General features: G+C 72.8%; 40 protein-coding genes, 3 tRNA genes and 1 pseudogene. 22 read left to right on the top strand and 22 right to left on the bottom strand.

Translation table 11 applies throughout. The features are described 5' to 3' along the window. A pseudogene (locus ACH4PY_RS16600) lies at positions 1-4,530 on the bottom strand (hypothetical protein); the annotation flags it as partial. A gap of 528 nt (positions 4,531-5,058) precedes the next feature. On the opposite strand from ACH4PY_RS16600, the gene ACH4PY_RS16595 reads away from it, so the two are divergent. Beyond that, on the top strand, positions 5,059-9,498 hold the full coding sequence (locus tag ACH4PY_RS16595; protein ID WP_398182092.1) for an FG-GAP-like repeat-containing protein: 4,440 nt from the start codon (positions 5,059-5,061) through the stop codon (positions 9,496-9,498). A 123-nt stretch (positions 9,499-9,621) separates the two neighbouring features. On the opposite strand, the gene ACH4PY_RS16590 is transcribed toward ACH4PY_RS16595, so the two are convergent. The 3 genes from ACH4PY_RS16590 to ACH4PY_RS16580 form a co-directional block, all read right to left on the bottom strand. Further along, positions 9,622-9,695, bottom strand: a tRNA-Ile gene (locus ACH4PY_RS16590). Positions 9,696-9,850: 155 nt separating this feature from the next. Next, a tRNA-Asn gene (locus ACH4PY_RS16585) sits at positions 9,851-9,923 on the bottom strand. A 6-nt stretch (positions 9,924-9,929) separates the two neighbouring features. Next, a tRNA-Asn gene (locus ACH4PY_RS16580) sits at positions 9,930-10,002 on the bottom strand. Between the two features lie 220 nt (positions 10,003-10,222). On the opposite strand from ACH4PY_RS16580, the gene ACH4PY_RS16575 reads away from it, so the two are divergent. From ACH4PY_RS16575 to ACH4PY_RS16560, 4 genes are all read left to right on the top strand, one after another. Next, entirely contained in the window at positions 10,223-10,519 is a 297-nt protein-coding gene (locus ACH4PY_RS16575) for a YtxH domain-containing protein (protein WP_398182090.1), read from the top strand. A gap of 68 nt (positions 10,520-10,587) precedes the next feature. Beyond that, a complete protein-coding gene (locus ACH4PY_RS16570) occupies positions 10,588-12,102 on the top strand; it encodes an FGGY family carbohydrate kinase (RefSeq protein WP_398182087.1) in 1,515 nt (504 codons plus the stop codon). A gap of 390 nt (positions 12,103-12,492) precedes the next feature. After that, the gene (locus tag ACH4PY_RS16565; protein WP_398182084.1) at positions 12,493-14,229 is read left to right on the top strand and encodes an ABC transporter ATP-binding protein; all 1,737 of its coding nucleotides are present in this window, start codon (positions 12,493-12,495) and stop codon (positions 14,227-14,229) included. A 152-nt stretch (positions 14,230-14,381) separates the two neighbouring features. Further along, a complete protein-coding gene (locus ACH4PY_RS16560) occupies positions 14,382-16,298 on the top strand; it encodes an ABC transporter ATP-binding protein (protein ID WP_398182171.1) in 1,917 nt (638 codons plus the stop codon). 48 nt (positions 16,299-16,346) lie between these two features. Here the strand turns inward: ACH4PY_RS16560 and ACH4PY_RS16555 are convergent, their stop codons facing one another. Further along, on the bottom strand, positions 16,347-17,363 hold the full coding sequence (locus ACH4PY_RS16555; protein WP_398182081.1) for a hypothetical protein: 1,017 nt from the start codon (positions 17,361-17,363) through the stop codon (positions 16,347-16,349). Next, the gene (locus ACH4PY_RS16550) at positions 17,348-18,025 is read right to left on the bottom strand and encodes a hypothetical protein (RefSeq protein WP_398182078.1); all 678 of its coding nucleotides are present in this window, start codon (positions 18,023-18,025) and stop codon (positions 17,348-17,350) included. Before ACH4PY_RS16550 ends, ACH4PY_RS16555 begins: the two co-directional genes overlap by 16 nt. 235 nt (positions 18,026-18,260) lie before the next feature. On the opposite strand from ACH4PY_RS16550, the gene ACH4PY_RS16545 reads away from it, so the two are divergent. From ACH4PY_RS16545 to ACH4PY_RS16530, 4 genes are all read left to right on the top strand, one after another. Beyond that, positions 18,261-19,196 carry a DUF3048 domain-containing protein gene (locus tag ACH4PY_RS16545; protein WP_398182075.1) on the top strand — a complete coding sequence of 312 codons (936 nt, stop codon included), beginning with the start codon at positions 18,261-18,263 and terminating at the stop codon, positions 19,194-19,196. Positions 19,197-19,276: 80 nt separating this feature from the next. After that, the gene (locus ACH4PY_RS16540; protein ID WP_398182072.1) at positions 19,277-19,729 is read left to right on the top strand and encodes a MarR family winged helix-turn-helix transcriptional regulator; all 453 of its coding nucleotides are present in this window, start codon (positions 19,277-19,279) and stop codon (positions 19,727-19,729) included. Between the two features lie 62 nt (positions 19,730-19,791). After that, on the top strand, positions 19,792-20,397 hold the full coding sequence (locus ACH4PY_RS16535) for an isochorismatase family cysteine hydrolase (RefSeq protein WP_398182069.1): 606 nt from the start codon (positions 19,792-19,794) through the stop codon (positions 20,395-20,397). Continuing rightward, positions 20,394-21,803 (top strand): MFS transporter, encoded by a 1,410-nt coding sequence (locus ACH4PY_RS16530; protein WP_398182065.1) that lies wholly within the window; start codon positions 20,394-20,396, stop codon positions 21,801-21,803. Before ACH4PY_RS16535 ends, ACH4PY_RS16530 begins: the two co-directional genes overlap by 4 nt. 49 nt (positions 21,804-21,852) lie before the next feature. Here the strand turns inward: ACH4PY_RS16530 and ACH4PY_RS16525 are convergent, their stop codons facing one another. From ACH4PY_RS16525 to ACH4PY_RS16510, 4 genes are all read right to left on the bottom strand, one after another. Beyond that, positions 21,853-22,872, bottom strand: a complete 1,020-nt coding sequence (locus tag ACH4PY_RS16525) for an ABC transporter substrate-binding protein (RefSeq protein ID WP_398182062.1) — start codon at positions 22,870-22,872, stop codon at positions 21,853-21,855. Between the two features lie 107 nt (positions 22,873-22,979). Next, a complete protein-coding gene (locus ACH4PY_RS16520; RefSeq protein WP_398182059.1) occupies positions 22,980-23,753 on the bottom strand; it encodes an amino acid ABC transporter ATP-binding protein in 774 nt (257 codons plus the stop codon). Next, a complete protein-coding gene (locus ACH4PY_RS16515) occupies positions 23,750-24,841 on the bottom strand; it encodes an amino acid ABC transporter permease (RefSeq protein WP_398182056.1) in 1,092 nt (363 codons plus the stop codon). Before ACH4PY_RS16515 ends, ACH4PY_RS16520 begins: the two co-directional genes overlap by 4 nt. Before the next feature lie 245 nt (positions 24,842-25,086). Then, a complete protein-coding gene (locus ACH4PY_RS16510; protein WP_398182053.1) occupies positions 25,087-25,218 on the bottom strand; it encodes a putative leader peptide in 132 nt (43 codons plus the stop codon). A gap of 283 nt (positions 25,219-25,501) precedes the next feature. Here ACH4PY_RS16510 and ACH4PY_RS16505 point away from each other — a divergent pair, with 283 nt between their 5' ends. The 6 genes from ACH4PY_RS16505 (at position 25,502) to ACH4PY_RS16480 (ending at position 31,785) form a co-directional block, all read left to right on the top strand. Further along, positions 25,502-25,720 (top strand): putative leader peptide, encoded by a 219-nt coding sequence (locus ACH4PY_RS16505; RefSeq protein WP_398182050.1) that lies wholly within the window; start codon positions 25,502-25,504, stop codon positions 25,718-25,720. 206 nt (positions 25,721-25,926) lie between these two features. Continuing rightward, positions 25,927-27,135, top strand: a complete 1,209-nt coding sequence (locus tag ACH4PY_RS16500; protein ID WP_398182047.1) for an LLM class flavin-dependent oxidoreductase — start codon at positions 25,927-25,929, stop codon at positions 27,133-27,135. Between the two features lie 48 nt (positions 27,136-27,183). Then, a complete protein-coding gene (locus ACH4PY_RS16495) occupies positions 27,184-28,596 on the top strand; it encodes an NtaA/DmoA family FMN-dependent monooxygenase (RefSeq protein WP_398182044.1) in 1,413 nt (470 codons plus the stop codon). Further along, positions 28,593-29,699 (top strand): LLM class flavin-dependent oxidoreductase, encoded by a 1,107-nt coding sequence (locus ACH4PY_RS16490; protein ID WP_398182041.1) that lies wholly within the window; start codon positions 28,593-28,595, stop codon positions 29,697-29,699. The genes ACH4PY_RS16495 and ACH4PY_RS16490 overlap by 4 nt, the downstream gene beginning before the upstream one ends. Before the next feature lie 18 nt (positions 29,700-29,717). After that, positions 29,718-30,857: an LLM class flavin-dependent oxidoreductase gene (locus ACH4PY_RS16485; RefSeq protein ID WP_398182039.1), complete on the top strand. Its 1,140-nt coding sequence runs from the start codon at positions 29,718-29,720 to the stop codon at positions 30,855-30,857. A 46-nt stretch (positions 30,858-30,903) separates the two neighbouring features. Then, entirely contained in the window at positions 30,904-31,785 is an 882-nt protein-coding gene (locus ACH4PY_RS16480) for a DUF1684 domain-containing protein (protein WP_398182036.1), read from the top strand. A gap of 9 nt (positions 31,786-31,794) precedes the next feature. Here the strand turns inward: ACH4PY_RS16480 and ACH4PY_RS16475 are convergent, their stop codons facing one another. The 6 genes from ACH4PY_RS16475 to ACH4PY_RS16450 form a co-directional block, all read right to left on the bottom strand. Then, positions 31,795-33,141 carry a Fic family protein gene (locus ACH4PY_RS16475; protein ID WP_398182033.1) on the bottom strand — a complete coding sequence of 449 codons (1,347 nt, stop codon included), beginning with the start codon at positions 33,139-33,141 and terminating at the stop codon, positions 31,795-31,797. A 55-nt stretch (positions 33,142-33,196) separates the two neighbouring features. Beyond that, positions 33,197-33,619, bottom strand: coding sequence for an SgcJ/EcaC family oxidoreductase (locus ACH4PY_RS16470; protein WP_398182030.1), 423 nt, complete (start codon positions 33,617-33,619; stop codon positions 33,197-33,199). An 83-nt stretch (positions 33,620-33,702) separates the two neighbouring features. Beyond that, complete coding sequence (locus tag ACH4PY_RS16465; protein WP_398182168.1) at positions 33,703-34,971, bottom strand: RNA polymerase sigma factor; 1,269 nt, start codon at positions 34,969-34,971, stop codon at positions 33,703-33,705. A gap of 102 nt (positions 34,972-35,073) precedes the next feature. Further along, complete coding sequence (gene dnaG / locus ACH4PY_RS16460; protein WP_398182027.1) at positions 35,074-36,993, bottom strand: DNA primase; 1,920 nt, start codon at positions 36,991-36,993, stop codon at positions 35,074-35,076. A gap of 53 nt (positions 36,994-37,046) precedes the next feature. After that, positions 37,047-37,502 (bottom strand): GNAT family N-acetyltransferase, encoded by a 456-nt coding sequence (locus ACH4PY_RS16455; protein WP_398182024.1) that lies wholly within the window; start codon positions 37,500-37,502, stop codon positions 37,047-37,049. A gap of 42 nt (positions 37,503-37,544) precedes the next feature. Then, a complete protein-coding gene (locus tag ACH4PY_RS16450) occupies positions 37,545-38,807 on the bottom strand; it encodes an NAD(P)/FAD-dependent oxidoreductase (protein WP_398182021.1) in 1,263 nt (420 codons plus the stop codon). 406 nt (positions 38,808-39,213) lie between these two features. Between ACH4PY_RS16450 and ACH4PY_RS16445 the strand changes: the two genes are divergently transcribed. The 5 genes from ACH4PY_RS16445 (at position 39,214) to ACH4PY_RS16425 (ending at position 43,573) form a co-directional block, all read left to right on the top strand. Continuing rightward, on the top strand, positions 39,214-39,633 hold the full coding sequence (locus ACH4PY_RS16445) for a peptidase inhibitor family I36 protein (RefSeq protein ID WP_398182018.1): 420 nt from the start codon (positions 39,214-39,216) through the stop codon (positions 39,631-39,633). Positions 39,634-39,748: 115 nt separating this feature from the next. After that, positions 39,749-40,489 carry a sirohydrochlorin chelatase gene (locus ACH4PY_RS16440; protein ID WP_398182015.1) on the top strand — a complete coding sequence of 247 codons (741 nt, stop codon included), beginning with the start codon at positions 39,749-39,751 and terminating at the stop codon, positions 40,487-40,489. 39 nt (positions 40,490-40,528) lie between these two features. Then, positions 40,529-41,803, top strand: coding sequence for a deoxyguanosinetriphosphate triphosphohydrolase (locus tag ACH4PY_RS16435; protein WP_398182012.1), 1,275 nt, complete (start codon positions 40,529-40,531; stop codon positions 41,801-41,803). Positions 41,804-42,444: 641 nt separating this feature from the next. Continuing rightward, positions 42,445-43,068, top strand: a complete 624-nt coding sequence (locus ACH4PY_RS16430; RefSeq protein WP_398182009.1) for a GntR family transcriptional regulator — start codon at positions 42,445-42,447, stop codon at positions 43,066-43,068. A gap of 13 nt (positions 43,069-43,081) precedes the next feature. Next, the gene (locus ACH4PY_RS16425; RefSeq protein WP_398182006.1) at positions 43,082-43,573 is read left to right on the top strand and encodes an OsmC family protein; all 492 of its coding nucleotides are present in this window, start codon (positions 43,082-43,084) and stop codon (positions 43,571-43,573) included. Here ACH4PY_RS16425 and ACH4PY_RS16420 read toward each other — a convergent pair. The 5 genes from ACH4PY_RS16420 to ACH4PY_RS16400 form a co-directional block, all read right to left on the bottom strand. Then, positions 43,563-44,129 carry a hypothetical protein gene (locus ACH4PY_RS16420; protein ID WP_398182004.1) on the bottom strand — a complete coding sequence of 189 codons (567 nt, stop codon included), beginning with the start codon at positions 44,127-44,129 and terminating at the stop codon, positions 43,563-43,565. The two genes, ACH4PY_RS16425 and ACH4PY_RS16420, sit on opposite strands and share 11 nt — an antisense overlap. Positions 44,130-44,251: 122 nt before the next feature. Continuing rightward, complete coding sequence (locus ACH4PY_RS16415) at positions 44,252-45,100, bottom strand: GH25 family lysozyme (RefSeq protein ID WP_398182001.1); 849 nt, start codon at positions 45,098-45,100, stop codon at positions 44,252-44,254. 268 nt (positions 45,101-45,368) lie between these two features. Further along, positions 45,369-46,055, bottom strand: coding sequence for a vancomycin high temperature exclusion protein (locus ACH4PY_RS16410; protein ID WP_398181998.1), 687 nt, complete (start codon positions 46,053-46,055; stop codon positions 45,369-45,371). A gap of 97 nt (positions 46,056-46,152) precedes the next feature. After that, positions 46,153-47,064 carry a GlxA family transcriptional regulator gene (locus ACH4PY_RS16405; RefSeq protein ID WP_398181996.1) on the bottom strand — a complete coding sequence of 304 codons (912 nt, stop codon included), beginning with the start codon at positions 47,062-47,064 and terminating at the stop codon, positions 46,153-46,155. After that, positions 47,061-47,663: a cysteine hydrolase family protein gene (locus tag ACH4PY_RS16400; RefSeq protein WP_398181994.1), complete on the bottom strand. Its 603-nt coding sequence runs from the start codon at positions 47,661-47,663 to the stop codon at positions 47,061-47,063. Before ACH4PY_RS16400 ends, ACH4PY_RS16405 begins: the two co-directional genes overlap by 4 nt. Positions 47,664-47,903: 240 nt before the next feature. On the opposite strand from ACH4PY_RS16400, the gene nirB reads away from it, so the two are divergent. Both nirB and nirD read left to right on the top strand, forming a co-directional pair. Beyond that, positions 47,904-50,498, top strand: coding sequence for a nitrite reductase large subunit NirB (nirB, locus tag ACH4PY_RS16395; RefSeq protein ID WP_398181991.1), 2,595 nt, complete (start codon positions 47,904-47,906; stop codon positions 50,496-50,498). After that, the gene (gene nirD / locus ACH4PY_RS16390) at positions 50,495-50,869 is read left to right on the top strand and encodes a nitrite reductase small subunit NirD (protein ID WP_398181988.1); all 375 of its coding nucleotides are present in this window, start codon (positions 50,495-50,497) and stop codon (positions 50,867-50,869) included. Before nirB ends, nirD begins: the two co-directional genes overlap by 4 nt. Positions 50,870-50,900: 31 nt before the next feature. On the opposite strand, the gene ACH4PY_RS16385 is transcribed toward nirD, so the two are convergent. After that, positions 50,901-51,473, bottom strand: a complete 573-nt coding sequence (locus tag ACH4PY_RS16385; RefSeq protein ID WP_398181985.1) for a cellulose binding domain-containing protein — start codon at positions 51,471-51,473, stop codon at positions 50,901-50,903. Positions 51,474-51,475 lie beyond the last annotated feature (2 nt).

The raw sequence follows: 51,475 nt of genomic DNA, 5'->3' as shown, positions 1-51,475 counted from the left end.
CACCGTCTTGTCGCGGCTGAGCAGCTGGTCGGTGAGGGCGCCGGTGTGGGGGTCGTAGGTGTTCGTCACGTACGCCGGGCTCGCCGCGCTGCCGATGGTCTCCTGGAGGACCTGGCCCCAGGCGGAGTAGGTGGTGCTCTGGGCGTAGGCGGCAGCGCTGTCGCCGACACCGTTGGGCAGGTCCAGAGCCGTGGAGTAGGTGTGGGTGACCGTCTGCGGCGGCAGGCCGCCCGCCAGCGGGTAGACGTCCGAGTAGAGCAGGCCCGTGTGAGCGGTGTAGGTGTGCTTGAACGTCCAGGTACGGCCCAGCGCGGTCCCCTCGGTCGCCGGGATGGTGACCGATTCGCCCAGTGACTCGCCGAAGGCGTTGAAGCCCAACTGCTGGGTGACATAGGCCGAACCGCCGTTGTAGGACGTCTCGGTGGTGAGCTGCCCCACCGCGTCCGTGACGCCGGCAACGGCGTTGTCGTTGTCGTACACCCACGACGCGACCTGGTTCGCCGACGCCTGCCCGTCCAGCGGCGCCGCGTACTCCGCCGTCTTCCGGTTCAGCACGTCGTACACGAACGAGACGCTCTTACCCCGCGCGTCGGTACTCTGCGTGACGTTGCCGTCGGCGTCGTAGGCCATGCTGCTCGTGCCAGCGTCCGGGTCGGACTTCGAGGTCTCACGGCCGAGCAGGTCATAGGTGGACGACCAGGTACTGCCACCGCTGGCGGCGGAGTTCTGTTTGCCGTGCCCGTCATAGCCGTACGTGATCGCGTTGGACGTACCGCCACTCACCGACCACACGCCCGTGAACGAGTTCGAGGGTTTCGACAGCGTCGGCGGGGTGCTGTACGAGGAGACCGACACGGTACGGCCGAGCGGATCGACCGTGGTCGACTTGACCGTGCCGCCGTCCGGCGGGAACACCGTCGTGGTGTCGCCGCTGTACACGGTGGTTGTGGTCTGCTTGGGGACCGCGTAGGCGTCGGACTCGTCCACCACGGTGCGGCCCAGGCCGTCGTAGGTGAGCAGGTCCTGGTTCGGGATCTCCGAGTCCTGCGCTGACGCCATGTTCAGCCCCGGCAGGTGGTCCTTGTCCCACCAGGCGTTGTTCTTCTTGCGGATCCAGCCGTGCGAGTCGTAGACCGACTCGGTGACCATCCGCCCACCCTGCGGCGTCGGCGTCTGGGACTGCCGGTCGCGGCCCAGCGAGTCGTACAGCGAGACAGAGGTGACGTAGCCCAGCGAGTCGTTCAGCGTCTGGGTGGTCACCCCCGAGACGCCGCCCGACGGGGAGACGGTGTACGTGAACAGCGCGTCGGCGGGATCGCTGGTCGGGCGGTCGTGCTGCCAGACCGCGGTCGTACGCCCGAGGGTGTCGTACTCGGTGGTACTGACCAGCCCGTTGGCGTCGGTGGCGGTCAGCGTCAGGCCACGCGCAGGGTCGATCGTGGTGTTCGCAGTCTGACCCTTGGGGTTGGTGGCGCTCGTCGCGGTCGTCAGGCCGACGCTGTCGACGGTGTAGCCGCTGGCGGTCTTGTCGCCGTTGGCGTCGTACGACGCCGTCGTACGCCCGTAACCGTCGTATGTGGCACGGCTGGTAGTGACCCAGGTGAAGGCCCCGGCCACGTAGCCCGATGCCTGTTGCGTCATCGTGACGTCGGCGGCAATGGGCGCGCTGGTCTGAGGGAAGGCGGTGGCGAAGGTCGGGTCGTCGTAGAAGGTCCGGGTCGCCGAGACAACCTGGGCGGGGCGACTGACGGACGCCGGTGCGCCCAGGCTGTTGAGAGCTTTGGGGACGCTCGCGACGCTGTTCTCGGTGAAACCGGAGCAGGCGACGGAGTCCGTCTCCTGCTGCGCTGCCGGACCCACCACGTTCCTCGCGGTGTTGGCCGGGGCATACGTCGTCGACGTGCACTGGTCGTACGCCGGCTGCGCCGGGACGGTGTGGCTGTAGACGCGGACGGGCAGCGCGAACGTCGCACTGGTGAGGGCGTCATCGTAGGTGGTGTCGGTCTCGGTGTACCGCCACGTCGTGGTGCCGGAGCCGGTGACCGCCTGCCTGGTCCAGGACTCGGCGGGCTGCACCGCGCGGGCGGTCAGGTCCGGGATGCCGGTACGGGCGCGGGTCGCCGTGGCAGGGGACACCCAGTACGAACTGACGGTGGAGTTGGTGACGGCACCGCCGTCACCCAGGTAGCCGGTGGACTCCAGCGGGTTGCCGGCGAGTTGGTCGCTGTCAGCGTGCTGGCCGCCCTGGGAGTCGGCGAGCGACACCGACCGGTTCGAGGACGACGACAGCCAGTCCCCGTCCATGCCCCGGTAGTACGTGGTGACGGCCTTGGTCTGCGGGTCGTTGGTACCGTCACCAGTACGCGTCGTCACCGTGCCATAGCCACGGAACTGCCCCCAGGTGCGGTACCTGGGCTTGACGACCTCGCTGTCGTCGTGGTGCCAGGCCGCGCCGCCGGCGTAGGCGTAGTCCGTCTCCTGCGCCACCGCGCCGCCGGTGATGTCGGTCTGGAGAACCTGGGAGACGGCGTACTTCTCGAACCAGTCCGTGATCGGCGCGGTGTAGTCCTTCGGCGTCCAAGACACCGGATAGCAGGACTTGGTGTTGCCCGACGCGCTCGCAGAGGCGACGTACGCGGCCGTGCACGCGTCCGGCAGGCCGTAGGTGACAGTGGTAACGCCGCCCATCTCGTTCGTGACCGACGAGATCCGGTAGCGGTAAAGGCCCGGAAAGGACGAGGTGTCCACGCGGTTCTGCAGGTCGATGCCAGTGAACTTCACGTCCGGCAGCGAGATCGCCGTCGCCGGGCCACCCGGCGAGACGTGGTTGCCGGTGTGGCCGATCGAGGCCAGCCACAGCGTCGGCGAGTTCCCGTCACCGGTCGCCGGCTCCGTCTCGTGCAACGTGTATGTGTCGACGGCCTGGTAGCCACTCGCCGCGGCCGAGTACTGCTTCGTCGTGATCGACGCCAGGCGGACGGTCGAGAAGAACGACGGCGACTGCTGCGCGCAGTCCTTGCCCTGTGCGCACACCAGGTCGAACGGAACGTCCGGATACTGCGCGGCCGCCGTCGTCGACGACAGCGCGTCGCAGGAGTCCAGGGTGCAGCGAGAGGCAGTGCCGAAAACCACCTGGTCGGGCACCGTGCCATAGGCGCCGCCGTCACGGAAGCCGTAGTCGATCCGGGCCAGGTAGGAGTCTCGGACGTAGGACACGTCGTGCGCGCCCTTGTCCTGGCCGTAGTAGTTGGTGTCCTGGTGGTAGTAGTACGCCATCGCGTCGCCGTGCGTGTCGGTGACGTAGTCCAGGTGCCAGCGGTAGGCCATCGTGCACACCGACGACGTGAACCCGGCCGAGTCGTAGCACGGGTCACCCGAGTGCGCCGAGTACACCGGTACGGTGTCGACCGAGTTGGTCGTGGCCTTGCCCGACGACCAGCCAGGCAGCTGGTTGCGTCCGAACTGGTAGACCGTGCCGTCGCGTTCGGTCACCGTCCAGTAGTCCGTGTTGTACGTGCCCGTGCCGTTGCCGGAGCCGGTGACGTGCTTGACCACCTCACCGTTGTCCCTGGCCGGCTTCCACTCCCCCGTCTTGTCGTCCTTGACCAGCGACGTCGACGAACCGCTCAGCGACAGGGTCAGCAGCGGACCCGCATAGCACTCATCGACGGTCAGGACAGGCGACGCCGTGCCCTCGGGGTCTTCGGAGCATGAGGCGAAGGTCTGCTCGATGAAGGAGTCCGGTGTGCTCCACCCATCACCCGCCCATGACGCCTGCGACTGCGTCGAAGCCGTCTGCCCGTCCACCGCACCGGAGTTGTAGCCGAGGTCGGCCGTCGGCTGAAGGCCTCCGGACTGGCCCGGCAGCGCCACGCGGTAGCTGTAGGAGAACGCCCCGGCCGAACCACCCGCCGTCCACGAACCGGACGGCTTGAGCGAGGTCGCCGAATACGTCCCCGCGCCGCTGTCCGTGGACGTGGTCGCCGCGAGCACCCTCGCGGTCGCGGCAACCGACTCCGGGGCCGCCATGGCCAGCGTCGTCGCCACACCCGCCGCACCGTCCCGCGCCGTCGAAAGCGGCGTCTGCGTGCGGCACGAGGCCACCTCCGGCGTTGTCAGCGCACACGCCGGAAGCTCCACCAGACGCAGCCGCGAGGCGTAGTCGCCACCGTATGCCTGCGCGAACGCGCCCGCGTCCAGGCCGACCTGGATGCTCCCTGTTCCGCCGGCGGTGGAAGCGACCGTGAAGACAGCCCCGTTGACGCCCAGCCGTGTCGCGTCCGCGTGCGGCAGCACCTTCACCTGGACGCTGCTCGGGCCCCGGTACGCGCCCGTCCTCGGCGCGACCGCCCGTGCCCACACCGGCGTCCCCGACGCCGTCGCCTTCGCCCCCGCCGCGGCCTTGCCCGCCGGGGCGGCCAGCGTCGCCGTCGTGGACGCGGCCGCAGGCCACTTCGCCGGTGAGGCGTGGTGCGCCGCCCGCTTCGTCTCGTCGGTGACCTTGACCTTCTTCGGCTTCAGGGTCGTCACACCCGAGACCGGCTCGGTCTGGTGGATCGCCGGCGGACCGGTATGCGAAGGAGCCGACACGGCTGGGCCCGCGCCCGCCAGCGACACCGTGACCGCGAGCGCCGCAGCGGCGCCCACCCACCGGCTCCGCCACCGCGGAGAGTGAACCCCGCCGCCGAACCACCCGCCCCGAGCCATCAACAACACCTGCCCCACCCCGAGTCCCGCCCGCGAGCGGGCACGACGAACCACCGGATCGTGAAGAACCGGTAAAGCGGCGACGACTATCGCACGGCGAGGTGGATCACGCCGAGACCTTCATATCCGAAATGTCAGAATATGAAAATGCAATTTTTCTGTAAATCGATCGTGAAGGAACTGTGTAAAATCAGACCACACACCCACCATTTCCCCCATGGCCGATTCGCCCGTCAGGTCGTGAGGTGTCGACGAGAAGCAGAACTCCAAGGGATGCTCTGCCGGTAGTTGCCCGACCCAAACAACCTGCTTTGGTCGGGCTTTCACTCTGAATATGGGGGGAACAACTCCGTGAGACCCGTTCGGACCCACCGGACCGTCGCCGCCTTGGTGAGCGCCGCGCTCGGTGCGCTGTCACTGACCGTCGCGGCCGTACCGGCCCACGCGGATGCGGTCACCGCGCCCGCTGCCGCACCGAAGTCCACCGCAGCCCGGAAGGCGCCCAGGACGACCGCCGGTGAGGCCGCCGCGTCGGCGAAGGCCGTCTCCACCGGCAAGGCGGTGGGCGTGCCCTCCGCGACCACCCCGACCGAGGTCGAGTCGGCGAACCCGGACGGTACGTTCACGCTCACGCAGAGCGCCACGCCGGTTCGCAAGTACACCGGCGGTGCGTGGAAGGCGCTGGACGCCACCCTCGTCCGGCACGCGGACGGCAGCGTCACTCCGACGCTGTCCACGGTCGACCTGTCGCTGTCCGGCGGCGGTTCGGGCGCCCTGGCCGTCATGAAGGACGGCGCGCGCACCCTGTCGCTGACGCTGCCGGCCTCGATCGGCGACCTGCCGGCGCCCACCCTGTCCGGAAACAGCGCCACGTACACCGACGTCCTGCCCGGTGTCGACCTCGCCGTCACGGCTGACAAGCAGGGTGGTTTCTCCGAGACCCTGGTCGTCAAGAACGCCGCCGCGGCCGCCGAGCCGGCGCTGGCCGGGCTGACGTTCGCCACCCGGACCCAGGGGCTCACCCCGGCCACCGACACGGCAGGCAACTTCACCGCCACCGACATCACCGGCCGTACGGTCTTCTCCGCGCCCGCCCCCACCATGTGGGACTCCGCCACCCCGGCGGCGACGGCCTCCCGCAGCGCGAAGAGCGCGACACCCTCCGGTGACAGCGCCGGCGCCGGCACACCGGAGGCGTCCAGCGCCGCCGCGCCCGGCAGTGGCGCGCACATCGCGCCGGTCAGGGCCGTCTACTCGCGTGGCGCCGGCGCCGGTTCGACCGGGGGCACCCTCGCGCTGACCCCCGACGCCTCACTGCTGAAGAGCGCCTCGACGGTCTACCCGCTCTACATCGACCCCACCTACGCGGCAGGCGGCTCGTCGCAGGGCTACACGTACACCAACTCCTATTACCACTCGTCCAGTTTCTGGAACACGAAGGACTCCGAGGGCCTGCGCGTCGGCTACAACGGATGGGACTCCCCGTACTACAAGGCCAACGCCTACGTGCGGATGAGCGTCAGCAGCAAGATCTACGGCGCCACGATCGACACGACCCACACGCACTTCTACGCCACCGAGATCCACTCCGCCTCCTGCACCGCGGAGCCGGTGGAACTGTGGACGACCGGCGCGATCTCCTCGGCCACCACCTGGGACAACCCGCCGACGTGGAAGACCAAGGTCGACACCCAGACCGTCGCGCACGGCTGGTCCTCCTCCTGCCCGGCCGCGTCGGTCGGCTGGGACATCCACAGCACCATGCAGGCCATCGCCAACACCCCCGCCTCCTCGGTCACCTTCGGCCTCCAGGCCGGTGACAGCGGCGACAAGGACCAGTGGAAGAAGTTCGACCCTTCCACCATGACGATGACCGTCACGTACGACCACAAGCCCGAGGTCCCCACCCCGCTGACCACCTCCCCGGCCCGCAACTGCACCGGCGGCACCATGGGCGACGGTGACGTCACCCTCTACGCCGGTGTCCGCGACACCGACGGCGGCACGGTCAGCGCCACCTTCACGGTCACCAAGGCGGCCGACGGAACGCCCGTCACCTCCAAGGCCGTCAGCGCCGCGGGCGGCACCAAGGCCGCCTTCACGCTCACCAAGGCCAATCTGCACAGCTGGCTCGGTACCGCCGGCCCCACCCGGGTCGCCTGGAGCGTGACGGCTTCCGACGGCACCTACACGTCGGCGAAGTCCACCACGTGCGTCTTCACGTTCGACCCGACCCGTCCCGGCGCCCCCGTCGTCAACGACACAGCCGGCGCGGACTGCAGCGAGTCGGCGCTCGCCTACCAGGTCGGTACGGCCGCGTCCTTCACCCTGGTCCCCAACAGCAGCGGCACGACGCCCGACCACTACCTCTACCAGCTCAACGGCGCCGCACCGGCGACGACCGCCGGCACCACCATCAGCATCACGCCCACGCGCGGCACGAACATGCTGACCGTCACCGCGGTCTCCACCGGCGGCAACATCGGTGACACCGCCAGCTGCGTCATCTACGCCGCTCCGGCCGCCACCGCCTCGGACGGCGACCTGACCGGCGACGGACACCCCGACCTCACCGCAGTCGGCTCCCGAGCAGGTCTGCCCAGCGGCTACTGGCTCGCCCACGCCACCGACACCGGTCAGATCAGCACCGGCGCCACCGACATCGGCGCCCAGGGCACCGGCGCCAACTCCGCGGGCTCGCCCGCCGACTGGAACGGCACCCAGGCCGTCACCGGCCACTTCGCCAACGGCGCCGGCTTCAACGACGTCCTCGACTACAACCCCGCCACCGGCAGCGGCTCCGTCCTCTACGGCAACGGCGACGGCGCCACCCTCTCCCCCACCAGCGGCAACCAGGCCAACGTCGCCGACCCGGTCTTCCAGGACAGCCTCACCGGCGACCTCGTCACCTCCGTCGCGAACGGCGGCAGCCTCTACAACACCCTCGCCGGCTACCCCACCACCGGCTTCCCCGACCTGCTGGTCGTCATCGGCGGCAACCTGCTGGACGAAGGCGCCATGGCCTTCCCCGGCGCGTTCACCGGCATCGACGGCGCACTCCCGCTCTCCTCCGTCAACCCCACCGGCACCGGCGACTGGACCGGCTGGACCCTCACCACCGCACTCGACGGCAACAGCCTGCCCACTCTCTTCGCCCGCGACACCAGCAGCGGTGCGCTGTACGCCTACACCCCCGGCGACCTGCAGAACCTCGCCATGGGCAACCCCGCCGCCCCCGTGCAGCTCGCCACCACCGGCTGGAGCGGCACCGCGGCGCCGATCCTCCAGGCCGCCGACCTCGACAACAACGGCACCCCCGACCTGCGCAAGGTCGACGACGGCGGCAACGTCACCGCCTACCTCTTCAACGGTACGGCCCTGACCGCCCAGACCGGGCAGAAGATCTCCAGCCCCGACCACGTCTGGCCGCTCGACGACGGTGAGGACGGCGCCGTTGCCACCACCGCCGCCGACACCAGCGGCAGCCTGAACCTCACCGGCTCGGCAGCCGGGGCCACCTGGGACGCGGACGACTCGCTGGGCAACGTCCTGGCCCTGGACGGCACCGGAGCGATGAACAGCAGCGCCGCGCTGTCGATGTCCGCGCCGTTCTCGGTCTCCCTGTGGGCCAAGCCCGCCGTCATCGGCGGTGTCATCGCCTCCCAGGACGGCACCAGGAACTCCGGCTTCCTGCTCTACGCCCAGTCCAACCGCGCGTGGTCCTTCTGCATGGCCATCACCGACGCCACCCGCGCCTACGACTGCATCTCCGGCGGCACCGCCGTCATCGGCCAGTGGGCCCACCTGACCGCCACCTACGACCCGGCCACCAAGTCCACCAACCTCTACGTCGGCGACCGGCTCGTCGCCCACGGCACCCACACCGCGGTCACCGGCTTCACGGGCGGTTTCCAGCTCGGCGACGACCTCAACGCCGGCGCCCACGCCTCCCACTACCAGGGCAGCATCTCCGACGTGCAGACGTGGAACGGCACCGTCCTGACCACCAACCAGGTCGCCACCATGGCCAACCTGCCGCTGCCCAGTGCCCCGTACCACTTCGCCGACATCGCCGACTACGACGGGGACGGCAAGCCCGACCTCGTCGCTGCCGACGCCACCGGCAGCCTGTGGCTCTACCCCGGCAACGGCACCGGCAAGTTCACCGCCGACTCCCTCTACATCGGCTCCGGCTTCACCGGCCACACCTTCGCCGGCGTCGCCGACTTCAACGGCGACGGCTACGCCGACATCATCGCCATGACCCCCAGCGGAGCGCTCCACCTCTACCCCGGGGACGCCGGCCACGACCTGCTCACCCCCAGCCTCACCTTCGTCAGCGGCTGGTCCGGCTACGCCTTCGCCGGCGTCCGCGACTTCAACAAGGACGGCAAGCCCGACCTCGTCGGCCGCGACCCCTCCGGCGTCCTGTACCTCTACCCCGGCACGGGCAGCGGGGCGACCATCGGCTCCCGCATCCAGCTCGGCACCGGCTTCAACCCCTTCACCTTCGCCGGTCTCGGCGACCTCGATTCGGACGGCAACGTCGACGTCATCGCCCGCGACAGCACCGGCCTGCTGTGGAACTACCACGGCAACGGCAGCAACGACGTGGCCTCCCCCACCCAGATCGGCAGCGGCTGGAACGGCTACACCTACGCCGGAATCAACGACTTCAACAGCGACGGCAACCCCGACGTCATCGCCCGCGACGCGAACGGAGACCTCTGGCTCTACCCCCGGACCGCCACCGCCTTCAGCACCCGCATCCAGATCGGCCACGGCTGGTGACCGCTTCACGCGGCTGATCCCCGCCGTCCGACCGACGGCCGGCCGCCCGGATCTCTCCGGGCGGCCGGCCCCGCCCCGGGCGCCAACCCGCAGCTCAGCGGGCATGCCCGAGGGGGGCCTCGGTGGGGCGGCTGGGACTCGAACCCAGGACCGGCGGATTATGAGTCCGCTGCTCTAACCGGCTGAGCTACCGCCCCGTACGGCGTGGCGTGCGCCGTCTGCCGCAGCATAGCTGCTCATACGATCTGTCGCCCTCGTGGGTCACAGACGCGGCATCAGGTGGACTCCCCGGGGCAGGCGGATGGTTCCCGCGGGTACGAAAAAGGACCCCAACGGGGTCCCTGGTCGTGCGCTCCCCCGACTGGACTCGAACCAGTAACCTGCCGGTTAACAGCCGGCTGCTCTGCCAATTGAGCTACAGGGGACCGAAGCTCCCCCGACTGGACTCGAACCAGTAACCTGCCGGTTAACAGCCGGCTGCTCTGCCAATTGAGCTACAGGGGATCGCTTCGCGTGCACCGAATGCACCCGCCGGAGGCTTCCCGGAAGGCGCGCGTTCGGTGCGACACATACATTAGCGCAAGTGGGGGGGTGCTCCGCCAACCCTTGGCTGCCGGGTTGCGGCTCGGGCGCGGAGGGTAGGCGCCCAGCCACGACGAGCAGGACCAGCAATGACGAGCGACGCGGCCGCCAGGGGTACGGCCGCAGCGAGGATGGTGGAGCCATGCGCTACAAGCTGACGTTCATCGCGGGGGCCGCGGTCGGGTTCGTGATCGGTGCCAGGGCGGGCCGGGAGCGGTACGAGCAGCTGGTCAGGGCCGGTCAGGCCTTCGTCCAGAACCCGGCGGTGCGCAACGCCGCGGAGAGCGCCGCGCAGCAGAGCCGTACGGCGGCGGTACGGGCGGCGGACACGGTCGTCGTCAAGGTCGGGCCGCGGCTGCCCGAGCCGCTCGCCGAGAAGGTGCGGGCGATGCGCAACGGCAGCGCGTCCCAGGACGACTGGGGCACCTCGAACACCTGAGCCCACCGGGGCGCACCGGACGGCGGGCCGCGCGGCGCGCGGGCCGCCCGGTGCGGCATCATCGGCCCATGGGCAAAGTGGCCGGTATAGACAACTCCTCCGCGGGCACCACCGTCGTCGTCTGCGACACGGACACCGGTGAGATCCTGCGGCAGGGTTACGCACCCCACGAGGTGCCGGACGGCGGCAAGCCGTCCGAGCTGGACCCGCAGGCCTGGCTGCTGTCGCTGGGCGAGGCGGCCAAGGGCGGGGTGCTGGAGGGTGTGCAGGCGATCGGGGTGTGCGGCCAGCAGCACGGGCTGGTCGCACTGGACGCGGGCGGTGTGACCGTACGGCCCGCGATGCTGCGCGGCGACAACCGCGCGCAGACCCAGGCCGCGGATCTGCTCCAGGAGCTGGGCGGGCCCGCGGGCTGGGCGGACGCGGTGGGCGCGCAGCCGCAGGCCGCGTACCCGGTGGCGAAGCTGCGCTGGCTGGCCCAGCACGAGCCGGCCGCGGCGGCGCGCGTCGCCGAGGTGATGCTGCCGCACGACTGGCTGGTGTGGCAGCTGCTCGGGCAGCCCGCCCGCCGCACCACCGACCGCGGTGACGCGTCGGGCACCGGCTACTGGTCGGCAGCCACCGGCGAGTACCGCCCCGACCTCGTCGAGCGCGCTCTCGGCCGCTCCGTGGCGCTGCCCGAGGTGCTGGGGCCCGCCGAGCCGGCCGGGCAGACGCCCGAGGGCCTGCTGATCTCGGCCGGCACGGGCGACACCATGGCCGCCGCCCTGGGACTGGGCGTCGGGCCCGGCGACGCGGTGGTGTCGCTGGGCGCGGGCGGCAGCGTCTTCGCCGTTCACCACGAGGCGCTGAAGGACCCGACCGGCACCGTCACCGCCTTCGCCGACGCGACCGGCCGCCACCTGCCCGTCCTCCAGGTCCGCAACGCGGTACGGACGCTGCGCGGCGCCGCCGAACTGCTCGGCACGGACCTCGCCGGGCTCTCGGAGCTGGCGCTGGCCTCGACACCCGGCGCGTACGGGCTCGTCCTGCTCCCCTATCTGGAGGGCGAGCGCACCCCGGACCTGCCGCACACCGCGGGCACGCTGGCCGGACTGCGGCGCGAGTCGATGAAGCCGGAGCACCTGGCCCGCGCGGCCTTCGAGGGCATGCTGTGCGGGCTCGCGGACGCGCTGGACGTGCTGCGCGGCAAGGGCGTGGAGATCCGCCGGGTGGTGCTGCTGGGCGCGGCGGCGGAGCTGCCGGCCGTCCGGGCGCTGGCGCCGTCGATCTTCGGGACGTTCGTGGCGGTGCCGCCGGCGGCGGAGTACGCGGCGATCGGCGCGGCCCGGCAGGCGGCCTGGTCGCTGGGCGCGGTGCTGGGCTCGCAGGCGCACAGCGAGCCGCCCGCGTGGCCGCAGCCCGCGGGCACCGAGGTGCTCGACCCGGAGGACGCGGTGGAGCCGGACGGCCCGGGGCAGGACGGTACGGGGCCGGGCGGGCCCGGACACGGCGGCGGCGGACCGGCGGTCGGCTCGGCGGTGCGGCAGCAGTTCATCGCGGTGCGCGAGCAGACCCATCCGGGGGCTTTCGCCGCGCTGTGACCGGCATCCCGGGACGCCGGTCGGAGTCCGGGTCGGTGTCGGGGCCGCAGGGACCGTCGGTGGGGTACGGCGAAGGTACGGCGGGGGGGCGGGAGCGGAGGCCGGGGCGTGCGACGTGTGCGACCCACGTGACCCCGGCGACCCGGGCGACGCGGGAGCTTTTGCCTCTCTTTAACCGGATGCGGCGGCGCGATGTCCGACGATAGGGTTGCGCGCCGCCGCGGGGCGGCCGCTCAACCCTGCACGGACGGTACGGCGTCCTGAAGGGAAAAGGCACGGTGCCGTCGTCCTTCGCCGGTGCCGGGCCTGTCCTGATGTCCTGATGTCTTGATGTCGTGAGAGAGCCGAGCGCCGCCCCTTCCCGTACCGACCGACCCCGAGGTAGTCAGTGTGCTGATCCGACTCCTGCGGTCCCACCTGGGACCGTACAAGCGCCCCATCGGCGCGCTGGTGGCCCTGCAGTTCGTCTCGACCCTTGCCGCCCTCTTCCTGCCCACCCTCAACGCCGACATCATCGACAACGGCGTGGTCAAGGGTGACTCCGGCTACATCGTCGGCATGGGCGCGACCATGCTCGGCGTGACCGTCCTGCAGGTGCTGTGCGCGATCTGCGCGGTGTACTACGGCGCGCGGACGTCGATGGCGATCGGGCGGGACATCCGCGCGGCGGTCTTCGACCAGGTGCAGAGCTTCTCCGCACGCGAGGTCGGGCAGTTCGGCGCCCCCTCGCTGATCACCCGCACCACCAACGACGTCCAGCAGGTCCAGATGCTGGTGCTGATGTCGTTCACGATGATGGTGTCCGCGCCGATCATGTGCGTGGGCGGCATCGTGATGGCGCTGGGCCAGGACGTGCCGCTGTCGTCGCTGCTGCTGGCCGTGGTGCCGGTGCTGGGCATCGCCGTGAGCCTGATCATCCGCAGGCTGCGCCCGATCTTCCGGACGATGCAGAAGCGCGTCGACACGGTGAACCGGGTGCTGCGCGAGCAGATCACCGGCATCCGGGTGATCCGCGCCTTCGTCAAGGACGACTACGAGCAGCGCCGCTTCGGCACCGCGAACGAGGATGTCACGGCGGTCTCGCTGGCCTCCGGACGGCTGCTCGCGCTGATGTTCCCGACGGTGATGGCGATCGTGAACCTGTCGAGCGTGGCCGTGCTGTGGTTCGGCGCGCACCGCATCGACAGCGGCGGCATGCAGATCGGCGCGCTCACGGCCTTCCTGAGCTATCTGATGCAGATCCTGATGTCGGTCATGATGGCCACCTTCATGTTCATGATGGTGCCGCGCGCCGAGGTGTGCGCCGAGCGCATCCAGGAGGTGCTGAGCACGCAGTCCAGCGTCGTCCCGCCGAAGGCGCCGATCACGACCCTGGGGCGGCACGGCGAGCTGGAGCTCTTCGACGTCGACTTCGCCTACCCCGGCGCCGAGGTCGCGGTGCTGCGCGGCATCGACCTCATCGCCCGCCCCGGCGAGACGACCGCGGTGATCGGCTCCACGGGCAGCGGCAAGTCGACCCTGCTCGGCCTGATCCCGCGGCTGTACGACGCGACGGGCGGCCGGGTGCTCATCGACGGCGAGGACGTCGCGGAACTCGATCCCGCGCTGCTCGCCGAGACGGTCGGCCTGGTGCCGCAGAAGCCGTACCTCTTCTCCGGCACCGTCGCCTCCAACCTGCGCTACGGCAAGCCCGACGCGACGGACGAGGAGCTGTGGCACGCGCTGGAGGTGGCGCAGGCCAAGGACTTCGTCGAGCGCCTGGACGGCGGCCTCGACGCGGAGATCGCGCAGGGCGGCAGCAATGTCTCCGGCGGGCAGCGGCAGCGGCTCGCGATCGCGCGGGCGCTGGTGCGGCGCCCGGAGATCTACCTCTTCGACGACTCCTTCTCGGCGCTGGACTACGCGACGGACGCGGCACTGCGGCGGGCGCTCGGCGCGGAGACGGCGGACGCGACGGTCGTGATCGTGGCCCAGCGGGTGTCCACGATCCGCGACGCCGACCGGATCGTCGTCCTCGACGAGGGGCGGGTCGTCGGCACCGGCACCCACAACGAGCTGATGGCCACGAACGAGACCTACCGGGAGATCGTGTTGTCCCAGCTGACCGAGCAGGAGGCGGCGGCATGAGCGACGCCCCCCACGGCGGTCCCGCCGACAAGACCCCCGGCGCTCCCGGAGGCACAACCCCCGGCGGTCCCGTCGGCAAGGCTCCCGGCGGCGGACCGGACAAGCCCGGCGGCAAGGGCGTCATGTCCACCGCCCAGCGCGGCCCGCGCCCCATGGGCGGCCCCGCCCGCTTCATGAGCGGCGGACCCATCGAGCGCTCCATGGACTTCAAGGGCTCCTCCAAGCGCCTGATCGGCCTCATGCGGCCCGACCGCGCCCTGCTCTACGTCGTGCTCGCGGTCGGCCTGGTCAGCGTCGCCCTCGCCGTGACCGGGCCCCGTATCCTCGGCCACGCCACCGACCTGATCTTCGCGGGCGTCATCGGCCGCCAGCTCAAGGGCGGCTCGAAGGAGCAGGCGCTGGACTACCTGCGTGCCCACGGCAAGGGCGGCGTGGCGGACATGCTGTCCGGTATCGACTTCACCCCCGGCCAGGGCATGGACTTCGGCGCGATCGGCGCGGTCCTGCTGCTCGCTCTCGGGGTGTACCTGGCGGCCTCGGTGTTCAGCGTCGTCCAGATGCGGACGGCGACGACGGTCATCAACCGCACGGTCTTCCGGCTGCGCCGTGACGTCGAGGCGAAGATCTCCCGGCTGCCGCTGTCGTACTTCGACAAGCAGCCGCGCGGCGAGGTCCTCAGCCGGGCCACGAACGACATCGACAACATCGGCCAGACCATGCAGCAGACCATGGGCCAGCTGATCAACTCGCTGCTGACCATCGTCGGCGTGCTGGCGATGATGTTCTGGATCTCCTGGCTGCTGGCCCTGGTCGCGCTCGCCACGGTGCCGCTGACGCTGCTGATCGCGACGCGGGTCGGCAAGCGCGCGCAGCCGCAGTTCGTCCAGCAGTGGAAGACGACCGGCACGCTGAACGCGCACATCGAGGAGATGTACACCGGCCACAGCCTGGTGAAGGTCTTCGGCCGCCAGCAGGAGTCCGCCGAAACCTTCCGGCAGGAGAACGAGGCGCTCTACGAGGCCGGTTTCAAGGCGCAGTTCCTGTCCGGCACGATCCAGCCGCTGATGATGTTCATCGGGAACCTCCAGTACGTGCTGATCGCCGTCGTCGGCGGGCTGCGGGTCGCGTCCGGCGCGCTGTCGATCGGCGACGTGCAGGCGTTCATCCAGTACTCGCGGCAGTTCAGCCAGCCGCTGACGCAGGTCGCGAGCATGGCCAACCTGATCCAGTCCGGGGTCGCCTCCGCCGAGCGGGTCTTCGAGCTGCTGGACGCCGAGGAGCAGTCCCCGGAACCGGCCGTCCCGGCCCGCCCGGCCGCGCTGACCGGGCGTGTCGCGCTGGAGAAGGTCGCCTTCCGCTACGACCCGGACAAGCCGCTCATCGACGGCCTGTCGCTCAGCGTCCGCCCCGGCCAGACCGTCGCGATCGTCGGACCCACGGGCGCGGGCAAGACCACCCTGGTCAACCTGCTGATGCGGTTCTACGAGGTGACCGGCGGCCGGATCACCCTGGACGACGTGGACATCGCCGCAATGTCCCGCGAGGACCTGCGCTCGTCCATCGGCATGGTGCTCCAGGACACCTGGCTCTTCGGCGGCACCATCGCCGAGAACATCGGCTACGGCCACGAGGACGCCACCCGCGAGGACATCGAGGCGGCCGCGCGCGCCGCGCACGCCGACCGCTTCATCCGCACCCTCCCGGACGGCTACGACACCGTCCTCGACGACGAGGGCACGGGCGTCAGCGCGGGCGAGAAGCAGCTCATCACGATCGCGCGGGCCTTCCTGTCCGACCCGGTGATCCTGGTCCTCGACGAGGCCACCAGCTCCGTCGACACCCGCACCGAGGTGCTCATCCAGCGGGCGATGGCCCGGCTGAGCCACGGCCGTACCAGCTTCGTGATCGCCCACCGGCTGTCCACGATCCGCGACGCCGACGTCATCCTGGTGATGGAGTCCGGCGCGATCGTGGAGCAGGGCACGCACGACGAGCTGCTCGCCGCGCAGGGCGCGTACGCCCGGCTGTACGCGGCGCAGTTCGCCCAGGCGGTCGCCGAGGTCGACTGACCCGCCGCCGGGTGCCCGGGACTCCCCGTCCCGGGCACCCGGCCCGGCTCAGCGGTTGACGGACTGGATCTCCCGTACGGTGACGGTCTGGTGGCTCGCGAACGTCCCCGTCGGCAGCTTCGTCGGGTTGGGGTGCCCGGTCCCGACCCAGGTGATGTTCCAGGTCACGGTGATGTTCATGGTGTACGTCCCGTTGCCGGAGTCCTTGAGGTACACCACCCCGCACGGCGGCACGTTCCCCGCCCCCGGCGTCCACGCCGTCCCCGTGCCCTTGCACTTCCCCGACGCGGGGTACGTCTGCGCGTACGACGTCCCGGGGTCGATCGTGAACCCGGAGGGCGTCGCGGTCGTCGTCGCGGAGACGTTGTAGTCGGGGAGGAAGGCGGTGACCGACACCGGGTGGAAGACGGTGGGGTCCATCCACACCCAGGTGGGGATGTTCACGCCCTGCTTGCCGGCGGGGTTGATGGTGGCGTCGCCGGTGGGGATGACGATCTCCCGGTACGCCAGCTGCGCCAGCACCTCGGGGGTGACCGCGTTCTTGTGCCCGGGTGGCGGCGGGTCGCCGAGGTCGACCCAGAAGGGCTCGTCGTTGCAGGAGTCCGCACCGGGCATGGCGCCGTTCTCGGGCGGCGAGTAGCCGGACCACCAGTAACCCTTGCCGGACTTGTCCATGTTGAAATCGGTGTAGGGGTGGCCGTCCTGGTACTTGTCCTTCTGGCCGGAGATCCACTCCCAGCTGGGCGACTGCTCCGACCAGACGCCTTCCGACTCCTTCTTCAGCTCCTCCGGGGTGTACGTCGGCTGGTACCAGCACGCGGGCGGTGTCCAGTTGCCCACCGGCTTGAGCGAGCCGGCGGGGTGACCGCTCGACCCGGTACCGTTCTTGCTCTTGTCATACTGCACACCGACGCTGGCGTTGATGGTCTGGTGACCCTGTCCGTCGTCGCCCTTGCCGCCGTGGCCGTCGAAGCTGGCGTGGGCGGCCCCCGGGGTCAGTACGGTCAGCAGCGCCGCGGCCGACCCCGCGAGCAGCGCCGAGCGTCGTCCTATCGGGGCAGGCACTTCTTGTACCCCCGGATCGACGTGATGTTGTCCGTCACCCACACGCCCTGCGCGTTCTTCTTCAGGTCGGTGTTGTAGAAGACGTAGTTCCTCGACTTGTCCTCGGTGCTCGTCCCCCGGTCGACCTTCCCCGACTTGCGGTCCTTCGGGAAGGCGTTGGTCTCGTCACCGCAGTAGAGGACGGCCGCCTGGTCCTTGTTCAGCATGGTCACCTGGCGGTCGTAGTAGCGAGTGGTCCCGTACAGCGACTGGCCCTGGCTCAGGAAGCTCTGGATGAACTCGACGGCATTGGTCGACGCCTTGCCGGTGCTGTAGAACTCCAGCGCGTCCGTGTGCGTCGAGCCCTGGATCACGGCGTCGTCGATGGCCGTCACGTATCCCTGGTTGTCCGCGAGGACGGCGTCCTTGACCGGGTCGCCGGTCTGTCCCCCCTCGAAGACGTCCTTGAAGTCCGCCGGGAACGTGATCACCGGCCGCTTCGCCCCCGACGCGGTCGGCGACGGCGCGGCCGACGTCGTCGTCGGCGCGGGGGCCGACGTCGTGACGTCCTTGCCCGGGTCCTTGATCTTGCCGTCGTCCTTCTTCGAGCCGCCGCAGGCAGTGAGCACAAGCGCGGCAGAGACGGCCACGCAGGTGGCGGCGAGCGCGTGCGGTGCGCGCATGGTCAACAGACTCCCCGTTCGTTCGGCGAACGGCCGCCGAACCGGGCACAACGGCGCACTCCCCCCGCGCACTCGGTCCACGGCCCCGTTTCGTGTGACGCCCGAGACTATCCAAGTCCCCGGCCCCACACGAGATGGACGCCCGCTTGGCCGGGACCGTTCCCTCCGGGCCCGGAAAGGCGCGGGCGGGCGCACTATGGGAGGAGCGGGTTCACGCGCGGACGGGGGTACGGCGATGAGCGGCAGGCGGTGGGTGGCGGGCACGGGGGTGGTGGCCGCGGTGCTGGTGGTGCTGGCGGGGTGTCAGCCGCCGGACACGGGCGGGACGTCGGGCAAGCGGGGGACGGGGACACGGGCGCCCGCGGCCACCTCGTATCTGACCGGGGAGCCGGGGGCGGCCGGGCGCGTGCTGGCCGTGAAGATCGACAACGTGGGACCGGCGCGGCCCGCGACCGGGCTGGACGACGCGGCGATCGTGTACGCGATCGAGGTCGAGGGCGGGCTCTCCCGGCTGATGGCCGTCTACGACGACAAGCATCTGCCGCAGAAGGTCGGGCCGGTGCGCAGCGCGCGGGAGACGGATCTGCAGCTGCTCGCGGAGTACGACCACCCGGCGCTGGCCTTCTCCGGCGCGCAGAGCAAGCTACTGCCGGTACTGCGGGCGAGTCACGACCTCACGGCGGTGACGGGCACGCGCGACTTCTTCCGCGACCCCGCCCGCCGCGCCCCGCACAACGAGTACCTGCGGCCGACGGGTCCGGCGGCGAAGGGCGGCACCGCGCGGGACATCGGGCTGCGGTTCGCGGCGGCCGTCCCGGCGGGCGGTACGGCGGCCACCACCGCGTCGGCGAAGATGCCGTCCGCGCGTTTCTCGTTCGCCTGGGACGGTTCGCGCTACCGCGTCGCGATGGACGGGAAGACGTCTCCGTGGTCGGCGGACAACGTGATCATCCAGCACGTGGACGTCCAGGAGTCGCATTACCACAGCCGTACCGGCTTCGTTCCGTTCACGCAGACCGTGGGCCACGGGCAGGCGCGGATCCTGCGGGACGGCCGGTCGTACGCGGCGGCCTGGGACCGGCCGTCCGCCTCGTCCGGCACGTCGTACACGCTGCACGGCGCCGCACTGCCGCTCAAGCCGGGGCGCACCTGGATCGTGCTGGAGCCCTGAGGGGCGGGGACGCCGAGGGGGGAGACGGGGAGATAGACAGCCAGCTGCACAGTTGGCTGTCCAAGTGCTACGGTGGAGGCATGACGACGCAGCCCCCGCCCCCGCGGACCGACACCGGCGTCCTGGCCGGTGAGCTGCGGGTGGCGCTCGCCGCGCTGGTGCGGCGGCTGCGCGAGCAGGCGGACGGGATGGACCTCACGCGGTCGCAGTCGTCCGTGCTGCTGCGGCTGGAGCGGGAGGGGCCCGCGACAGCCACCGTGCTGGCCCGCGCCGAGGGCGTACGGCCGCAGTCGATGGCCAAGATCGTGCAGGCGCTGGAGGCCGCGGGGCTCGTCGGCGGCGCGCCCGACCCGAAGGACGGGCGCAAGACGCTGCTGAGCCTCACCGAGACCGCCCGGGAGGAGTTCCGCACCGGCCGGCTCGCGAAGCAGGACTGGCTGACCAAGGCGCTCGACACGACGCTGAGCGCCGAGGAGATCGACCGGCTGGCGTCCGTCACCGACCTGCTGCGGCGGCTCGCCCAGTACCCGTGACACCGCCGATCCCCGCGATCCCGCCTACGCCGACCCCACTCCGATCGACCGAAGGACTCCGCATGCCCGTCACCACGCTCGACGAGAGCACCGCGCTCGTCGTCATCGACCTCCAGCGGGGCATCGTCGCGATGCCCCTCGCCCACCCCGTCGAGGACGTCGTGGCGCGCTCGGCGGAGCTGGCGCGGGCCTTCCGCGACCGCGGGCTGCCCGTCGTGCTGGTCAACGTCGCGGGCACCCCGCAGGGGCGGACGGACGCCGGGCCGGTCGCGCTGGACCGGCCCGAGGGCTGGACGGAGCTGATACCGGAGCTGGAGCAGCAGCCCGGCGACGTCCTCGTCACCAAGCACGCGCGCAGCGCCTTCACCGCCACCGGGCTCGCCGGCACCCTGCGCGGGCTGGGCGTGACGCAGGTGGTCGTGACCGGCATCGCGACCAGCGGCGGCGTCGAGTCGACCGCGCGGGACGCGCACGAGCAGGGCTTCCACGTCACGCTGCCGGCCGACGCCATGACCGACCGGAGTGCCGAGCGGCACGACCACAGTCTGCTCCAGGTCTTCCCGCGGATCGCCGAGACCGGCACCACGCGGGACGTCCTGGACGCCCTCGCGTCCCTGCCGGTACAGCCGGTACAGTCCGGCAGCGGCTCCGCCGCCGACCGGTCGTGACCGCCGCGACCCAGACCACCGCGACCGCGCCGCAGGCACCCGGCGGCGGCAAGCCGTTCGGCGCGCGCTTCGTGAGCCCGCTGCTGCTCGGCTCGACCCTGAACCCGATCAACAGCTCGATGATCGCGACCGGCCTGGTCGGCATCGGGCTGGACTTCCACAAGGGCGCCGGCACCACCGCCTCGCTGATCTCCGTGCTGTACCTGTGCAGCGCGGTGGCGCAGCCCACCATGGGCAAGCTCGCGACGATCTTCGGGGCGCGCCGGGTGTTCCTGAGCGGGGTGGCGATCCTGCTGGTCGCGGGGGTTGTCGGCGCGACGGCGCCCGCCTTCGGTTTCCTGCTGGTGTCGCGCGCGCTCATCGGCATCGGCACCTCGGCCGCGTACCCGACGGCGATGGCGCTGGTCAGGAAGCGCGCGGACGAGGTGGGCACGGGGGTGCCGAGCCGGGTGCTGGGCAACTTCTCGATCGCCTCGCAGGTCACGATCGTCGTGGGGCTGCCGCTCGGCGGGCTGCTCGCGGGGGCGTGGGGCTGGCGCGCGCTCTTCCTGGTGAACGTGCCGCTCGCGCTCGTCACGCTGGTCTGCACGCTCGTCGGGGTGGCACCGGACCGGCCGGTGGCGAAGGAGTCGCGCGCGGCCCTGTTCACCGCGGTCGACGTGCCCGGTATCGCGCTCTTCGCGGCCACGATCGTGAGTCTGCTGCTCCTCCTGTCCGACCTGACGTCGCCCGCCTGGTGGCTCGTCCCGGTGACGCTGCTGCTGGGCGCCGCGCTGACGGTGTGGGAGCGGCGGACGGCGCGCCCGCTCATCGACGTGCGGATGCTGGGCCGCAACCGGCGGCTGCTGCGCACGTACATCCGGCAGGCGGTCGTCGCGCTGGGCACGTACACCGCGCTGTACGGGCTGAGCCAGTGGATGGAGGAGTCCGCGGGCTACAGCGCCTCGCAGGTGGGGCTGATCATGCTGCCGCTGTCGGGCATCAGCATCGTGGTGGCCCGGCTGGTGTCGGGGCGCGGGTGGGTGCGGATGCCGCTCGTGCTGACCGGGGTGTCGCTGGTCGCGACGGGCGCGGTGATGCTGTTCATCACGCACACCTCGTCGGTGCTGGTGCTGCTGTGCATGTCGGCGCTCTTCGGTTTCGCGAACGGCTTCTCCGGTTTCGCCAACCAGGCCGCGCTGTACGTGCAGGCGCCCGCCGAGGAGATCGCCGTCGCGTCCGGCCTCTACCGGACCTTCGCCTACATCGGCGCGATCTTCTCCTCCAGCCTCATCGCCATCGCCTTCGGGCACGCGGCGACGGACTCTGGCCTGCACGGGGTGTCGTACGTCATCGCGGGGATCGGGGTGCTGGTGCTGCTGATGAGCGTGCTGGACCGGGCGATCCCGGCCCGTGCGGAGCGCTGAGCGGGCCGTCGGGCCGCGGCCCCCGGGGACACCGGGGGCCGCGGCGGGCTCAGAGGGTGGCGGGCGGGTTGACCTGGGACTGCGGGATGCCGCTGCCCGTCAGGCCCCACTTGGCGAAGATCTTCGCGTAGTCGCCGCTCGCGATGAGCTTGTTCACCGCGTCGCTGAGCGCCTTGGCCACCGGGGAGTTGCGGGCGGTGACGAAGCCGACCGGGGTGGTCGACACCTCGCCGAGGAAGCGCGTGTTGGGGATGTGCGCCGCGTCGTACTTCAGGCCGAGCGTCGGGCCGAACATGACGTCGATCCGGCCGTTCTGGAGGCCCAGCACCCCGGCGGCCGAATCCGTGGAGTACTGCACGGTGTACGGCTTCTTGCCGGCCGCGGCGCACTTGTCCTTGTTGGCGTCGAGGATCTGCTGGAAGGTCGAGCCGGAGCCGGTGGAGATGGTCAGGCCGCACACGTCGGTGATCTGCGTGACGGTCTTCAGGTCGGAGTCCTTCGAGGCGAGGAAGGCCTGGCCGTCGTTGAGGTACGTGGCGAAGTCGACGACCTGCTCGCGGGCCTTGGTGACACCGAAGTTGTCCTGGCCGACGTCGTAACGCCCGTTCTGGACACCGGGGATGACGGTGGGGAAGGTGCCGTACTGGATGTCCCACTGCACGCCGAGCACCTTGGCGACCGCGTCGCGCAGGTCCACGTCGAGGCCGACGGGCTTGCCGTCGACCTCGCCGCCGTGTGGCAGGCCGACCGTGCCGGGTGCGCGGGTGGTGCCGAGGGTGAGCTTGCCGGCGTCACGGATCTTCGCGGGGAGTTCGGCGGCGACGGTCGGGTCGGTGGCGATCGCGGACACCACGTCCTGGGTCGGGACGGCTGCGGTGTCACCGGACTTGGCGGCCGCGGCCTTGGTGGAGTCCTTCGTGCCGGAGCCCGTGCCGGAACCGGAGCCGGAGTCGGAGGAGCCGCAGCCGGCGAGCAGCAGCAGGGCCGCGGTCGCGGCGGCGAGGGCCGCGAGGGGGCCGCGTCTCGCGAGGTTCGGTCGGGCGGTGCTGCGGGTGCGGGCGCTGGTCACGGGCGTGCCTTTCGTACGGCGGAGCTGGTGGGCGGTTCGGGTACGCGGAGGTGCCGCGGAGGAGACGTGCAGGGGCGGGAGTGCCGCGGGGGTACGGCGGTACGGGGTCACAGCACCGCCGAGAGGAAGGCGCGGGCGCGCTCGTGGCGGGGGGCGGTCAGGACGTCGGCGGGGGCGCCGGACTCGACGATGCGGCCGCCGTCGAGGAAGACCACGGTGTCGGCGACCTTGCGGGCGAAGCCGATCTCGTGGGTGACGACGATCATCGTCATGCCGCTGAGCGCCAGGTCCTGCATGACGCCGAGGACCTCGCCGACGAGTTCGGGGTCGAGCGCGCTGGTCGGCTCGTCGAAGAGCAGCAGCCGCGGGTCCATGGCCAGCGCGCGGGCGATGGCCACCCGCTGCTGCTGGCCGCCGGACAGCTGCCGCGGGTAGGCGCCCTCCCGGCCGCCGAGCCCGACGCGTTCCAGCAGTTCGCGGGCGCGGGCGGCGGCCTGCGGGCGGGTGCTGCCGCGGACGGCGACGGGCGCCTCGGTGACGTTCTCCAGCACGGTCAGGTGCGGGAAGAGGTTGAACTGCTGGAAGACCATGCCGACCTGGGCGCGCTGCCGGGTCACCGCGCGCGGTGGCAGCTCGCGCAGCCGGGTGCCGTCCCGGCGGTAGCCGACGAGGTCGCCGGCGATCTCGACGAAGCCCGCGTCCGGCTTCTCCAGGTGGTTGACGCAGCGCAGCAGCGTGGACTTGCCCGAACCGGACGGCCCGAGCAGCACCGTGACCTCGCCCTCGCGCACGTCGAGGTCGATGCCGTCCAGGACGGTCGTGCCGCCGAAGCTCTTGCGCAGACCCCGTACCCGCACCAGCGGGCTTCCGCCGCCGGTCACGACAGCCCCGCCAGGTCGGTCCTGGTGCGACCGAAGAGCGGCAGGTTGGCGCGGGTGAGCTGCCAGAACCCGCGTGCTGCGGGGCCGTTACGGGCCGGGCCGTCGCGCCGCGAGCCGCGGGCGTAGTGCCGCTCGACGTAGAACTGCCCGATCGACAGCACGGTGGTGAGGATGATGTACCAGACCGTCGCGACCAGCAGCAGCGGGATGATCAGGAAGTTCTGGTTGTAGATGAGCTGCGCGGAGTAGAGCAGGTCCTCCACCGCGATGACGCTCACGATCGAGGTGGCCTTGAGCATCCCGATCAGCAGGTTGCCGGAGGCGGGCACGATCGCGGGCATCGCCTGCGGCAGCACGATCCGGCGGAAGATCCGCGCCTCGCCCAGGCCCAGCGCCTTGGCGGCCTCGCGCTGTCCGGAATCGACGGCGAGGATGCCGCCGCGCACGATCTCGCTGCTGAACGCGGCGACGTCCAGGGTCAGTCCGACGTACGCGGCGAGGATGCCGCTAAACAGGTGCGCGGTGCGGAAGTGCAGGAATTCCGGGCCGAAGGGCACACCGAACGACAACCGCGGGTAGAGCGAGGCGAGTTCGAACCAGAACAGCAGCTGTACGAGCGGCGGCACCGAGCGGATGAGCCACACGTAGCCGAAACTCACCGCGCGCAGCACGGGGTTGCCGGACAGCCGCATCGCGGCCACCGCGATGCCCAGCAGGTAGCCGCTGGTCATCACGGCGGCGGTGAGCCAGAGGGTGAGTTCCAGGCCGTGCAGGATGTTGTGGCTGAGGAAGTAGTCGCCGACGACGCCCCACTGGAAGCGCTTGTTGGCGACGAGGGTGTGGCCCGCCATCGCGAGCAGCAGGAGCAGCACCGCGGCCGACACCCACTGGCCGGGGTGGCGCAGCGGTACGAGCCGCGCGGCGAGCAGCTCCCGGTCGGCGGGCCGGTGGTCGAGGGCGGACAGCGACGGCGGAGGCTGCGTACCGGGCGGCGGATGGCCGGGGTCGGGGCCGCCCGCGGGGTCCTTGCCGGGCGGGTCGGGGTCCTTCGCGAGGGAGGGTGCGGGCGCGGGGGTGTCGTGGGGCATGGCGGGTCCCGTCTGGTCGGGAGCACGGCGGCGCCGGGCCGCGTACGGCGGTGTACGGGCGTGCGCGCTGCCGGACGTGCGGCAGGGAGGGGCGGCGCGGAGCAGGAGGCGGGACGGCGCCCCGGACACGGGGGCCGCCCGCGGAGCCGGGGAGACCGGAGAAGGCGGTGCGGCCGCGAACGGGCGCCGTCACACAGGCGGCGGCGCCTGCGGGGAAAGCGGCCGGGCGGAGGGAGAAGTGCGGCTCAGACGGCCGGGCGGGCCACCGGACACAGGGCGCTGCTGACGCGGAGGAGGTCGACGTGCCGCCGCTCCACCCGGGCCGGGAAGGAGCCGCGGGGGTGCGTCGTGCGGTCGCGCTGCACTGCGGCGGCCATGGCTTCCCCTCGCTCTCTCGTCTCGACGCGCATCGCCCCGTACGCGGTACGGGGCCTGTGGGCCAGCACGTTAACGGGCAGTCGCCGTTCGGACAATCCCCTTCCCCGGCACCGGAGTCGAGAAGCGACGCACGTCACGTGCGGCGGAAGGGGATTGTGCGGGGCCGCGCGGCGGAGTTACGGTCGGGCGGAGGCCACAGGTGCCGCCAGGCAGCGGGCCGTCGAGGATGTGCACCGGACGCGGGCGAGACCCGTCCGGGCGACGGGGAGGGAGGCGGGAGCGATGCGGTCCACCCGGCGTACCCGCCCGGCCGCCACCAGCCCGACCGCCACGGCCCGGGCCGTCACCGTCCCGGCCGTCACGCCCTCCCGTCGCGCCGCCGCCACGTCCGCCGGGTGCACGCCGCCCGCGCTCGTGACGTACTCCCGGCGGCACATCGACCTGCAGCGTGTCGCCACCGCCCTGTGTCCGGGCCTGGCGAACGGCCGTTCCGGGGCCTGACCACCGGACCGCCGCGCGATCGGCGCCGTACGTCCGCGCCCGCGCCCGCCCCACCCCGCACCATCCCGTTCCCGGCCCCGCACGGCCCGGCCCCGCGTACCCCGCACCGGCGCACCCCGCGCCGTGACGCCGTACGCGGAGGCGGCCCGCGCCGCCGGTCCCCTCGCGATCCTCGCGCCCCTCCGAGCAGGAAGCGGTAACCGCCCATGCCCCGGAACCCCGACCACCTTCACCTGGCCGCCGCCCTGGACGGCGCCGGCTGGCATCCCGCCGCCTGGCGCGAGCCCGGCGCGCGGCCCGCCGACCTCTTCCGGGCCGGCTACTGGGCCGACCTGGCCGCGCGCGCCGAGCGCGGCCTGCTGGACCTCGTCACGATCGAGGACTCGCTCGGCCCGCAGACCGCCCCGCTCGCCGGTCCCGACGACCGCACCGACCTGGTGCGCGGGCGGCTCGACGCCGTGCTGACCGCGGCCCGGATCGCGCCGCTGACCCGGCACCTGGGGCTGGTGCCGGTCGCGGTGGTCACCCACACCGAGCCCTTCCACCTGTCGAAGGCCGTCGCCACGCTGGACCACGTCAGCACGGGGCGGGCGGGCGTGCAGGTCAGGGTGTCGCTGCGGCAGGACGAGGCCGCGCACTTCGGGCGCCGTGACCTGCCCGGCATCTCCTCGGTCGCCGAGCTGGAGTCACCCGCCGGACAGGCCCTGTTCCGCGAGCTGTTCGGGGAGGCGGCCGACGCGGTGGAGGTGGTGCGGCGGCTGTGGGACAGCTGGGAGGACGACGCGGTGATCCGCGACGCGACCACCGGCCGCTTCGTGGACCGCGGCAAGCTGCACTACATCGACTTCACGGGCGACCACTTCAGCGTCAAGGGCCCCTCGATCACCCCACGCCCACCGCAGGGCCAGCCGCTGGTGGCGGCGCTCGCGCACGCCGCCGAGCCCTTCCGGCTCGTCGGCACCTCCGCCGACCTGGGCTTCGTCACCCCGCACGACACCGCGCAGGCCGCCGCGACCGTCGCGGCGATCCGTACCGCGCAGGAGGACGCCGGGCGCGGCGGCGAGACCGTGCACGTCTTCGCCGACCTGGTGGTCTTCCTGGACGCCGAGCCGGGCCGGGCCGCCGAGCGCCGGGCCCGGCTGGACGCCGCGCTCGACGCCCCCTACCAGAGCGACGCCCTGGTCTTCGCCGGGACGCCCGCCGAACTCGCCGACGTGCTCCAGGACTTCGCCACCGCCGGGCTCACCGGCTTCCGGCTGCGCCCGGCCGAACTGCCCCACGACCTGGACGCGATCACCGAAGGGCTGGTCCCGGAGCTGCAGCGGCGCGGTGCCTTCCGCACCGCGTACGGGGCCGACACCCTGCGCGGCCTGCTCGGGCTGCCGCGCCCGGCGAGCCGCTACGCCGCCGTCTGACCCGCGACCCCGCCCGCCCGCACCACCCCCCTTGGAGGGCCACCCGCCATGAGCACCGCGCCCGGCAGCCGCACCGAGTCCGGCAAGCCCCGCAAGCAGATCCACCTCGCCGTGCACTTCCCCGGCGTGAACAACACGACCGTGTGGAGCGACCCGGCGGCCGGCAGCCAGATCGACTTCGCCTCCTTCGTCCACCTCGCCCGTACCGCCGAACGCGCCAAGTTCGACTTCCTCTTCCTCGCCGAGGGCCTGCGGCTGCGCGAGCAGGCCGGGAAGATCTACGACCTGGACGTGGTGGGCCGCCCCGACACGTTCACGGTGCTGGCCGCGCTCGCCGCCGTCACCGACCGGCTCGGCCTGGCCGGCACGATCAACTCGACCTTCAACGAACCGTACGAGGTGGCACGGCAGTTCGCGTCCCTCGACCACCTCTCGGCGGGCCGCGCCGCGTGGAACGTCGTGACGTCCTGGGACGAGTTCACCGGGGAGAACTTCCGCCGCGGCGGCTACCTCGCCCGCGAGGACCGCTACACGCGGGCCACCCAGTTCCTGACCGCCGTCACGGCGCTGCTCGACTCCTGGCGCGGCGACGAGGTCGCCGCCGACAAGGAGTCCGGGACCTTCCTGCGCGACCCGGACGCCGGGCGGTTCGCCCACCGGGCCGACCAGTTCGACATCCGCGGGCGCTTCAACGTGCCGCGCAGCCCGCAGGGCCGGCCGGTGATCTTCCAGGCGGGCGACTCCGACCAGGGCCGGGAGTTCGCGGCCTCCGGCGCCGACGCGATCTTCACCCGGCACGGCACGCTGGAGGCGGGCAAGGCCTTCTACGCCGACGTCAAGGGCCGGCTGGCGAAGTACGGCCGCTCCCCCGACGAGCTGCTGATCCTGCCCGGTGTCACCTTCGTGCTCGGCGACACCCCGGCCGACGCCGCCGAGAAGGCCGACGTCATCCGCCACCAGCAGGTCAGCGGGCCCACCGCGATCGCCTTCCTGGAGCGGGTGTGGAACCGCGACCTGAGCGGCTACGACCCGGACGGCCCGCTGCCGGACGTCGAGCCGCTGTACGAGGGCGAGCTGATCGCCCGCGGGCGCGCCGACGCCCGCGGCCAGGAACTGCTGGAGACCGTGACGCGGTGGCGGGAGACCGCCGAACGCGACAAGCTGTCGATCCGCGAGCTGGTCATCGCCGAGACCGGCCGCCAGTCCTTCATCGGCACCCCGCAGCAAGTGGCCGCGCAGCTCGACGACTTCGTGCAGGCCGACGCCAGCGACGGCTTCATCCTGGCGCCGCACCTGATCCCCGGCGGCCTCAACGACTTCGCCGACACGGTGGTGCCGCTGCTCCAGGAGCGCGGCGTCTTCCGCACCGAGTACACCGGCGAGACGCTGCGCGACCACCTGGGGCTGCCGCCGCTCCCCCCGGTGGCGGGGGGCCTGCGCACGGTGGAGGCGGCGTCGTGAAATTCCTCGCCATCACCCTGATCGTGCACGCCCCGCACCCCGTGACCGGCGAACTGCCCTCGACGCAGGAGCGCTTCCGGGAGGTGGTCGACAACGCCCTGCTGGCCGAGGAGCTGGGCTTCGACGGCTTCGGCGTGGGCGAGCGGCACGAGCGGCCCTTCATCTCCTCCGCCCCGCCGGTGGTGCTCAGCCACCTGGCCGCCCTCACCTCCCGCATCCGGCTCTTCACCGCCGTGACGACACTGAGCCTGCTGGACCCGGTCCGGGCCTACGAGGACTACGCCACGCTGGACCATCTGTCGGGCGGACGGCTGGAGTTGATCGTCGGCAAGGGCAACGGCAGCGCGCAGCGCGAGCTGTTCGACGTCACGACGGAGGACCAGTGGGCGCGCAACGCCGAGAGCTACGCGCTCTTCCGGCGGATCTGGCGCGAACGCAAGGTCACCGCGCAGCCGCGCTTCCGCCCCGCGCTGGAGGAGGCCGAGGTGTGGCCGGAGCCGTACCAGCAGCCGATCCGGATCTGGCACGGCAGCGCCACCAGCCGTGAGTCGGTGGACCTCGCCGCCCGCTACGGCGACCCGCTGTTCTCCGCGAACGTCACCAACCCCATCGAGCCGTACGCCGAGTTGGTGCGGTACTACCGGGAGCGCTGGGCGCACCACGGGCACGACCCGGCGCTCGCCACGGTCGGCGCGGGGTCCGCGGGCTACTACGCCGCGCGTACCTCGCAGGAGGCCGTCGCCGCCTACCGGCCGGTGTTCGAGGGCCGCCTGGCCTTCCAGAAGCGGCTGGGCGTCGAACCGGTCTTCGCGACCCTGGAGGACTTCGTGGAGCGCAGCTCCGCGCTGATCGGCAGCCCGCAGCAGGTCGTCGAGAAGGTGCACCGCTACCACGAGCAGTTCGGCCACAGTGTGCTGCACCTGCACGCGGACGCGGACGGCCTCACCCAGGCGCAGCACCGCGACGCGCTGGAGCTGTTCCAGGCGGAGATCGCGCCCGTGCTGCGCAAGGAGATCCCCGACCCGCCGTGGCCCTGGGCCCCGGCCGGGCTGCCGGACGCCCCCGGCTCCCCCGACCACGCCGACGCGGCCCCCGCCGCCTGACCGACAAGGAGCGCCGCCGTGGCACCCACCCCGCTCGCCGTCCTCGACCTCGTCCCGATCCCGTCCGGCTCCACCGCGCCGCAGGCGCTGCACAACAGCATCGATCTGGCCCGGCGCACCGAGGAGTTCGGCTACGCCCGCTACTGGTTCGCCGAGCACCACCTCAACCCCGGCGTGGCCGGCACCTCCCCCGCGGTCGTGCTCGCCCTCACCGCCGCCGCGACCCGCACCATCCGGCTCGGCTCGGGCGCGGTGCAGCTCGGGCACCGCACCGCGCTGGCGACCGTCGAGGAGTTCGGGCTGCTGGACGCCCTGCACCCGGGCCGCTTCGACCTCGGCCTCGGCCGCTCGGGGGCGCGCGGCGCGCCGGGCGACGCCCCCAAGGTCGCGGTGCCGGCGGGCGGCGGCACCCCGCCCCCGGTCGTCGAGGGCCGCGCCCCGAACGGCCTGCGCATACCGGCCCGGTTCGCCCCCGAGCGCCTACTCGCCTCCCCCCGCTTCGTCCTGCACCAGAAGCTGCTGACGCTGCCGGGCGCCCAGCCCCAGCCCTACGACGAGCAGATCGCCGACATCCTCGCGCTGCTCGCCGGGACGTACGTCGGCGCGGACGGCGTGCCCGCGCACGTCGTGCCCGGCGAGGGCGCCGACCTCCAGCTGTGGATCCTCGGCAGCAGCGCGGGCGTCAGCGCGCGGACGGCGGGCGCGAAGGGCCTCCGGTTCGCGGCCAGTTACCACGTCAGCCCGGCCGGCGTGCTGGAGGCGGTGGAGGCCTACCGGGCCGCCTTCGTGCCGTCCGCCGAGCTGGAGCGCCCGTACGTGAGCGTGTCGGCGGACGTGGTCGTGGCCGAGGCGAAGGCGCGGGAGCTGGCGTCCGGGTACGGGCTGTGGGTGCACAGCATCCGCAGCGGCGCGGGCGCGATCCCCTTCCCGACCCCGGAGCAGGCCGCCGCGCACGTGTGGCAGCCGGAGGAGCGGGAGCTGGTCGCCGACCGGATCGAGACGCAGTTCGTCGGCAGCCCGCGGCAGGTCGCCGACCAGCTGGAGACGCTGCGCGACGCGACCGGCGCCGACGAGCTGATCGTCACCACCATCACCCACGACCACGCCGACCGGGTGCGGTCCTACCAGCTGCTCGCCGAGGAGTGGCAGCGCCGCTGACACCCCCGGCCCCCGTACGTCCCACCACCACGACCAGGAAGACACCATGAGCGCATCCGCACAGCCCGCCACCGCGTCCACCGCGACCGCCGCGACCGCCGCGACCGCCGACCGGGCGGCCTTCGCCGAGGAATGGCAGGAGTGGCACCGGCAGAAGGACGAGACGTTCGCCGGCCCGCACGGCTTCCTCGCCATCACCAGCCTCAACTGGCTGGACGAGAACCCCACCCGCTTCCCCGACGCGCCCGGCCTGTGGTCCAGCACCGCGGAGGGCGTGACCGTCCAGCTCGACGCGGACGAGGAACTGCTGCTGGACGGCGAGGTGCTGCGCGGCCGCCACGACTTCGGTGTCCTGGCCGAACGCTCCAGCGTCTACCCCGCCGCCGGGGACGCGGTGTTCGAGGTCGCCAAGCGCGGCGGCCACGACATCCTGCGCCCCCGGCACCCCGACAGCGAGCTGCGGCAGTCCTTCACCGGCACCCCCGCCTACGACCCCGACCCGCGCTGGGCCGTGCCCGGCCGCTACGAGGCCTTCGCGACGCCCCGCCCCACGACGGTCGGCGCGGTCGTGGAGGGCCTGGAGCACGTGTACGACGCCGTGGGCCGGGTCGACTTCGCGGTCGACGGCACCTCCTACGCGCTGACCGCGTTCGAGGGCGCCGCCCCCGGCACGCTCCACATCCTCTTCACCGACGCCACCTCGGGCGTCACCACCTACGCCGCCAACCGGTCGCTGTCGGTCGCCGCCCCGGACGCCGAGGGCAACGTGGTGCTCGACTTCAACCGCGCCACCAACCTGCCGTGCGCCTACACCGACCTCGCCACCTGCCCGCTGCCGCCCGCCGAGAACCGCCTCGCGCTGTCCGTCGAGGCGGGCGAGCTCATCCCGACGGTGCCCGCGGCGGCCACCCGCTCCGTCCCTGCCTGAGGCCCGCGCTCATCCCGCCGCCGTGGCGTGTCCCGCGACCAGGTCCGCGAGGCGTCTGCCCTCCCCCTCGGCGTCGGCGAACACGGTGAGTCTTCTGATCAGGTCCACGTCCGCGAGCTGGACGCCCTCGCGGGCGAGGACGAAGACCAGGGCGAGGAAGGCGCAGCGGGCGTTGCCGTCGTCGAAGGGGTGGAAGAAGCAGATGTCGAGGTGGGCCCGCGCCGCCCGCGCGGGCAGCGGCGGGGCGCCCACGCTGTCGGCGGCGCTCTCGGCCAGGCACGCGTCCAGCCGCGCCCGGGTGCCGGGACCGATGCCGTAGCGCTCCCGGCCGCCCTTGGCGAAGGCGGGGAGGGTGCGGAAGGCGGGCGGCCGCGGGGTGCCGAGGACGTGCTGCTGCCAGCGGGCGAGCAGGCCGGTGTCGAGCCGGGCGCCGCGCGCCGCGTCGGCCCGCACCAGGCGGAGGGCGGCGGCCAGGCCCTCGGCCCGGTCCGGGTCGATGAGGGCGTCGAAGGTGCGGAAGTGCTCCGCCGCGCCGTCCCGTCCCGGGGTGGCGGGGCCGCCCGGACCGATGTCCCGCACGTCCGCCCAGCGCTCGGCCGCGCGGACCTCCAGCCAGCGCGCCAGGTGGTCGGGCGGCTCCGCGGCGGGGGCGGGGGCGTCCTGCGGGCGCAGCGGCGCGGTCAGCCGCGCGGCGACCTCGTCGGCGGTCGCCGGGTCGGGCCCGCACCAGCTGTGGAAGCGTCCGCCCACGGCCTGCTCGACCAGTTCGGCGGCGCGCGCGTCCGCCACCTCCCACCGGGTCAGGTACCAGCGCAGCACCTGGCGGCAGTGCCCGTACCAGCCGCTGGCGCCCTCGGTGCGGTCGCCCACCTGGAGGATCAGGGCGCGCGCGGTGCGCTCCCACAAGATGCGCTGGTCGTCGATGTCGGCGAGCCGCAGCGGGTAGGCCTCGAAGCGCCAGGCCAGGTTCTCCAGCCAGTCGCGCCACTCGCGCAGCGCCTCGGCGACCACGGCGAGTGTCTCGTCCGGGTCCTCGCGGATCGAGTCGGCGGCGTGGCACCAGGCGGAGACGGGGCCGCCGTCGAACTCGGCCTCGCCGATGCCCCAGCACCAGCCGGCGGCCCAGCGGCCGTAGTGCCGCGCGAGGCCGTAGGTGAGGGCGTCCGACCACGTCTTGGCCTCCGCCCGCCAGGTGCTGTCCAGGTGGTCGAGCCCGCGCAGGCGCGGGTGGACCGGTATGCGGCGGGCGGCGGTCAGGGACCGTACGACGTCGTCGGCGGACGCGCTGTCGAAGGGGTGCCGGGCGGGGTCCACGTCGTCCCAGCTCAGCAGGCGGGGCACCCAGGGGTGTAGCACGCCCGCCAGTGTCCGCGCCGGCCCCGTGCCCGGCAACCGGATTTGCGCCGCCGCCTCAGCCGGCGGCCGGGCTGCTGTGGTAGGCCTCGATCAGCCATGTGCCGGTGTGGCGGGCGAGCACCCAGGTGACCGACTCCCGCTGTTCCGGGGCCGGTTCGTCCTGGCCGGGGGCGAGCGTGGCACTGACGGTGTGGACGAGGGCGACGTCCGGGGTGACCAGGCGGACGTCCCGGACGTCGTGGACGCGCCGGGTGCCGCGCAGCGGGCCCGCGAAGGCGGTGGTCATCGCGGCCTCGATCCGCGCGCGCCCGGTCAGCCGGGTGCCGGGCAGGACCACGGTCGCGGCGGGGGCGTAGGGGGCGGCAAAAGCGGCGCCGTCGCCCGCGGCCCAGGCGAGGGAGACGGCGTGGAAGAGGGCGCGGATCGCGGTGTCGTCGGCGGTGCTCACCGGTCCGGCCGGAGTCGTGCTGCTGTTCATGGCGGGTCCTCCCGTGACGTTCGCTGCTGTCATGGATGAAGACCCGCCGGGCGGCGGAAATTCGTCGGGTCCGGCCGGGCCCGTCAGTCGAGGTAGCCGCGGAGCTGGTCGGCGAAGGTGTGGTCGCGGAGTTTGTTGAGGGTCTTGGACTCGATCTGGCGGATGCGTTCGCGGGTCACGCCGAACAGGCCGCCGATCTCCTCCAGGGTGCGCGGGCGGCCGTCGGCGAGGCCGTAGCGGAGCTGGACGACACGGCGTTCGCGCTCGCCGAGGGTGGACAGGACCGCCTCCAGGTGCTCACGCAGCAGCAGGAAGGCGGCCGTCTCGACGGGGGAGACGGCGTCGCCGTCCTCGATGAGGTCGCCGAGGGCGACGTCGTCCTCCTCCCCGACCGGGGCGTGCAGCGAGACCGGTTCCTGGGCGAGCCGCAGCACCTCGCCGACGCGTTCGGGGGTGATGTCGAGCTGCGCGGCGACGTCCTCGGCGGTGGGTTCGTGGCCGCGCTCCTGGAGCAGGCGGCGCTGGACGCGGATGACGCGGTTGATCAGTTCGACGACGTGGACGGGCACGCGGATCGTGCGGGCCTGGTCGGCGAGCGCGCGGGACATGGCCTGCCGGATCCACCAGGTCGCGTACGTCGAGAACTTGTAGCCGCGGGTGTAGTCGAACTTCTCGACGGCCCTGATCAGGCCGAGGTTGCCCTCCTGGACGAGGTCGAGCATCGTCAGGCCGCGTCCGATGTAACGTTTCGCCACCGAGACCACCAGCCGCAGGTTCGCCTCGATGAGCCGCCGCTTGGCCACCCGGCCCAGCACCACGATGCGGTCCAGGTCCACCGCGAGCCGCGAGTCCAGCGCGGGGAAGGCGGCGAGCTTCTCCTCGGCGAAGAGCCCCGCCTCGACCTGCCGGGCCAGCTCCACCTCCTGCTCGGCGGTGAGCAGCGGGATGCGCCCGATCTCCCGCAGGTACTGGCGGAAGAGGTCGGCCGACGGGCCCGCCGGGTCCGCGCGCGGGCGGGCCGGGAGCGGCACGCCGACCGCCTCGCCCTCGTCGTACGGCGCGGCGCCCGGCTCGCCGTCCGCCGGATGCGGCTCCGGGCCCGGGCCCTGGCCCTGGCCCGCCGCCCGCTGCTCCGGCACCCGGGCACCGGCCCCGGCGGCGGGCGGGGCGTCCGGCGGCGGATCGGGCACCGGGGTGAGCAGCGGCCGCGCGGGCGGCACCGGAATCTGCGCCTGGGGGTGAGTGTGCGTCTGCACGGAATCGACCTCCGCGGTGAGCGCGACATTGGGCTCTGCAGCGGGCTCGGAGAGGCTCGGGAGTGGCGCCGAGGCGGGCTCTGGGCCGTCCTTCAGTGTGGCGCACACACCGCTCCCGCCACGAGGGTCGTGCGGGCGGTTTTTCGGTTTTCCGTCACGCTTCGCGTACGGTCCGACACGCCCTCCGGAACGCGCCGGTCAGAGCGCCGCGGCCCCGTGGCCGCGCAGCCGCTGGCCGTACTGCTGGAGCGCCCACAGCTCGTTCTGCGCGGCGACGAACTCGGCCGCGTCCTCGCGCACGCCCTGCGCGTTCAGCCGGGCCTGGGTCGCGAGGACCTGGGCGACGCGCCGCTCCACCGCGTTCATCCGCACCCGCACCAGCACCTCGCCCGCGTAGAACTCCGGGCTCTTGTGCATGACCGGCTCCACCGCCAGCTCGGTGACCATCATCCGCACCGCGTCGTCGGGCGCCAGCTCCCGTACCCGGGTGAGGAATTCGGCGTCCGCGAACTCCACCCCGCCCGCCTCGGCGATCACCCGGCGGACCTGCGCGTACGGCGGGCCGGTGAACTCGTCCTCGCCGTAGGCGTCGAAGGCGGGCGCGACGAGCGCGGGGAACTGCAGGGCCAGCTTGAGCAGTTCGCGCTCCAGGCGGTGCGCGGGGCTGCGCAGGTCCAGGCGGGGGCCGCGCGGCACGTTCTGCGGCGGGCCCGCCGGGCGCCGCTCGGGGCCGGGCCGCCCCGCGAAGTCCGGCCGTACGGGGGCGCCCTGGCCCGCGGCGCGGGCGCGGGCCAGCGCCCGTACCCGGCGGATGACCGACTGCTCCTCGGCCTGCGTGGCCATGCCCGCCATGCCGAGCAGCCGGATCGCGTAACGGTCGCGCAGCGCCTGGTTCTTGATCGCCGCGACGACCGGCACCGCCGCGTCCAGCGCCGCGACCCGGCCCTCGTCGGTGTCGAGGTTGTAGCGCGAGACGATCGAGCGCAGCGCGAACGCGAACAGCGGGGTGCGCCCCTCGATGAGCCGCTGCACCGCCGAGTCGCCCTCGGCGAGCCGCAGTTCGCACGGGTCCATACCGCCCGGGGTGACCGCGACGGACGTCTCGGCGGCGAACTTCTGGTCGTCCTCGAACGCCCGCAGCGCGGCCTTCTGGCCCGCCTCGTCGCCGTCGAAGGTGAAGACGACCTCGGAGGTGGCGTTGTCCATCAGCAGCCGGCGCAGGATCTTGATGTGGTCGCCGCCGAAGGACGTGCCGCATGTCGCGATGGCGTTCGTCACCCCGGCCAGGTGGCACGCCATGACGTCGGTGTAGCCCTCGACCACGACCGCGCGCCCGGTCCTGGCGATCTCCTTCTTGGCCAGGTCGATCCCGTAGAGGACCTGGGACTTGCGGTAGAGCGGGGTCTCGGAGGTGTTCAGGTACTTCGGCCCCTGGTCGTCGTCGCGCAGCTTGCGCGCGCCGAAGCCGATCACCTCACCGGTGATGTCCCGGATCGGCCAGATGAGCCGCCCGCGGAAACGGTCGATCGCGCCGCCCCGGCGGCTCTCCAGCGCCAGCCCCGCGGTGATCAGCTCGCGGTCGGAGAAGCCCTTCCCGCGCAGGAAGCGCACCAGCGCGTCCCACCCGGCGGGCGCGTAGCCCACGCCGAAATGCCCGGCGGCGGCCTGGTCGAAGCCGCGCGCGGCCAGGAAGCGGCGGGCGATCTCCGCCTCGGCGCCCGCGAGCTGCTCGACGTAGAAGGCCGCGGCGGCACGGTGCGCCTCGACCAGCCGGATCCGCTCGCCCTGCTGGCGGCCGGGGACGTGCCCGCCCTCCTCGTACCGCAGGGTGATCCCGGCCTGCCCGGCGAGCCGCTCCACGGCCTCGGTGAAGGACAGGTGGTCGACCTTCATGACGAAGGCGAGCGTGTCGCCGCCCTCGCCGCAGCCGAAGCAGTGGAAGAGCCCCTTGGACGGGCTGACCTGGAAGGACGGCGTCTTCTCGTCGTGGAAGGGGCACAGGCCCTTCAGATTGCCGCCGCCGGCGGACTTCAGCTGGAGGTACTCGGAGACGACCGCGTCGATCGGGACGGCGTCGCGTACCGCCTTCACGTCTTCGTCCCTGATCCTGCCCGCCACGCCAGAAGTCTACGGCCCGGCTCGGACAGCTCGGGACGCCGCCGCGGCGCGGCTCAGTCGCGCAGCAGGTCCTTGGTCACGAAGTCGTAGTGCAGACCGCTCGGTTCCAGCAGGAACTCCTCGCCGACGCGTTCGAAGCCCATGTGCCGGTAGAAGTCGGTCGCCGAGGTACGGCCGTGGCACCAGGCCAGGGCCGCGCCGCGGGCCGCGCACTCGCGCAGCCCCGCGGTCAGCGCGGCGCCGCCGAAGCCCTGGCCGCGGACCTCGGGAGCGCTGCCCATGCCGCGGAAGCGGTAGGCGGTGGCCGCCTCGCCGGGGAAGGGATCGGGGAAGAAGGTGGCGCAGCCGCGGACCGCGCCCGTCTCGTCGTAGGCGGCTATGTGGAAGGTGCCGGGGAGCGCGTCCTCGGGATAGACGGCCGTCTCGCGCGGCAGCCCGGTACGCAGCACCGCCCAGCGCAGCGCGAAGATCTCCTCGACCGCGACGACGGCGGTACGCGAAACGGACATCGTGACTGTCCCTCCTGGCCAGGCCCGGGTCGCCCCGGTGGTCTATTCCAGGAACGAGGGTAGCGGCACGGTCGGATCGGACAGGGCCTCGGGGTCGACGGCCCGGCCGGAGCGGATGAGCTGCTGGATGGGCTCGGTCACGTCCCACACGTTGACGTTCATGCCCGCCAGGACCCGGCCCTCGCGCAGCCAGAAGGCGATGAACTCCCGCTTGCCGACGTCCCCGCGGCACACCACCTGGTCGTACGTCCCCGGTGCGGCGTACCCGGAGAACTCCATCCCCAGGTCGTACTGGTCGGAGAAGAAGTACGGCACCCTGTCGTACGTCACCTGCTGCCCGAGCATGGCGCGGGCGGCCGCCGGGCCGCCGTTCAGCGCGTTCGCCCAGTGCTCGACGCGCAGCCTGCGGCCCAGCAGCGGGTGCTCGGCGTTGGCGACGTCGCCGGCCGCGAAGATGTGCGGGTCGGAGGTGCGCAGGGAGGCGTCCACCGCGATCCCGCCGCCCTCCTCGCGCGGCGCCAGCGCCAGGCCCGCGACCTCCGCGAGGGCGGTCCGCGGGGCCGCTCCGATCGCGGCGAGCACGTCGTGCGCCGGGTGCTCCTCGCCGTCGTCGGTGACCGCGGCCAGCACCATGCCGTCCTGGCCGGTGATCTCCGTGAGCTTCGCGCCGAAGTGGAAGCGGACCCCGTGCTCGGTGTGCAGGTCGGTGAAGACCGCGCCCAGCTCGGGCCCGAGCACCCCGTGCAGCGGCGTCGGGTCCGGCCCCACGACGGTCACCTCGGCCCCGTAGCCGCGGGCCGCCGCCGCCACCTCCAGGCCGATCCAGCCCGCACCGGCGATCACCAGGTGGCCGTTCTCCCGGCCCAGCGAGGTCAGCACGTGCTTGAGCCGGTCGGCGTGCGCGAGCCGCCGCAGGTGGTGCACCCCGGCGAGGTCGGTGCCCGGGATGTCCAGGCGGCGCGGTTCGGAACCCGTCGCGAGCAGCAGCTTGTCGTAGGGGAGGGTGGTGCCGTCGCCGAGGCTGATGCTGCGGGCGTCCTTGTCCAGGTGCACCACCGGCTGCCCCAGGTGCAGCTCGACGTCGTGCTCGGCGTACCAGCCGGGCTGCTGCACGAACGCGGAGTCGCGCTCCGCGCCGCCGGTGAGGTAGCCCTTCGACAGGGGCGGCCGTTCGTAGGGGTGGTCGCGCTCGTCGCCGATCAGTATCACCCGGCCGGTGAAACCCTCGGAGCGGAGCGTCTCCGCGGCTTTCGCCCCGGCGAGCCCCGCTCCGACGATCACGAAGGTCTGGTGTGCGTCCACCACTGTGCGCCTCCCCTGCCGGTCTTTCCTTATACGCGAGCGTCCCTCACGGCGGGGCCGTCGGGAAGTGCGCCGCGCCGAACGATCATTGTGACCGCTCACGCCCCGGCCTGCTCCGGGGGTCCCCCGCCGGACCGCTCCCCCGGGGCCTGCGGGGGCGGGTCCGGGCCTCCGGTTCCGCGCGGGGCGTCCCGGGCGGGGCGGATGTGTTGCACCCCGCGGGGGGTGAGAAACGCACCGGGGAAATCCTTGACGAAACATGGTTGTCGCCGTGCGCCCGGCCACCCTACGATCGGCACGCCGGGGGACGGCCATGCGCATTCATGGCCTCTTTCCGTCAGCGTTCCAGCAGCGTTCCAGCAGTTTTCCGTCATTTTGTCGTGCACGGTGGACACGGGGAGGAAAGAGAATGCGCATCAAGGTCGGACGCCGCACCGCTCAGGCGGTGGCAGTGGGTGCCCTGACGATCGGCGCGACGGCGCTGGCGACCGGGGGCGCGCAGGCGGTCACGCCACCCGGCGGGGCGGCGACGTGCCCGAGCAATTCCGTGTGTCTCTATTACAATTCGCCGGAGAACGGCTGGGGAGCCTTCGAGCATTTCTCCCCCGGACAGCACGGGCTCGACCTGTCGCGTTTCAAGTTCACCAATCACGGGAACACCGGCAACGGCTACGGCTACGTCATCGCCATGAACGCCGCGTCCATCGTCAACAACACCGACCACTTCGTGAACGTCTACGTTCCGGCCGGCTACTACGTGCATTACGAGGCGCATTACGCCGGGAACCTCAACACCGCGTACAACTGGGACGTCGCCATGGACACCTGACGGTCCCCGGCAGGCACCACCCTCACGCCGCCCGCGCGGGCGGCGTGAGGCGGGGGCAAAGCGGCGAGACCCACGGGACATCCCGGAGCAACCCGCAGGGGGCATCCTCGTAGGTATGAGGACGACACAGCGGCCCACGCTCGTGGCAGTGGCGCACGGCAGCCGGGACCCCCGGGCGCTGCCCGCCGTACGGGCGCTGGTGGAGCGGGTCCGGGCCGCCCGGCCAGGACTGGACGTACGGCTCGGGCACGTCGAGCTGGACGAGCCGCTGCTCGGCGACACGCTCGGCGCGCTGCGCGGGCCCGCCGTGCTCGTCCCGCTCCTGCTGAGCCGCGGTTTCCACGTCAAGCACGACCTGCCCGCGGCGCTCGCGGCCGCCCCCTGGGTGACGGGGACGGTCGCGGCGCCGCTCGGGCCGCACCCGCTGCTCGCGCAGACGCTGCACGACCGGCTGCGGGCCGCGGGCTGGTCGCGCGCCGGGCAGGCGGTCGTACTCGCTGCGGCCGGATCGCGGGACCCGCAGTCCGCGGTGGACACCGCCCGCGCCGCCGCCCTGCTCGAAGGCCGCCTCGGCGTCCCCGTCACCCCCGCGTACGCCTCCGCGGCGGCGCCCACCGTGCCGGACGCGGTCGACGCGCTCGCACACCGGGGCATCGCCCGCGACAAGATCGCCGTCGCCTGCTACTTCACCGCACCCGGCCGCTTCGCCACCCAGACCGCCGCCGCCGCGCCCTGGATCGCCGCCGAGCCGCTCGGCGCACACCCGGCGACGGCCCGCCTGGTCCTGCACCGCTACGACCAGGCCGCCGCGGAACTGCCGCGCACCGGCTCGCACCGGCTCGTCCGTACCGCCTGAACTCCCCGCTCACCGCGCCGGGCGGTTACCGTCGGCCCTATGGAGAGCCATGACGCCCGCAGCGACGGCTACCGGGCCGCCGACACCGAGCGGTACGTGCCCGAGCCCGACAAACGCCCCGGCCGGACCGCCTTCCAGCGCGACCGGGCCCGCGTCCTGCACTCCGCCGCGCTGCGCCGCCTCGCCGGAAAGACCCAGGTCGTCGACCCCGGTGTCAGCTCCGGCACCGTCCCCGACACCAGCCCGCGCACCCGGCTGACACACTCGCTCGAATGCGCGCAGGTCGGCCGCGAACTGGGCGCGGCCCTCGGCTGCGACCCCGACCTCGTCGAGACCGCGTGCCTCGCCCACGACCTCGGCCACCCGCCCTTCGGGCACAACGGCGAAATGGTCCTCGCCGAGTTCGCCGCCGACTGCGGCGGCTTCGAGGGCAACGCGCAGAGCCTGCGGCTGCTCACCCGCCTGGAGCCCAAGCGCTTCGCGTCGCCCGACGTCAGCGTCGGCCTCAACCTCACGCGCGCCGCGCTCGACGCCGCCACGAAGTACCCCTGGCCGCGCGGGGCCCGCCCGGGCGACCCCGGCAGCCCGAAATTCGGCGTCTACGAGGACGACCTCCCCGTCTTCCGCTGGGCCCGCGAAGGCGCCCCCGAAGGCCGCCAGTGCTTCGAGGCCCAGGTCATGGACTGGTCCGACGACGTCGCCTACTCCGCCCACGACCTGGAGGACGGCCTCCAGGCCGGTCACATAGACCCCCGCGCGCTGCACTCCGCCCCCGAACGCGCCGACGTCTTCGACTGCGCCGCCACCCGGTACGCCCCGCCCGGCACCGCCCCCGACGAGCTGGCCGACGCCCTCGACCGCCTCCTCGCCCAGCCCTGGTGGCCCGACCACTACGACGCCACCGCCCTCGCCCAGGCCCGCCTCAAGGACGCCGCCTCCCAGCTCATCGGCCGCTTCTGCCTCGCCGCGGAGGGCGCCACCCGCGAGCGCTACGGCTCCGCGCGCCTCACCCGGTACGCCGCGGAGCTCGTCGTCCCGCGTGAGCAGCGGCTGGAGTGCGCGGTGCTCAAGGCTGTCGCCGACCGGTACGTCATGCAGCGCGCCGCCCAGGCGAGGCGGCGCGCCGAGCAGCGCGTCGTCATCGCCGAGCTGGCCGCGGCGCTGCTCGCCCGAGCGCCGGAGGGGCTCGATCCGCAGTTCGCCGCGTTGTTCGCGGCCGCGGGGGACGATCGCGGCCGGTGCCGCGTGATCGTCGACCAGATCGCGTCCCTCACGGACGCGGCGGCGACGACTCTGCACGCACGCTTGAGCTGAGCGCTTCGCTCTGCGTGGTGCGGTTTCGCTGTGCGACGTTGCGGTGGGTGGGGGGTTGCTCGCGCAGTTTCCCGCGCCCCTGGGTGGTTGCCCTTTGCGGTGGCCGGGCGCCTTTCCCCCGGTGGGGGCTTGTCGCGCAGTTCCCCGCGCCCCTGGTTGTTGCCCGGCGGGGCATCGCGCTTCCCCTCCGGGGGGTGGGGTCGGGTGCCGCCACGGGGCACCTCCTCGGAATGCGCCTTCACCCTCTTCCCGAGTTGGTGAGGTACTGACAAGCGCATTCCTGCGGGGGCACCCCGCACCGTCCCCCTCCGGGGAGGTTCGGCGGCTGCCTGCCGGTGGGGGTGATGTGCACGGGGTGCGGGCACCCGTTTTTCCACGGCGCCGGGCGCCGGCGCGTGGGACGGCACCCGTTTTTCAGGGGCGCGGGGAACTGCGCGACAAGCCACGACGGCGGGACGATCGCGAACACCACCGCAACAGGCATCCCGAGGCGTAAAGGGGCTGCCTGGGGGTACCCCCAGGCGAAGTTCTGGGGGAGAACGGAGCGACCAGCCCACCACCGGGGGAAGGTCGCGCGGCGGGCCGCAGGAGGCAACGTGGGGCGAACCCTCATTGCATACAGTGCATGCAATACTGGGGGCGTGCAGCAGACGGAAGAGGCCCGGGCGCGCCTGCGGGCGATGATCGTGGGTGGGGAGTACGCCGCGGGGCAGCGGCTCACGGAGACGCAGGTGGCCGCCGCGCTGGAGATGAGTCGGACGCCGGTGCGTGAGGCCCTGCGGGGGCTCACCGCGGACGGGCTGGTCAGGAGCGCCGGGGGCCGCGGCGTCGTGGTGGCGGCCCTGGACGCCGCGGCGCTCCGCGACACGTACCGGGTGCGCGCCGCGCTGGAGGCGCTGACCGCGGAGCTCGCCGCGGAGCGCCAGGCCGCGGGCCTGATCGCCCCGGCGGAGCTGGTCGCGCTCGCCGCGGAGGCGGACCGTACCGAGGAGGCGACCCTCGCGGGGCGTCTCGCGGAGGCGGTGCTGCTCAACCGCGCTTTCCACACCCGTGTCGCGGCCCTCGCCGCGAACGCCCCTGCGCAGGCGGCTCTCGACCGGCTGTGGGACCAGATCGTGGTCTCGACGCGCGCGTCCCTCGATCCTCCGCACCGTCCCGCGCAGGTGAACGCCCAGCACCGTGAGCTGGTGTCGGCGATCATCGCGGGGCGGGCCGCGGACGCCGCCGCGGTCGCGCGGCAGCACGTACTCGACACCTGCGGCTGAAAGGGCCCTCACCATGGCGTCAGCGAATGCGCACTCCTACCGCACCGATCTCGTGTGGACGGGCAACACCGGTACGGGTACGAGCAGTTACCGGACCTATGAGCGCGGTCACGAGGTGTCGGCGCCGGACGCGCCGGACGTCCCGGTGCTGCTCGGGTCGGCGGATCCGTTCTTCCGCGGGGACAAGTCCCGGTGGAATCCGGAACTGCTGCTGCTGGCGGCGCTGTCGCAGTGCCACATGCTGTCGTATCTGAGCCTGTGCGCGGTCAAGGGCGTGACGGTGACCGCGTACACGGACCGCGCCGAGGCCACGATGCGGCAGACCCCGGACGGCGGCGGCCACTTCACGGAGGCGGTGCTGCACCCGGTGGTGGAGGTCGCGGACGCGGAGTCCGCGGCGCTCGCGGCCGAGCTGCACGAGCAGGCGCACCGGGTGTGTTTCATCGCGAACTCGGTCAACTTCCCCGTGCGGCACGAGGCTTCGCCGGTGGTCGTCAGCGGGTGAAGAGTGTCGCCCAGGTTCCGCCGCCCTCGCCCTCGTCGAAGTCCGTGCCGGGCCAGAGCTGTTCGCACTCGGCGGCGGCCGCGCGGATCGCGGCGCCGCTGAGGTCGATGCTGCCGCCGGGTTCGCCGGGTTCGCCGACGGTCACGGTGACCGGTCCGTCCGGTGGCAGCGGGTGGACCCAGTAGCGGGACTCCCACAGCGCGTTGTTGCCGCTGCCGCCGAGTTCCATGAGGGTGCGCGGCCCGAGGTCACTGCGGCCGAACTCCGCCGGGCGGCCGTGCAGCGGGCTGCGGTGGACGCCGCCGTCGGGGTAGGAGACCGCGACGCGCACCGCGTCCGGCCGTGGCTCGTGCCAGGTGGGGCGTGGCCGGCCGGGACCGCGGACGACCCGTACGGCGAAGTCGAAGCCGTTGGGGAAGGCGCGTACGGAGCCGACCCACACGGCGACGGCGCCGGTCCGCAGGGCCACTCCGCCGCCGGGTACCCCGACCGGCAGGACGTCGCCCGGCGGGGGTTCCCCGCCGACGGGACTCGGGACCGCGCCGCGCATGTCCATCGCCCCACTGTCGCACGGGGAACGGCGGTGTTCAACGCTCCGTCAGATGAGGTGGGTTGCCCCGCGGGGCGCCCCGGCGTCGTGCGCCAGGGGGGCGCCCCGCGGGCGGAACGGCCCCGGGGTCAGGGGGTGTTGTTGGCCAGGGCGAGCAGGCGGTCGGCGCCGGCACTGAAGCGGTCGCGGTCGACGGCGCCGGAGATGCCGGACACCGAGCCGGAGTCGCTGTACTGCCAGAACGTCCAGAACGGGAAGCCGCTCGGGATCGTCGGGCTCGCGGCGGTCGTCCAGTGCGCGACCCACAGCGGGCTCTTGGCGGACATGCCGCCCCAGCCGCCGGTGCAGCTGTTCCACCAGCTCGGGCTGGTGTAGATCACGACGTCGCGCTTGGTATTGGACTTGTAGGTGTTGTAGAAGTCCAGGATCCAGGACTGCATCGACGCGGCGGACTTCCCGTAGCAGCCGCCTTCGAGGTCGAGCATGCCGGGCAGGGTGAGGTTGTCGGCGGACCAGGCGCCGCCGTGGGTGGCGAAGTAGGTGGCTTGCGCGGCGCCGCTGGAGAGGTCGGGGCGGGCGAAGTGGTAGGCCCCGCGGATCACCTTGGCGTTGTAGGCGTTGAGGTAGTTCGCGTTGAAGTTCGGGTCCTTGTAGTCGGTGCTCTCGGTCGCCTTGATGTAGGCGAACTGGATGCCCGCGGACTTCACCGACGACCAGTTGATGGAGCCCTGGTAGTGCGAGACGTCGATACCGGCGGGGTAGCTGGCGTCGGGCGACATCACCAGGTCGTCACCGGCGGGCGCGGCGAGCTGCCCCTTGGTGTCCTGGGCGTAGCCGGCGCCCATGTAGCCCTGGCCGAGCGGGATGTTGTTGCCCTTCGAGACCTTGGCCTGGGCGGTGGCGGGCGCGGCACCGGCGGTGCCGGCCGAGAGGGTGGTGGCGAGCGCCACGCTCGCCCCCACCGCTGCGATCGCCATCAGATTCCGGGTACGGGGAAGCATCGCTTTCCTCCTGAGCGCGTCTGTGTGGCACGGAACACGGGCGTGCTGTTCGCTGCGGATCGTCGACCGCGGACGTGGCGTTGTTGTGAACGCGTCATGAGTGAGACATGAAGTGTCCTGTGACGTAAAGGGGTTGCGGACAACCAGCAGAGGTCTTGACCACACTGCGCGCGGCGGGCGTGCGAGGGTGTCGCAACGCGCGTAGAACTTTCACCGCCGTGAAAGTCCCGCGGGCCCCGCCGGGTCACCCGGCCGGGGCCTCCAGGGCCCGCGTCACACCCGGCTCCTTCGGGCCGAGGAAGCGCGGGGAAGGGTGCAGGGTCGCGTCCACCGCCGCCTTGCCCGCGGCGAACAGCTCGCGGGCGCCGCCCGCGTACCACGTCCTGTCGTGCGGCTCGTCGACACCGACGCCGTACACGGTCAGTCCCGCCGCCTCGCACAGTGCGAGGGCCCGCCGGATGTGGAAGTCCTGGCTCACCAGGATCGCCCGCTCGACCCCGAAGACGCGTCTCGCGCGGCTGCACGAATCCCAGGTGTCGAAACCGGCGTCGTCCACGACGACGCGGGACGCGGGCACGCCGTGCCCCACCAGGTACGTCCGCATGGCGCCCGGCTCGTCGTACGTCGTACGGCTGTTGTCGCCCGTGACCAGCAGCACCCGCACCTTGCCCGCCCGGTAGAGCGCGAGGGCGGTGTCCAGCCGGTGCGCGAGGTACGGCGAGGGGTGGCCCGCCGGGGTCAGGCCCGCGCCGAACACGACGCCCACGGGGGCGGACGGCACGTCCGCGAGATCCCGCACCCGCCCGCTGCCCGCGAGCTGCACCCACACGGCGGGAAGCAGTGCGACCGTGCACAAGCCCGCGGCGGCCTGCACGAAGCGCCGCTGCCCCTTCCGTGTCCGCAGCCCCCGCGCCCACGCCCTGAGCCCCATCCGGTACCCCCTCACCCCTCCTGACGTCGCTTTCGCCCTCCGGGTTGCGCCCCGGTGCGCGAAAGTCGGCGGCACCCGGCCCGGAGCGCCAGCGCGCTCACTCCGCCGTACGCGAGCGCAGGCGGCGGAGCATGCGGGCGTCCTGGAAGCCGACGGAGCGGGCGGCGGATTCGACGGTGGCGCCGCGCGCGATGAGGTGCTCGGCGCGTTCGATGCGCAGCTCCTGCTGGTAGCGCAGCGGGGTGAGCCCGGTCGCGGCGGTGAAGCGGCGGGTGAGGGTGCGTTCGCTGAGGCCTGCGGCGGCGGCGAGGTCGGCGAGCGCGAGCCGGGCGGTGAAGCGCGCGTCCAGGACGTCCTGGACGCGGTGCACCGCGTCGCTGACGTGCCCGCGGTGCCGCAGCATCGCGCTCGCCTGCTGGTCGTCGCCGTTGCGCCGGGCGTAGACGACCATCTGCCGGGCGACGCGCGCGGCGGCGCCCGGTCCGTGCCGCACGGCGACGAGGTGCAGCGCGAGGTCGATGCCGCTGGCGATCCCGGCGGAGGTGACGACGCGCCCGTCCACGACGTACAGCACGTCGCGGACGACGTGGGCGCGCGGGTAGCGGCGGGCGAGTTCGTCCTGGAGGTCGTGGTGGGTGGTGCAGCGGTGGCCGTCGAGGAGTCCGGCGCGGCCGAGCGCGTCGGCTCCGGCGCAGATGCTGGCGACGGTGCCGCCCGCGGCGTGGTGGGCGTGCAGCCAGCGCAGGGTGGCGGGGGTGAGGTCGCCGTTGTCGCGCAGGCCGTGCGAGCGCCAGCCGGGGACGACGACGAGGTCGTCCCGGGTGAGCGCGGGCAGCAGGGGGTCGGCGCGCAGCACGACCCCCTGCGCGGTGGGGACGTCTTCCTGTTCGGCCGCGTAGTGCAGGGTGTGGCCGAGTCCGTGGTCGGCGGCGGTGGAGAAGACCTGCGCGGGCCCGGCGAGGTCGAGCAGGTGCAGCTGCGGTACGAGCAGGAAGACCACCCGGGTCACGATCCGGTCAGCTCCTTGAGGGTCGTCACGGTGGCGAACCGTCCGGCGAGCGCGTACTCGGTGCGGGCGATGACGTCCGCGGGCAGCAGCGTACGCGGATCGGCGAGCACCTCGGCGAGGGGCCGTCCGGCGGGCGCGTCGCGGTGCTCGATCGGCTCGGTGGCGGTGGCGTCGGTGACGAAGGTGACGTCGTAGCCGAGGTCGGAGGCGAGCCGGGTGGTGGTCTCGACGCACTGCTCGGTGCGGATGCCGCAGGTGACGAGGGCGCGGATGCCGCGTTCGGTGAGGATCTGCTGGAGGTTGGTGGTGGTGAAGGCGTTGTGCGCGGTCTTGGTGAGCAGCGGTTCGCCGTCCCGGGGGTCGAGGCCGTCGATGAGCCGGACGTGGCCGCCCGCGGGGTCGAAGACGGTGCCGGTGCCGGGCTCGGCGTGCAGCACCCACACGACGAGGTGGCCGCGCCCGCGGGCGTGGTCGACGAGCGCGGCGACCTTGGCGGCCACGTCGGGGTCGGAGGCGGCCTGCCAGCTCTCGCGCTGCCGGAAGGACTCCTGGACATCGATGACGAGGAGGGCGGTGGGCACGGTGTCGGTGTGTGTCATGGCTCGATCCTCTGCCGCCGGGGAGCGCCGCCGCCAGACACGATCATGACCGGTGGCGGAACGATCCGGTCAGCGCCGTACGGGTCCTGCCCGCACCCCGCCCGCACCCTCCCTCACCCGCTCACAGCCGCCGCGGAGAGCGGATGAGCGCACCGTTCCCTTCGGGTAATGGCGGGGATCCGGGTGGGTAACAGCCGCGGCCCACCGTGGTGGCACGGGCGACGACGGAAGGTTCTGACCATGGCTGCCACTCCCGCTACCGCGGACACACCGGACACCACGATCGTGCTCGTCGGCCACGGCATGGTCGGCCAGCGTTTCCTGGAGGCGCTCGCGGACCGGGGCGTGACGCGGTGGGCGCGGGTCGTCGTGCTGTGCGAGGAGTCCCGCCCGGCGTACGACCGCGTCCACCTGACGTCGTACTTCTCCGAGGGCGCGCGCCCGGAGGACCTGTCGATGGTCGAGGACGGCTTCATGGCGCGGCACGGCATCGAGCTGCACGTGGGCGATCCGGCGGTGGCCGTGGACCGCGACTCGCGTACGGTGAAGGCCCGTTCGGGGCTGGTGGTGCGCTACGACACGCTGGTGCTGGCGACCGGCTCGTACCCGTTCGTGCCGCCCGTCCCCGGCAAGGACGCGGCGGGCTGCTTCGTCTACCGCACGATCGACGACCTGCTGGCGATCGAGGCGTACGCGCAGGGCGTGACGAGCGGCGCCGTCGTCGGCGGCGGGCTGCTGGGCCTGGAGGCGGCGGGCGCGCTCAAGGGGCTCGGACTGGACACGCACGTCGTGGAGTTCGCGCCGCGGCTGATGCCGGTGCAGGTGGACGAGGGCGGCGGGGACGCGCTGCGGCGCCGCGTCGAGGGCCTGGGGGTGAGCGTGCACACGGGGGTCGGCACGCAGCGTGTCACCGTCGGCGGGGCGGGCCGGGTGGCGGGCATGGAACTGTCCGACGGCTCCGAACTCCCGGTCGGCATGGTGGTGTTCTCGGCGGGCGTGCGGCCGCGCGACGACCTGGCGCGGGAGTGCGGGCTGCCGGTCGGCGAGCGCGGCGGGATCGTGGTCGACGAGCAGTGCCGTACGCCCGCGGACCCGGCGGTCTTCGCGATCGGCGAGTGCGCGCTCGCGGCGGACGGGCGGGTGTACGGGCTGGTCGCGCCCGGCAACGAGATGGCGGAGACGGCCGCGCGGACCATCGCGGGCGCCGCCGGTGCCTTCACCGGCGCGGACCTGTCGACGAAGCTGAAGCTGCTCGGCGTGGACGTCGCGAGCTTCGGCGACGCGCACGGCGCCACGCCGGGCTGCCTCGACGTCCGCTACTCCGACGCCCGATCCGGCGTCTACCGCAAGCTCGTGGTGGCCGAGGACGGCACGCTGCTGGGCGGCGTCCTGGTCGGCGACGTCGAGTCGTACGGGGTGCTGCGGCCGCTGACCGGCTCGGTGCCGCCGGTGGCGCCCGAGCACCTGGTGGTCCCGGCGGGCGCGGGCGCCCCGGTCGCGCTGGGACCGGCCGCGCTGCCGGACGAGGCGGTCGTGTGCAGCTGCAACAACGTCACCAAGGGCGCGATCCGCTCGGCCGTCACCGACCACTCCTGCACGGGTGTGCCGGAGGTGAAGAAGTGCACCAAGGCCGGTACGAACTGCGGCAGTTGCCTGAAGGTGCTGGGCCAGCTGGTGGACGCCGAGCTGGAGGCGTCCGGCGTCGCGGTCGACAAGGGCCTGTGCCCGCACTTCGCGCAGACCCGCGCCGAGCTGTACGAGATCGTGCTGGCGCTGCGGATCTCCTCCTACCGCGAACTGCTCGACGGGCACGGGCGGGAGGGTGCGCGCGGCGGCGAGGGCTGCGAGACGTGCAAGCCGGCCGTCGCCTCGATCCTGGCGTCGCTGGCGCCCACGGTCGGGGCGAGCGTGCACGTCCTGGAGGGCGAGCAGGCGGCGTTGCAGGACACCAACGACCACTTCCTCGCCAACATGCAGAAGAACGGCTCCTATTCGATCGTGCCGCGCATCCCCGGCGGTGAGATCACCCCCGACAAGCTCATCGTGATCGGCGAGGTGGCCCGCGACTTCGGCCTCTACACGAAGATCACCGGCGGCCAGCGGATCGACCTCTTCGGCGCACGGGTCGAGCAGCTCCCGCTGATCTGGGCCCGGCTGGTGGACGCGGGCTTCGAGTCGGGCCACGCGTACGGCAAGGCGCTGCGGACGGTGAAGTCCTGCGTCGGGCAGACGTGGTGCCGCTACGGCGTGCAGGACAGCGTGCGGATGGCGATCGACCTGGAGCTGCGCTACCGGGGCCTGCGCTCGCCGCACAAGCTCAAGTCGGCGGTGTCGGGCTGTGCGCGCGAGTGCGCGGAGGCGCAGAGCAAGGACTTCGGGGTCATCGCGACCGCGAACGGCTGGAATCTGTACGTCGGCGGCAACGGCGGCGCCACCCCGCGGCACGCCGACCTGCTGGCGCAGGACCTGTCGGACGCCGAACTCGTCCGGCTCGTCGACCGCTTCCTGATGTTCTACATCCGCACCGCCGACCGGCTGGAGCGCACCAGCGTGTGGCTGGAGCGCATCCCCGGCGGCCTGGACCACGTACGCGACGTCGTCGTGCACGACTCGCTGGGCATCTGCGACGAGCTGGAGGCGCTGATGGCCGCGCACGTCGCCGGTTACCGCGACGAGTGGGCCGACACCATCAACGACCCGGAGCGGCTGAGCCGCTTCGTGTCCTTCGTCAACGCCCCGGACACCCCCGACCCCACGGTCCGCTTCGTCCCCGAGCGCGGCCAGATCAAGCCCGAGCCTGTGCTCCTGAGCCTCACGGAAACGGTGACCGCATGACCGCCACGACCGACCTCACGTCCGCACTGCCCGCCGCCGCGCCCTGCGGCACCGTCGAACTGCGCACCGCCCAGGGCTGGTTCGCCGTCTGCCCGGCGCAGGCTCTGCAACCCGGCCGCGGAGTGGCCGCGCTGCTGCCCGACGGGCGGCAGGCCGCGCTCTTCCGCGACCGCGCCGGGCGCCTCTACGCGATCGGCAACGTCGATCCCTTCACCGGCGCGTCGGTGCTCAGCCACGGGCTGCTCGGCTCGGCGGACGGCCGCCCGTACGTCGCCTCGCCGCTGCTCAAGCAGCGCTTCGACCTCGCGGACGGGCGGTGCCTGGACGACGACGCGGTGGCCGTGGCCAGTTACCCGGTGCGGGTGAGCTGACCACGGCCCCGTACGGCGGGCCGGTGGCGCGTCAACGGGACGTGCAGGCCAGGCCGTTGAAGACGAAGCCGGTCGGCGCCGGGTTCGCGCCGGACCAGGTGGCGGTGAACCCGAAGGTCACGGTGCCGCCGCCGCGCGGGATCACCGCGTTGCCGTCGAGGTTGCGGGCCGCGTAGGTGGCGCCGGACTTGGTGACGGTGGCGTTCCAGGCGTGCGTGACGCTCTGGGTGCCGGACGGCTGGTCCCACGTGACGAGCCAGCCGTTGGCCTGGCCGGTGGTGGTCAGGGTGACGGTGGCGGCAAAGCCGGTACGCCACTGCTGGGCCCGGTAGTGGACCGCGCAGGTGGACCCCGGCGGCGGAGGAGTCGGCGTCACGGGCCCGGTGGGGGTGGTCGGCGGGACCGTGCCGGGCGGGGTGGTCGGGACGGTCGGGGTGGTCGGCGGCGTCACAGGGGCCGACGTCGGCGCCGACGTCGGCGCGGAGACGGGCGGGACGTCGGCGTACGCGGCCGGCATCGCGACGGCCGCACACGCGGCGGCCGCCGCGAGCAGCGCCACGGCGGATCCGCCCGCGGCGGACCGCAGCACTCGCTTCGAAGGCATGG

The organism is Streptomyces sp. NPDC021224, from assembly GCF_044332905.1.
Classification (GTDB): Bacteria; Actinomycetota; Actinomycetes; order Streptomycetales; family Streptomycetaceae; genus Actinacidiphila.
Note: the sequence above shows the minus strand (reverse complement) of the source record. Positions and strands in the feature narration are given on the sequence as shown.

Bases quoted from the DNA above. Each gene is read 5' to 3' on its own strand.
- ACH4PY_RS16560 (WP_398182171.1), top strand. From the start codon at position 14,382: ATGGGCGGCCCCGCCCGCTTCATGAGCGGCGGACCCATCGAGCGCTCC.
- ACH4PY_RS16470 (WP_398182030.1), bottom strand. From the start codon at position 33,619: ATGAACAGCAGCACGACTCCGGCCGGACCGGTGAGCACCGCCGACGAC.
- ACH4PY_RS16515 (WP_398182056.1), bottom strand. From the start codon at position 24,841: ATGCCCCACGACACCCCCGCGCCCGCACCCTCCCTCGCGAAGGACCCC.
- ACH4PY_RS16415 (WP_398182001.1), bottom strand. From the start codon at position 45,100: ATGGCGATCGCAGCGGTGGGGGCGAGCGTGGCGCTCGCCACCACCCTC.
- ACH4PY_RS16570 (WP_398182087.1), top strand. From the start codon at position 10,588: ATGGGCAAAGTGGCCGGTATAGACAACTCCTCCGCGGGCACCACCGTC.
- ACH4PY_RS16575 (WP_398182090.1), top strand. From the start codon at position 10,223: ATGCGCTACAAGCTGACGTTCATCGCGGGGGCCGCGGTCGGGTTCGTG.
- ACH4PY_RS16535 (WP_398182069.1), top strand. From the start codon at position 19,792: ATGCCCGTCACCACGCTCGACGAGAGCACCGCGCTCGTCGTCATCGAC.
- ACH4PY_RS16545 (WP_398182075.1), top strand. From the start codon at position 18,261: ATGAGCGGCAGGCGGTGGGTGGCGGGCACGGGGGTGGTGGCCGCGGTG.
- nirB (WP_398181991.1), top strand. From the start codon at position 47,904: ATGGCTGCCACTCCCGCTACCGCGGACACACCGGACACCACGATCGTG.
- ACH4PY_RS16500 (WP_398182047.1), top strand. From the start codon at position 25,927: ATGCCCCGGAACCCCGACCACCTTCACCTGGCCGCCGCCCTGGACGGC.
- ACH4PY_RS16550 (WP_398182078.1), bottom strand. From the start codon at position 18,025: ATGCGCGCACCGCACGCGCTCGCCGCCACCTGCGTGGCCGTCTCTGCC.
- ACH4PY_RS16435 (WP_398182012.1), top strand. From the start codon at position 40,529: ATGGAGAGCCATGACGCCCGCAGCGACGGCTACCGGGCCGCCGACACC.
- nirD (WP_398181988.1), top strand. From the start codon at position 50,495: ATGACCGCCACGACCGACCTCACGTCCGCACTGCCCGCCGCCGCGCCC.
- ACH4PY_RS16400 (WP_398181994.1), bottom strand. From the start codon at position 47,663: ATGACACACACCGACACCGTGCCCACCGCCCTCCTCGTCATCGATGTC.
- ACH4PY_RS16510 (WP_398182053.1), bottom strand. From the start codon at position 25,218: ATGGCCGCCGCAGTGCAGCGCGACCGCACGACGCACCCCCGCGGCTCC.
- ACH4PY_RS16495 (WP_398182044.1), top strand. From the start codon at position 27,184: ATGAGCACCGCGCCCGGCAGCCGCACCGAGTCCGGCAAGCCCCGCAAG.
- ACH4PY_RS16505 (WP_398182050.1), top strand. From the start codon at position 25,502: ATGCGGTCCACCCGGCGTACCCGCCCGGCCGCCACCAGCCCGACCGCC.
- ACH4PY_RS16420 (WP_398182004.1), bottom strand. From the start codon at position 44,129: ATGGACATGCGCGGCGCGGTCCCGAGTCCCGTCGGCGGGGAACCCCCG.
- ACH4PY_RS16385 (WP_398181985.1), bottom strand. From the start codon at position 51,473: ATGCCTTCGAAGCGAGTGCTGCGGTCCGCCGCGGGCGGATCCGCCGTG.
- ACH4PY_RS16440 (WP_398182015.1), top strand. From the start codon at position 39,749: ATGAGGACGACACAGCGGCCCACGCTCGTGGCAGTGGCGCACGGCAGC.
- ACH4PY_RS16425 (WP_398182006.1), top strand. From the start codon at position 43,082: ATGGCGTCAGCGAATGCGCACTCCTACCGCACCGATCTCGTGTGGACG.
- ACH4PY_RS16540 (WP_398182072.1), top strand. From the start codon at position 19,277: ATGACGACGCAGCCCCCGCCCCCGCGGACCGACACCGGCGTCCTGGCC.
- ACH4PY_RS16410 (WP_398181998.1), bottom strand. From the start codon at position 46,055: ATGGGGCTCAGGGCGTGGGCGCGGGGGCTGCGGACACGGAAGGGGCAG.
- ACH4PY_RS16445 (WP_398182018.1), top strand. From the start codon at position 39,214: ATGCGCATCAAGGTCGGACGCCGCACCGCTCAGGCGGTGGCAGTGGGT.
- ACH4PY_RS16455 (WP_398182024.1), bottom strand. From the start codon at position 37,502: ATGTCCGTTTCGCGTACCGCCGTCGTCGCGGTCGAGGAGATCTTCGCG.
- ACH4PY_RS16480 (WP_398182036.1), top strand. From the start codon at position 30,904: ATGAGCGCATCCGCACAGCCCGCCACCGCGTCCACCGCGACCGCCGCG.